The following is a 54,743-nucleotide window of genomic DNA, read 5'->3' on the forward strand; positions in this document are numbered from 1 at the left end:
GCCGAGCATGATGAATGATATCGGCATAGCGAGGAACCGCAGCATGCCAAGGTTGGTGTTCATATGTCCAACCCATGCGAACCACCAAGTCGGGCCTTGTCCACCGTCAGACATTGTGTGCCTCCTGTTCAGCAAGTCTCGTTCGGTCAAACAGGGGGGCGTCGGGTTTGTTCCGAACGAACACTTACGAGAAGGCGCTTGAGATGCTGACGAGGTTTTGGATCATCGGTGAACACGGACGACGGAACGATTTCCGCTTTCTTCGATTTCCTCCATCAAAGGAGACGATGCCATGAACAAAGACAAGAAGGCTCAGCGTGCTATCGAGGAAACCGGAAAGCCGCCGGTCGAAATGACAAAGAACCCATCAGCGGGACCGCATGCCAAGGAGCATTTGACGGATAAAACCAAGACCCCAGGAGCCGGTACGCTTACCGGCACTGATGAAAATGAGGTGTCTCCGGGCAGCGGCTAAATCAAATCTCCGATAAAAAATGGGCGCTTCTGATGACCATAGAAGCGCCCACAGTCGGGACATGACCTCAGGGGTAAGTCCTGGGAGCCGTCACAACAAGCACACAATGAAATAGTTCCGATTTATTTGAACGTATATTCGTCACGCCGACAGGAGCGCCTCGAAGTTACCGATTAATACTCCCTCGGTGCAGGGTTTGGAGAGAAACGGATCGTTGGCGAAATCGGGCGGGATCACCGAGCGGTCATAGCCCGTGAGGAAGATGAAGGGGATTCGCTTATCCTTCAACTCCGAAGCGGCTTTGTAGACAGTTCCGTCAGCGAGCGTGATGTCAAGAATGGCGGCGTCGAACGAGAAGTTCGATACAACTTCGACCGCCCGCCCCGCATGGCTTACCGGGCCAAAAACTTCCGCGCCAGCGCTTGAAAGCGTAGCGTGAAGATCCGAGGCGATGATATAATCGTCCTCGACGATGAGGATCTTACGCCCGTTCAGAACTTTTGAGCAAGGGGACGGCAACACAACGTTTGAGCGCGTTTGCGGCCGGTCCCGACGAGCACGGAGCATCTCGGTCATTGCCTTAGACGCGATGCGGTGAAAAACGCTGAAAAGCGGCATCATTCGATCTGCATTCTGCGACGATGCAAGTTCATCGCCCAGCCGTCGCAGTGTTTGCTCCACGAGGAAAGACCGCGTTTTGTGGTCAGGCGAATAACGCCTTGCCCAGGTTTCGAGCGTGTGACGCACCAGAGCATCATCGCGAAAAATGCAATTTTCCATGACCGGCATAGCAGTTCTCTCCCTTATGCAGGCAAGAGCGCGCTCGTCCCTTAGTCGCCACCGCCTATGATATCTCGGTTGGTAGCGATGACACAGCATACACTTGTGAGCAGCAGAGTCCACTGCAAGTTGTTGCCTCAAGCGCGTTAAGCATTGCTGGAGGCCCATGTTTGCCTCGGATTGCGCTTAGCGCTGTAGCAAAAAACAAACCGCCGTTCTTGACCCGCGTCGAGGTCGCCATTGCTACGGCATAATCCACATCATTAGTATTGTCCGGTGCCGACCACGCTTACTCGACAAAGTTTAAGGCTGCCCAGGTGTGATCCCGAAAAAGTAGAGGGCGGCAATCGCCAAAGCGGCCGCAGCCAATACTGCCACAAAACCCATCATGCCGCGCCGCGCTTTCTTGTCTGTATTTTTCATGCATGGCGAACCGTTTCAGCGCGCATTGGTTCCATTCACGTCGTGATCAAGGGTGCCCAACATAACGCTTGTTGGCTCGCTCTGAACGCTGACTTCGGGCTTACAGCCGTCTGCTCAATGAATGCCGCTCTACTTGGGATCCGAGGGTATGCCAGCGTACGCAAAATCTCCCGGTCGGGTTGAATGATATAGAATCGCCAACCGTCGGGGAAAGCTTAGGGCTTGGCGGCCCGACGCCACGCCTCTGCCCGATAATGAGAGCCATGCACGCATTAGAACACGCTTATATTCGCAATCGCCTCCTGTCGCACTTGCCGAAGGAAGAATTTGACAACATCCGTGAAATGCTACTTCCGGTTGTTCTTCCAAAGGGCTTTGTTCTGGTGCGAGCCAACCAGACAATCGACTATGTCTACTTTCTATGCAGCGGTATCGGTTCGGTCGTCACCGTTTCGGCGGAAGGTCAGCGAGCAGAGGCAGGGATGTTTGGACGTGAGGGATTTTCCCCAACATCTGCCGGTGTCGGGGGAACGATCAGCGTCCATGAGGTTCTTATTCAAGTGGCCGGAGAGGGTTTCAAGATACCGCTTAGGGCTTTGCTCGATGTGCTTGGCGTCAGTCCGTCTTTCTCAAACCTGTTGGCCAGGTTCATCCAGACCTTCGCATCACAAATTTCCTACACTGCCCTTTGCAACGCGAATTATCAGGTCGATGAGAGGCTGGCACGCTGGTTGCTAATGTACCATGACCGGATGAACAGTGACGAAATCGCGCTGACGCATGAATTCATTTCGCTCATGCTCTCGGTTCGTCGGCCAAGCATCACCAACGCAATCCATGTTCTCGAAGGCCACAAACTCATAAGGGCCGAACGGGGTCTTATCACCATACGCGACCGGAGCGGGCTGGAAGATTTTGCTGGTAGCGCCTATGGAGCACCGGAAGAGGAGTATCGCCGCTTGATCGGTCCGATCTGAACTACTTGGCGAGATGGTCCTTGACCACGTCATGGAAGGAAACGCTAAAGAGGGTGTTTCCAGCGTCGTCGCATATGTCCATATGCTCGTCTGCCACGATTGCGCCAACCTTAATTTGCGCTGCAATAAGTTCGCGTATGGAATTGACGGCATGTTCCCGGGCATCTTCTAGGTTGCCGAAGTCCTCGCCCTCGTCATCAAGCGCCGTATCGCCACTCCGGCGGATGTTAAAAAAATAACGGCTCATTTTATTGCTCACTTTCGTGCTCAGAACCTTCCCGACGTAAGCGGTTCAATGTCAGAAAAGGTTTCTCATCAGGCGCCGGTATTCCTGCTCGGGTCGTCCATACGCGTCATGGGCAAACTCCTCAAGTGCGGCTCGGTTCCTGATAGTCACTATGCCGCGTTCGGCCTTTATGAAGCCGTTGCCTTCCAGGACATGCAGAGATGTTGTGACGCTCGGGCGGCGAACGCCAAGCATGACCGCGAGAAAATCATGGGTTATGTGTATTTCGTGACCGGGAACGCGATCATGACACATCAGCAACCATCGCGCCAATCGCTCGCTGATATCATGGACGGCGTTGGAAACGGCGGTGTAGGCCACCTGGATGCTGAAGGCTTCGAGAGACCGAGTTATAATCTTGGCGAAGTTCCTGTTCGTCTCCATCCACTCGCGGAACACGCTGTATTCAAGCACATAGGCGTCGCCCGAAATTTGGACGTTGACATCGTAGGAACTGAGTTCAACGTCCGTTGCCGCCGTCGTCGGCACATAACCGTCCCAGCCGAATAGTCCCGCTTCCGTACGGTGACCCCCCGACGTTGTGACGATGACGGAGCCCACGCCGCTGGTGAGAAAGTAAACCTTCTCAATAGGTTCACCAAGCTCGAAAAGCACCTTGCCGCGCGGAAGCTCTACATACTTTAACTGAGGCGCAACGCGTTCATAGTCATCGAGGGGTAACGAGGCCAGAAGTCTGTTGGTCATGCCAAATTGGCCCGGGGCACCCACGCGTCATCCTCCAGCCGGGGCAAGAGCACGTACCAACCCTTAGCCGCCTGCGCCCTTCCCAGTCTGCAGACGGTGGTTTACCGTACGCGCGTTCGTCTTTACGAGCAACCGTACGCTGTCGTACCAACGGACAAAAAAGGCTGGCAGAGGCGGTGATTGAATATAGGTTAGCCGGAGTGTGGTGGTCTCTTCCTTCGACAATCCACGACAGCGAGACCCGCTAGGTCCCACTATTGGTGGTGAAGATGGAGGTACCGAATGGCCATCCCCCGAAGTGTGGAGTGCTTCGATATAGGTGATCAGCCGGGTTCGTTCTGCGATGAAACGGAAGAAAGCGTGCGTCGCATGGCCCGGCGCTTCACGCCTGTGGAAGCCGTAGCCGTCAAACTTGCGCAAGAGACAATCCGCCGTGCCCGAGCCTCCCCAAAACGACTCGGTAGCGAACCCTTGACGTGGTTCCAACTCTTCAAGCTGATGCATGAAATTGCGCTTGAAAATGTCGACAAGAATTAAGTTCCGCCTGCTTCCCTTCGACAACTCGTGATCAGGAACGATCGGGTTCGGTTACGTCATAATTGATGTCAAAATCCCGCGTCGGACGTTTTTTGCCCGGCGCCTTACTATGGGCGGTCGCGTCTTCGGAGCCGGTTATCACCGTGGGTTTTGCGCTCGCAACGCCCGTGGCTCTACGATCGGCCTGCGACTTCGCAAACTGTCCCTTCGCGTCCTTCTCGATCCTATCCTTGTCACTCTCGTTCGTCATGATCCTGTCCTTCGTTGATCTCTCTAACAAGCAAGAACTTTGTTGGTTCCGCGGCCATCGCACCCTCGAGAGCAGGAACAATTTAACAGAGAAGGATGTTTGGTCGTTTGAAACGGGAGCTGAGCAGGAGGCCAAGCACATGGATGATGATCGTACCCCGACCGGTTTGGCGCCTTCGGCAGATACGAAGGAAGAAAAGAAGCAGAAGGTTGTCATGGGACGGGGTACCGTGGCGTTCATTGGCGGTGTCGCAATCGTCGCATTCCTGCTCTATGCCTTCGTAGCGCTTTATGCAATTTTCACGGCAGAATGAACACGCCGTGATCTACGGCGTGTTCGAATGCGGGTGGATCAGAGGATTGGCTCACCCTGGTAACGGCAATCGCGGCACCTGATATGGGGTGGGTATTGCGACATCTTCATCTCCAGCTTGTTATCTTTGATCCGTGAGGTCATGCACTCGGATATTGTGCATGCGAAGCGTCCCGATCGTTCTTTGGGCAAACGTCTTCAGCGCGCCGGCGTTTCCGCTCTTTGCAAAGACGTCGAATAAGGCGACGGCCTCCTCGTGCGCGGTCATCTGGGTCGAAAGATATGCTTGATCGAAATCCGCATCTCTTGCGGTTCGCAGCGCATCGAGCTGTTTCTTTCGCCGCTCGTCGAGTTCCGTCGGAATGGAAATTCCATCCGTTTTCGCGGCCTCTTCTAAGTCTGCGGACGCTCTCCCATGATCGCGAAGCATATCCTGGGCGAATGCGATCGCGTTGGCATCCTTGCCTTGTTCGACCGCCAACTCTGCGGCCTGTAGTTCGAATGCGTTCGAAATTGCTGCCTCCCGTGCAAAATCCTGGGGAGATGGACTTTGCTGTGCTGCGAGCGGTAGGGGCGCGAAGGCGACGACCAATGCGGTGAAAATGCTTGTAAGGTTCTTCGACATGAAAGCTCCGGCAAAACGTTGATGGCCGGCGCAAACAACAGAAACGGACCTATGTTCCCCGTGAGTGCCGGTATGACAACCCGCGGCGAAGCCGATCGCAGGGACCGAACGCGTAATCTCATGCCGTCTTGTCTTCATCGATCAAACGGGCTCCGCGCTGCCTGGTAAGATAACGCCAGATCCATTGGACACTGACCAGAATGCGCTTCTCGAAATTGACGAGCAGGTAGACATGCACGACGGCCCACAGCAGCCAGGCCAAGCGTCCCTTCAACGTCCACGTGCCAAAGTCAAAAATGGCCGCATTTCTGCCGATAACGGCGGTATTGCCGCGGTTCTTAAACCTAAAAGGCTGGGCGAATGGCTTTACGGACCGGATCTGGCGGCCCAGGTAAATGCCTTGTTGCTTGGCTACCTGCGCCAGTCCGGGAAGCGGTTTGTCATCGGTGTCCAGCGTCAAGGCAGTGTCGCCAAGCGCGTAGATATTCGAGAAACCGATGACGCGAAGAGTATTGTCGACAGGGATGCGTCCCATTCGGTCGCTTTCCAATCCCAACCATGTCGCGGCCGGTGACGCCTTTACCCCGGCGCCCCAGACGACACATCCAGCGGGGGTGAAATCCTCACCGATCCTTACGCCATCCGCTGTAATTTCGGTGACACGCTCCCCAGTTCTTACAGTCACGCCGATCTTGCACAGGTGGTCGACGGCGTAGGAAGACAGGTCGGTAGGGAAGGCCGCCAGAATGCGCGGGCCCGCTTCCACGAGGATGACCCGATGCTGCTCTTTCTTTAGATCCCGAAAATCCCGTTCAATCATAAAGCGCCCGAGTTCGGAAATTGCCCCAGCCATTTCCACACCCGTCGGTCCGCCCCCGATTACGATGCTCGTCAGAAAGGCTTCTTTTTCGGCAATGCTTTTGCTCGTTTCAGCTTTTTCGAAGGAGAGAAGAAGCCGTTGGCGGATGGTCCGGGCTTCGTGGATTGTTTTCAATCCCGGCGCTAACGGTCGCCAGTGATCATTGCCAAAATAATTGTATTCGGAACCCGTCGCGATCACCAGGCGGCCATAGGGTAGCGCTGAGCCGTCATCGAGTTCCACAAGGCTTGTATCAGGCTGAACGCCTGTGACGGTTGCCATGATCATGTTGATGTTTTTGTAGCGCCCGAGTGTTTTTCGAATCGGTTCCGCAATATCAGCCGGCGAGAGAGCAGCGGTGGCAACCTGGTACAAGAGCGGCTGGAAGAGATTGTGATTACGCCTGTCTATAACGGTGACGTCGAAATCGGTGTTACCGAGCTCCATAGCGCAGGCCAGGCCACCGAAACCGCCACCCACGATCACTATTCTCGGTCGCGCAGTTCCGACGCGTAGAGCATCAAATCTGTCGCTATGATCTTTCTCGTCGGGCTCGGCCAACACTGCACGTCTCCCTAACATGTATCGAGGCCTACCAAGTCGCGCCGACGACGGACACTTGAAAAAGGATACGTCCGCTCAAGTCTTGCGCCTCGACGCTCAGCCCGAAAGTTTCCGAAGTCGCGGGGCTTTGCATAAGGCGGCGCGCGAGAATTTTCTTTGCCTCCGTCTGTACACCGCTCTCATTGGCGACAAACTTTCCAAACCGATCTGGAAAAAAAAGTTGTCCGTCGCAGAGATGAAAATAGACAAACGGCATTATTGTTCTCGTGGATCACGGAAGGACCGGCGACGTCGCGGCCCGAACCAAAGAAGCAGCGCAAGCGCTGCGACGGGGGCGGTGCCACCGAGCAGAAACAGAATATCTCTCACACCCATCGCCATCAGACTTTCGGACTGGTGAGAAAAATTGAGCGCGCGGTGTCTTCTCTCGTCATAAGTAGCTCCGTTCATGTTCGAGTTTTCCGAACCGGAAAAAGGAAGTAGAGTTCCCGGAGAGCACGAAAATTGCGCAGGGCTTTAGACGTCATTTTGTCTTCGTATGATCTGTTCGGACCTCATCGCAATTTCGATGCGGTAACGGGGCTCTTCTATTTGGCCAACATTTCGTGGCCTCGTGCGCCTCAAGTTGCCATTGGCGACTGTGGGCGATGTTATCATTAACCGTCGCAGGCCGCGCGCCGCCGAGAGCAGCTATTTTTTGACGAATTTAAGGGCTTCTGTCTCAGTCTTTGCGTCCTCGCTCGTCCAGCCGAACAAGAGACGTAATAATTTCAAAAGCCGGGTAACTTCTTTTACAAGTTTATCAACACTGGCGTGGACCGGGGCGGGAACCCCAGGAGCCAGTTGCAGTTGGATCTCTAGTCAATCGCGCGACCTAATCAAACTGTGGGTCGGCACATAAATTACCCCTTAAGACTCGGCGATGGACGGAGACGGTGAGGTTGCTGAGATGGAAGGAGACAAACATGACGATCCGCGATCGGCCATGGACGAAAAGCCTCCATGTTCGGCCATATGAGGGCTTGGAACGGAGTTTTTGCAGCATTTATGATGCGCTTGATTATCTTGAGAACGAATGGCCGTTCCGCGAGGGAAAATATCACTTGAGAGCGATCACAGCGTGTCGGGGCGTGCTTAACGGCCTTATAAAGGCAGAGGTTGCGCGGGAGGCCTTCATCGCAGCTTGCCTGGAAGCCTCAATGAACGTCGCGTTGGACACAGCGCGGGAAGCTGACAATTCAGAGACAGAGCTTACCCAAAATCGGCGCATAAATCTGCGGTATCCGTAGGCCGAACCTGCCAGAATCCTCGCGTCTGGCTGTCTCTTTATCGAAAGGCTGCCGACGGCGGTGGCAACGTTCGCTCTCTTGTTTCGCCTGCAAAAGAACGATAAGCGGCACATGGCGTGCGCGAAACAGTCGAAACGACGCCAAAAACAGTGTTGAGAGCCGTAGCGACGCTTAGAAGATGTAGCAGACAAAAAGTTCGAGATTGTGATTTGATCGTCGCGGCCAGAAGATGCAAGGCAGCTGTTGCCCTTATCCCGCGTGCTCGGTGACGTCAGCGTGTGAGCCACTTCAGGCGATGGGCTAGGTATGAAATTCGTTGGAGTCTGTTTTGGCCGAAAAGTCCTATCTCGAATATTTTGCGGGAAAGCGGATATTCATTATCGATGCCGGATATTTCTTAACGGACGAGGTCAGAGCCAAACTTGAAGCGTTTGGAGCCCAGATCGTGGTGTCATCTGCTCGGTCAAAAGACGCATTGCTGTTATTGAGAAATACAGTAATTGACGCTGCTATTCTGGACATCCATTTGCGGGACGAGGTTATATTTCCGATCGTTGAAAGCCTTGAGCTTCGCAACGTGCCATTTATCTTCGCCACGTCTCAAAGTCCTGTCGCCCTTGCACCCCGTTTCACAGGATTTCGTATGAGCGTGAAGCGGGAAGATCTTGAGGACATTGCACGGGCAGTATTCGCTCCTGAAGATCGGAGGAACTAGGCGAGCGGTAGTTTTTTAGTGCCTGAAAATCGGACGTTTAGAAAGGCTGCCCAAGTTCGTTCGCCAGCAATATCCGTGCACGGCTGACACGACTTTTGATCGTACCGATCGGGCATCCGCATCGCTCTGCTGCAACTTCGTAGCTGTCGCCTTGAATAGCGACGATGTCCAACGCTTCTCTGAAATGCGCGGGTAGGCGATCGTAGGCCTCGTTGAATTCAAGAACCTGTATCGACCACTCTTGGGGAGGGTTAATCGTCGGCTGATCCGCCACACAAGTTCCCGAACCCGGGGCTTCCCGTTTGGCAATGCCGAATTTTGTGCAGAATGTATTCCGCATGATGGTGAAGAGCCAAGACTTCAAATTTGTCCCGTGCTGAAACTTTTCGCAGTTGGCGAGCGCTCGCACCAGGGTTTCCTGTACCAGATCATCGGCATCATGCTGTGTCCGATGGAAGCGGCGCGCGAAGGCTCTCAAAGCTGGCATGAGGTTGACGATGTCGGAATGGAGGTTGAGTTTTTGAGCGTCTAAGGACATTTGGCCCTCCTTGGTTGCATGGACAATCCCGCGCAGCATGCTTTGTTCCAAAGAACACCACCCAAACCAAGCTTGGTCCGCTGCCGTACATTGGTGTTTCTTTGGATCGGCGCCCGCCGCGTTCGTGCGTTAGTTCCATTGAGGGCCCACCCTTCGGGAACCAACCGTTCCACCCCCTGGTTACCCGGCTGACCGGCAATGGGCGACAGTTATGGCGAAAAAGGTGGCTTTGGTAACGGGAGCGGGCTCGGGCATAGGTCGAGCCGCTGCCGTAGCACTTGCGACAGAAGGCTATTCCGTCGGAGCGCTCGGGCGGTCTGCAGACGAGCTTGAGGAGGTTGCCGGGCAGATAGAATCGTCGGGAAAAGAGGCGATCGCCCTTGTCGCCGACATTTCCGACGAGCAGCAGATGCGCGATGCGGTCGAGGAACTGATCGGGCGTTTCGGCCGCCTTGATGTCGTTGTGGCGAACGCCGGTATCAACGGCGTATGGGCGCCCATCGACGATCTGACCCTTGACGAATGGGAACAGACGATATCGATCAATTTGACCGGAACGTTCCTGACGATCCGTCACTCGGTTCCACACCTGAAGTCGTCCGGCGGCGGCTCGATCATCGTCGTTTCCTCCATCAACGGAACACGGACGTTCACAACCCCGGGTGCAACGGCCTATGCCGCGACAAAGGCCGGCCAGGTTGCCATGGTTCAGCAGCTCGCGCTCGAGCTGGCCCGGCATAACATCCGCATCAATGCTGTCTGCCCCGGTGAAATCGATACGAATATCGACGCCAATACGGCGCTGCGAAGCGAAGAGGAAACGGCTATCCCCGTCATCTGGCCCGAGGGGCAGGTACCCATCACCGGCGGCAAACCCGGGCGCAGCGAAGATGTCGCAAGCGTGATCGCATTTCTCGCCTCCGACGCCGCACGACACATAACGGGATCGCCTGTCTGGGTCGATGGCGGGCAGGGCCCGCTGCGATGACGAGGACATTTCGTGTCACGAGTTAATGCCCCACCCGCGGTCGGCGCTCGTTCCAGCAGCGCCTCATCGATTCATCCCGAAGCGCGCTGCAATCCCATATCCGGTTGCGTGGTCAAGCCCGAGAAGAGTTCTGCATACTGGGCGGCGCTGCGAGTCCACGAGAAATCCGCCTTCATTGCCTGCGTTTGCAATCTGCGCCAGAACAAAGGTTGCTGAAAGCCAGTCAGCGCACGATCGATTGCGTGATACAAATCTTCAACAGAACCGGGTTGGAACTGAAAACCCGTCGCAACGCGTGCAGCCATCGCAGCCTCGTTTGCGTCGATAATCGTTTCAGCCAATCCGCCCGTTCTGGCGACGATCGGGATGGCGCCGTATCGCAATGCATAAAGCTGCGTCAGACCGCAGGGCTCAAAGCGCGACGGTTGAACAATGATATCGCTTCCGGCGTGAAGAAGATGGGCATCCTGCTCACGGTAGCCGATATGAACAACGACTCGTCCAGGATAACGCCAGCTTTCCTCACTCAACGGGTGGATGAGCGAAGGGTCGCCTTGGCCGTAGACGATTAGCTTTGCGCCTCTGTCGACAATGCCAGGGATTACCGGCTTCAACATATCGACGCCTTTTTGCCACGTTAGTCGGCTGACAACGGACATAATCGGACCCGGATCTTCCATCAGGCCAAATCGCTCTTCGATCTTGGCGCGGTTGACAGCACGCCGCTCGATTGAATGGGCATCGAAATTTGCCGGAATATAAGTGTCCTTCGTCGGATCCCAGACATCCATATCAATGCCGTTGACGATACCCTTGAGACGGTCGCGCCTGGTCGAAAGCGCTCCCTGAAGCCCCATTCCCAGCTCGTCTGTAAGGATCTCACGTGCATAGGTCGGGCTGACGGTCGTTATCGCATCCGCAAACACGATACCCGCCTTCAGGAAGCTCACGCCGCCATAATACTCCAGCGCATCGGTCGAAAAGAAACCGGGGCGTACCTCCAAATACGGAAAGATGTCGGGAGAGAACTGGCCTTGAAATGCAAGGTTATGGATCGAAAGCACAACCGGGACTGAACTTCCATGTCCTTTCAAATAAGCTGCGGCAAGCCCTGCTTGCCAGTCATGCAGGTGTACGACGTCTGGTCTCCAGCCACTCAAGCCCTCCTCGGCAATATGAGCGACCGCCATCGAAAAAGCTGCGAATCGCTTCCAGTTATCGGGATGATCATAGCCATCCGGATCGAGATAAGGTCCGCCTTCACGATGGAAAAGCGACGGACATTCTACAAGGATGATCTCAAGACCGTCGTATCTCCCGGAATATATCTGGGCCGCCTCGCCAAGCAGGACGATGTCCGCTTCGTGTCTGGTTCCGGTCAGGCTGTCCAAGAGACCCGGATAGGCAGGCAATATATTTCGCGTTTCGACGCCGTACGATGCAAGCGCTTTCGGGAGCGCCCCTGTGACGTCGGCCAAACCGCCGGTTTTGATCAACGGATAAAGCTCCGAAGAAGCGGATAGAACCTGCATGCACACGCTCCCGTTCAACCTCGCCCCGCGTTGCGAAACAGTTCGCCGGGCAGCGCTCTTCAAACTATCGTTGGCTTGGGTTGTTCCACGCGTGGTGCGAGATGAATTAGGAGGCACTCCGGGAAGATGCTCTGGCTGGCCTTGCGGTGGGATACGACACATGCGGTGCTCGAAGAGGTCGACGGTTTTAACTCGAACGGCACCTCTTTAGCTCGGCGTATACGCGTGATCGCTCACGGTAATTCAAAGAAGAATGTCAAGCCTGCCGTCTGGAAAGCGTCTCATTAATCCGCAAGCGTAGTTCGATCGCGTCCGGAGCTTTTCGAGCGGTACATAGCGGCATCCGCTTTGGCAAGTATTTCATCCAGGGTGGCGCCGTCATCCGGAAGACGGGAAACACCCAAGCTGATCGTCACGCGGAGGGTTTGACCGCCAATTTGAATTGGTCCCGACAGATGCTCGCGCATCCCGTCGATCAACAACAGAAGCGCACTGCGATCTTCCGGCGGATGGCGCAAGAGAATGACAAATTCGTCGCCGCCGAACCGACCGACACTATCCTCTGGTCCAAGACAGTTCACCAAACGTGCCGCCGTCGCTTTCAACACCTCGTCTCCGCCCTGATGGCCATAGGTATCGTTGATCGATTTGAAATTGTCGAGGTCCAGGAAAACGACCGCGGAACGCGTCTCGTTTTGCGACGCCTCATCTATCGCGCGGGTCAGCTTTTCGAATATGGAGGCGCGATTGGGCAGTCCCGTTAAGGGATCATAGTGGGCCAGGAACAGAACCCTGTCCTCGGCCTCTTTTCTAAAGGTGACATCATGGGCCACTCCAACGAGGCCAATTACGGTTCCGTTTTCATCCCGGAGCGGAGCCTTTGTCATGGAAACCCATTTAAGGCGACCATCCGAGTAGACGTTCTGCTCGATCATGCTTCGCATTGCCTGGCCTTGTTGCATAATCGTGATTTCGGTGCGGCGAAATTCCTGCGCAATTTCCGCAGAGAAGAGGTCAAAATCCGTTTTTCCGATTAAAGCCTCGACGGTCACCGGCTCGCCAGTCGCGATAAATTTTTTGTCGGCGACGACGGCCTCATTCGCAATTAGAAAGCGCGATTTCAGGTCTTTGACAAAAAGCTGATCGGGAACCTGATTTATCAGTGCAATCATGCGGTCGCGGTCGGCTGTAACCCGTTCCAGCGCTGCGCGATCATCAGCCCGCTCAGCTTGAAGTCGCTCATGCGCCTCGCGCAGGGCCTTGATCTGATCGGTTAGATCAGGAAAAGCTGCGTGTTCCCCACGCGTGTCCACTGCCTCATGTGCCTTCAATTTGTCCCCTCCCAAGATCTTTTCAGTATAGACGTCAGATCACTTCAACGGAGTTAAAAAGGAATCCGGCGGCGCGGGTTCGCCGCCGGACCTCGGACCAAGCCACGCCACGTGTAGCCTTGTCCGAATGTCGATCTAGGCACTGCTCAGCGACTGGACGAGAGCGTGGTGGGGAGATAAATTTGGGACTGCTGCACCGAGGTCGAATTTGCCGCAAGGGCCCACACGCCGAAGATGGCAACGATTGCTATCATCAACGGTGCAATCGAGAGGCCACGACGGGGTCGTCCATCAATATCATATATCATTGTTTCCTCCGATGGACGGGCGGCTATGACTGACGCTGCCCGTCACGCCTCAAACCGAGATGACGTAGACGATCTTGAGAGCTGAAGGCTCGACAATGACGATGCGCCCGTCGGAGAGCAGGAAAAAGCGATAGGCTTCGTACTGCGGCACGATCTTGATGATGCGCGGCGGCAGGGGTTCAAGACGGATCGTCGTTGGAACGGCTGTGCCGACCGAAACTTCGAAATCGACGTCCCGTACGGGCTCGACGCTCACTTCCTGGATAACCTGTCGGATCTCGGTTCGTTGCTCGACCGTTATGTCGACGTTGGTGGTGTTCTGCTCGACCGTCGTATTGGTTTTGGTCAACGCTTCTCCATCGGTATCGTTATTACCGCCTGACTCCTCAGCCTTGTCTGCGTCGGTTTGGGTTTCAGCCTCGCTCGAGGCTGAACCATCCTCTTGAGACGAGCCCGCATTCTGTGTCTTCTGGCTTTCAGTCGATGACTGGGTGTCAGAGCGCTCGTTGGTGTCGTTCGATTGGGTAGCGCCGGTTTGCGTCTGGGTTTCCGCCGCCGCTGGGTCTGATGCTTGCGTACCGGAGGATGTATCGGTCTGGGTTCCGGTCGCCTTGGTATCTACTTCACCCGTTGCCGATGCGCCTTGCGTATCGACCGCTCCGGATGCTCCGGTACCCGTCGCCGCCCCGCCATCCGGTTGCGGTGTGACTGTTCCTTCCGCGTTCCCAGAGGCTGCAGCACCGTTCTTGAGGGGGACGAGAGGCGCATCTTGCGCATGAGCAGAGATGCTAATGGGGGCGACAGTGATCATCAAGCCTGTCAGCAGTGCGGAGAAATTCTTGGTTTTCATGACAAATCCTTTCCGACGCAAGTCACCGGCGGCCCGGTGGCTTGCGACGTTTTTGAAAGTGGGGAAGGCGCGAGCGCGCCGCGGCCAAACGGTCAGTCGACGACCTGAATGACTTTTCGCGAAGACGGCTCGACGATGATGCGTTCGTTGTTTACGACCGCGTATGCATACTTCGGATTATCGGGTACCGGCGTCACGACGACGGTGCTTGGCAGGGCCTCGCCGACGACGATCTTCTCTTCGACGACAACCGGTTCGGGCGCAGGGGCCTGACGTACATAGGTAACGACCGTGCTTGGCGGCGGGTCGATTGCGGTGCCGACAATAGCGCCGGCGACGCCGCCGACAGCAGCCCCAACCGGGCCTCCCACGATCGCGCCCGTGACTGCGCCGCCTGCAGCACCGTTAACCGTAGACGACTGAGCGAGGGCAGTGCCCGAGAAAAGCGTCGCGGAAGCAGCGACACCGATGATGAGCTTGGAAAGCATTTTTTTCCTCCTTGGTTGCCGCGACCTCGCGGGTCGCTGCCAAGGAACTTTGAAAGACCGTCTCCGTTCCACTCCCGGGACCTCAGTCAGATTCCCCCTCGGACTTTGGTCCGGGGCAAATAATGGAAATCCGGCCGCGGGTTGACGTTATGGGTGATTACCGCCGCGCGGGGCTGGACATGACAAAAGGGGGCGATAACTAAAACCGAGACACGAAATGGTGATCGCGATCTTCAAGCGGCTCAGGCAGTTCAGGTTTTCGCTTCGCGCGCGTCGCAACAACCCGCTGCGGATTTCGCGCGACGTAATTGGGTCTGATATTGAATGGGCTTTATAAACAGCTGGAAACCTCGTTCGCTTGCTGCACAGTTCGTTTTGGCGGGAGGCGTAGTGTCGCTTCTTGCACTAATATTGGTCGGGCTGTTCGTCTCTCGCCTCATCGAGGAGGCGGTGATCCATAATTCAGGCGCGGCCACCGCCCTCTATGTTGATAGTGTTGTTGCCCCGCTGCTGCCGGACATGCAGAAGGAAGAGGTTCTCGACGACGCCAGCGCCCGTGCCCTCGACGAGACGCTAGGGCAGGGCGCGCTCGGCAGTCGCCTATTCTCCTTTAAACTCTGGAGCCGCGACGGTACGATCCTCTACTCGAACCAGAAGGAATTGACCGGCAAGACATTTCCGGTGAACGAAAAGCTAAGGGAAGCTTTCTCGGGTGTATTGGTGGCTCGCTACGACATTGCCAGTGATCCAGAAAGTGCCCTGGAAGCGCGCCTTGGCGCGCCGCTCATGGAAATCTATAATCCGGTGCTTCAGCCTTGGTCAGGGCAGGCTGTCGCGGTGCTGGAGTTTTACGAGACGGCGGACGGGTTGGCGCATAGCCTTTCACAGGCGCGCCTGCAGAGTTGGCTGGCTGTTGCCGGCGTCATTCTCACGTTCTTTCTGGTCCTGTGGGCAATTGTTATGCGTGGAAGTCGAACGATAGAAAACCAGCGACAACTGCTCAATGCGCGCGTCGGCGAGCTTTCGGATATGCTTGCTGAAAACCGGGCTCTCCAGCAACGCCTCAAACGCGCATCGCAACAAGCGGCCGCTCTCAACGAAAGCCATCTTCGCAGCATCGGCGCAGATTTGCACGATGGTCCCGTTCAGAATATCGCTTATGCTTCTCTTCGGTTGGACAGTGATGTGCTTGTCGATGAGTCCACCTCTGCCGAAACACGCGAGAAGGAACTTTCCTGGATCCGTGCCAGCCTGGCAGACGCCCTTACCGAAATCCGCAATATCTGCAGCGGCCTCGTTCTTCCCCAAGTCGAAAGCGCTTCTGTCAGCGAGATCGTGGATCGCGTAGCTCGCGCCCATCGACAGAAGACTGATACCGAGATCGACGTCAAAATTGACGACGATGGAGGGGAACTCGCAGCCGCCGTAAAGATTTGTATCTATCGCTTTGTACAGGAGGCTCTCAACAACGCTTTTCGTCATGGGGGCGGGATTGGGCAGAGTGTGGTGGTCTCCGCCAGAAATGCTCACATAAAGGTCGAGGTGAGCGATCGCGGCGATGGCTTCGATACAGCTAATGTTCGCCCGACCAGCCTCGGCCTCGTTGGCTTAAGAGAGCGGATTGACAGCCTCGGTGGCTCCTTCGACATCCGATCGGGAGAGAACGGAACCACCGTGACGATGACGTTTGAACCCATGGATACGGAAGACGGAAAATGACTGTGATAAAAATTGGTGTCGTGGACGATCACCCGCTTTTTCGAGAAGGCGTAACCCGCAGCCTTTCAGAAACGAAGGATTTTGTTGTTGTGGGTCAGGGCGCAACGGCAGATGACGCTGTCGCGATCGCGTCGGGGTGTCGTCCTGATGTGCTTCTGCTTGACGTATCGATGCCGGGCGATGGCCTTTCGGCGATCGAAGCCGTCCTTGCCGCCAGTGCAAACACAAAGGTGCTGATGTTAACCGCATCGGAGACACTAGACAGTCTGGTCGGCGCGATGCAGCGCGGCGCAAGCGGTTATGTGTTGAAAGGTGTGGGGTCACGCGGTCTGGTCGACGCGATCCGTACTATTCACGCCGGTTCGAAATACGTCACGCCAGCAATGTCGGCAAAGTTCGTGGAGCAATCATTTACGGAAGGCGGCCAGCGCAAGGTTGCCTTGACGCCGCGGGAGCGGGACGTGATGGAGCTCGTTGCTCAAGGACTGTCAAACAAGCATATCGGCCTGAAACTGGATTTGCAGGAAAAGACGGTGAAACACCATATGACGCAGATCCTTACTAAACTCGGCGTGTCCAACAGAACGGAAGCGGCGTTGGCGTGGCGGGACGTCAACGGTGCGCATACCGCCCCAACCGACGAATATCGGCTGATGTCGCCCGCCGGTTGATGATCGTTCTGCCTCTGGCGTCCTTCATGACATAGCGGCCGCCCCAAAGTGTTTCCGTTATGCCGTTCGTGTGCCTTATTTCAATCGATTCTTGCGGAGCATTGGCTTTCGACGCCGGCTTGGAAGCTGGTTCCTTTTTAGATGGCGTCTTGCCGTTGCCGTTCTTGCTTTCGTTGCCTTTGCCTTTGGCATCATTGCCACGATCGCCTCGAATATTATCGCCTCTCCCATTGTCGCTTCTGCCGTTGTTGTTTCCGCCGTTGCCTCTATCGGTTCCATTTTTAGCATATGCCGTTTGCTCAGTCACATAGGGCACAAAAGAGGTGGTATCCACGGTGACGGGCGCGGCTGCGAACAAAATGATCAAGCCGCGATTGATGAGTTTTTTTTGAACAGTCATGAACAAAGACATACAACGTTCCCGCATGATACGGACCCGCAGGCCCGACCTCGCTGGTGCATCCAGTTTATGAAGATTAGAGCGTTTACCGCAATAACCAAGCCCAGCAAAGAACAGGGCGAAATCGCCTTATGCGTGCTCCGGGGGGCAGACGGGTAGGCGAGAGCAAACAATTACGGGCCTGCCCACTGCGTCCTGGAGCTCAATCACTGCCACTCGTTGCTTGCTTCCAGATGTTGCGCCTGTGCGGGAGGCACGCAGGGGCGGCGGGGTCCGCTATAGGGCTGATAAGTATTGTCGTCCGCGCGATACGAGCGGTATCGAGCAGAACACCAGGCGAGGCGTAGGTTTTCCGCTCCATATGCTACAAAACGCGGATCAGCCCCGGGCCTCTCGCCGGCTTTGGCCGCCCGCTGGTTTATATAGGGCGAATCGCAGGAGCGGGTCTGGCCGCTGTAGGAACGGTACGTATTGGTAGCCGCGTCGTAGGAACGGTAGCGATCGACGCACCAGTTAACGTGTGCCGTTGAAAACGAGGGCTGAATTTCTACGATTCCCGGCGCCGGACGCCGCGGCCTTCCTTGTGCGACCTTCCCGGGAGAGGGATTTGTAACATAGGTAGAGTACACGGGTGGAAGCCGCTCGTAGGACTGTCGGCTCAGATCGACCCGGACCGGTGTCGTCGTCCACAGATCAGGAGCGGAGGCGGTTCTGAAAACAAGGTTTTTTGGGGCCTCGGTTATCACCAGGGAGGCCACGGAGGCCGCTCCGGTGCAGACTCCGACAGACGACAAGATGCCGAACGTCAGCGAAAGTATCGCTTTCATGGTCCTGTACCTCGTATCCTTGTTTGCGGTGCCGACTACCACCGGTTGATTCGGTGCTTCCGACCTGCCGCTCGCGACCCGACGGCGCCATTGCCGCGGATCGCGAAGCGAGGGCGTTATGGAGATGTAGCGGGCGTGCTTGCCGGTTTGTCCGCCGAAGGTGCCTCTACGGCGGGGACATTGACATTAACGTCGGTGCCGCCACCGTTACCGCCGCTGATGTCGATCACGCCGGTGAACATCAGCAAGCCGCCGATGACGATGAGCGCGATGACGAGCGCCACAGCCCAACCACCGTTGCCGCTGCTGCCTGTGTTGATCACTGTGGGTCCACGATCGGTCATTTTGAGTTCCTCCTTACGATGACATTGATTTGGAACGTTGGGGCAATACTCAGGGCTGTCCGGCGGTGCGGGTTCACCGCCGGACCAGGAAGCGCCTTGCTTTACGCGCCGCTGCTTCGCTACGCCCTGTCCTGGGTTGGGTTGTGACCCAGGCAAACGTGATGGACTGAGCTTCGAAAATCATGCGGCGATAGCGAAATCGGTGTCTCTGTAAAGCATCGTTGCCTCTTTCGCTTGCCGCATCCTCGATCGCTGCTGCCCAAAAAACACATGAGCCAGGCTTACGTTCCTCCGCCGGGACCTCAGTCCGGGACAGATCAGACCTTGGTCCTATGGCAGGCTATCGACGCTCCGCGATCTACTGCGTGGTGTCACAGTCGTCTGATGAGCAATTGTCAAAAATGTACAAAACGTATTCTCGGGTTGCGACGCAGCTGGCCGTAAGCTATTGCTTTAACTTGAACTGCGTTGCCGCGGGGCCATAACTCATGAAGAAGCGACTGTTCGCTGTGGCGGCGGCTGCGCTGATTCCGACTTTAGGATTGTTGATTTACAACGAGGTCGCTTCTCGCTATCGCCGAACCGAACAAATCAATGCTCAAGCAGCGGCGTCTGCGCGCCTTGCAGCGTCAGAAATTGAGCGTATTCTGGAAGGCGCGCGCAGTCTTCTGATTGCCGTTTCGGCTATCCCATCCGTCAACGACCTCAGCGGTGAGGGCTGCGCCCAGACGCTGAACAGCGTTGCGAGCCGGATTGTTCAGACCGGCGCCATTCTGCTGATCGATAGGCAAGGCAAACTTGTCTGCGACAGTCAGGGACATCCCGCCGGGACCGATTTTTCCGACAGGCCCTATGTTCAGAATGCCTTGCAGGCAAACGACGTCGTTGTTGGCGATTACACGATCAGCAAACTGACCGGCGCAGCAGTGCTGCCGATTGCGATGCCGATCAGGCGGGACGACGAGGTGGTTGGCGTGCTCAGCACAGGCATTCGGTTATCTTGGCTTCAGCAGCGCATTGAAGACCGCGGCGTTGAAGAAGGCGGTGCCGTCACGATTGCGGACAAACAAGGCACGATCATCGCGCGTGTACCCTTTCCAGAGCGATTTGTGGGAACGCGTATCCCGGCACCTTTCGAATCACTCCTTGCCTCAAAGTCTGCGGGCACGATCGAAGTGATGAGCCAGGACGGTACCGAACGCATCCTCGGCTACGAACCGATTACAGATTCCAAGCCGCTTTATGTCAGCGCCGGTGTCTCGACCAAAGAGGCTTTCGCAGAAATCAATCGGGCGACCTGGGCAGGGGTACTGTCGTTGGTGTTGAGCACGCTGGTCGCAGTCTTTGCCGCGCACTGGGTTGGCAAACACTTCATCCTGCAGCCCATAGACCGCATCATGGATACACTGCAGCGGCGACGTAACGGTGAACCCACGGCTCGGACCGGCATGTCTGGCGCGTTCGAGTTGGATACACTCGGACGCACGCTTGACACACTACTCGACCAACTCGACCAGCAGCGTGAGGAATTGGAGAAAACCGACCAGAAGCGGGCGCTGCTCGCCCGTGAACTCAGCCACCGGGTCAAGAACACCCTGACGATCATATCAGCGCTCGCCCGACAGACGTTTAGGCAGGACCGAGACGCTGTTGAGACCTTTAGTGAGCGGATAAGGGCTCTGAGCGGCGCGTACGACCTCTTGCTGTCCGGCACGGACCACAGCACAGATGTCGTTACGCTTGTTAGCAACGCGCTCCAACCATACGGTGATCTTGCAGACAAGAGGTGCCACGCGTCGGGTCCCCCGGCACAAATCACGTCTGACATCGCGCTGGGTCTGTCGCTGATAATTCACGAGCTGGTGACCAATGCGATCAAATATGGCTCGCTCTCAAACGAGACGGGCCATGTCGACATCGGATGGACACTGACCAGGAGCGAGGTGATGTTCTCGTGGCACGAGCGCGGTGGCCCCGCGGTGGTTGCGCCAACAGGCCAAGGCTTCGGATCGAAGCTGATACAGAACGCCTTGCCCGGCGCGGCCGCCGCGAAGATAAGATTTGACTATTTTCCGCAGGGCTTGCGATTTGTCCTTGTCTTTGCCCTTCCGACCAACCCATCTGCCGACCTTGGACCATAACAAAACAGGCCGCCAGGATCGAAAACGTCCTACGCAGCTCGGGCGCTGCCAATCACCTTTCTCGGTTCTCGACGTAACGTGCTGCTCTATGTTTCCAGCGAACAGGTGAGCCTCGCGTTATAGGCGGCCTGACGCCAATTTCCTGCCTACGCAATGGCGCCTCCTTACACCAATCTTTGTTACAGGCTCGGTCCATCAAGTCCTCAACGATCCAAAGATCGAACACATAAGACGTGATCTGCCGCACAGGGCCGCTTCACCTGACCGTGCGGGTGCCTGCACTCGCCAGCCGGCCGTCCTTCAGCCAGCTATGTCGCTCGTTTAGTCTCATGCCCAATATGTCTAGGATTTCGGTGGGGATAACGGCAGACGTTAGAGACCGTCCAGCGCTTTCGTCACCGCGCCGACTGCCGAGTAAATTCGTGTTTCCGGACCGCCGGGATCTGAAGCAAAATGCCGTTTGCGCGTACGGACGACCCGACTGTTGCAGCAGGACAGAGTTTCAAGTCTGGGTAGCGTGAAGTAGATGGGTTGCCGTCACTTGGGGTCAACTCGGCGCCAACCTACGTCAAATGGGCGCCAAGCCGGGTATCAACCTGCCGTCGACATCTTTTGCCTCTTGCGATAATTTCAAAAGTTGGGTGATCAACGCGTCAAACCATATACAAAGGCGAGAAAACCGACCACGACCGCGGCAGTCAGGGGTTGTGATTGAACTTCATCCTGCAGCCTTGAAAATGCGACCTGTTTGGCGCCAGCGGCCGTGTCGCGGACGGCCTGCTGCAGACGATCAACCTCTGCTTTGAGTGCGCGCACGTCTTCCCGGTCTTGTCCACCTCGGTCTGTCGCTGCCAATGCCTCGTCTACCAATGGGGCAGGCTCCGAAAGGGGCGTAAAGTTTCCCGCTCCGTCGAAAGAATTTGTCATTTGGATCTCCGCTTCCGCTATTGGACTTTCTCTGTCCCTGATGGTGAGACAGTTTGAGATTCCCCGCCGGTCCCCGACTGGGGCGTTGGGTCGCGATCCGTTGGCGCTGGTTGCATTGCTTCACCTTCGGGCGGAGTATTATCGATGAGCTGCTGATTTGTTGCTGGGTCTTGGTCCCCAGCAGCAGCAGGGGCTTGGGTTTCCGTGACACTGTCGCTATCGACGGTTTCGCCGTAAAACTCGGCCAATCCCCACGCGAGAAGCGCAAGCGTAAGCCCGCCAATCAACACCATCAACACTGGCCGGCCGGAAAAGCCCTGACGGGCTTCTGTGGCCGTTTCCGTGACCGGGTGCCGGGGTGCGCGTGTTGCAAATTTTTCGTCCTTCGAGAGGGGCATTGGCATAATCCTGTGGTCAGCTTGCCGCTTGCGTCTGAGCCTTACCAGAAGACCGGACATTACTTGCTGTTGCCCGGCAAGGTTAGTGGATGATATTGGCTTCCTTGGCGGCGGTAATGAAGATTTCCCGCGCTTCCTCAGCATCCTTGCGCCCTGCAACTGCCGCCCGGCAAAGGCTGCGTGCCCTGACGTAGCCCGGACCGCGAAGGTCAGGCCACTCGTCTAGCAGTACCGCTAGCGCCTCGAACGGGCCGTTGACTTGCACCTCGCCGCTGATCGGCGCTTCAATTTTTACGGGTTCGTTCCATTTCATTGTCATCGATTTTCTCCTTCGCATCCGTCTAACCGGGAATCGCGGAATTGGTTCCTAGTACCCGGGAACTTCTTGGGCGCGCATAACTGCGGTTGGCCGCGGCGTAAGACATTTCATTTTTTCCCGTCGTTCGGACGAGCCTTGTCGCCTTTGTTCGTCTTGGTGGACGTGGTCTTCGCATCGGGCGACTGACCAAGATGTGTCCCGCCCAGGTGGCCGCCGCCGGATGTGTTTTTGCCTTCAGGATCCTTGCTGGTCATTTCATTCTCCTCATGATGAAAACAGCCGAACCGTGGCCTTAACCGAAAGTTCCCGCTCCCGAAGTCTTAACGTGACGAAGCCGTGAGGGCGTCGGGAACAATTGGGTGCAAATCTTGTTCGACGCGGAAATGGATGCGGAGGTTCTATGAGAAAAGTTGAAGGAAAAGCATTGATCGTCGCTATGGCCTTTATCGCGGCCGGTGCAGCATTTGCGCTTTATGTGTCGAGCTATCAGGACAGTGGGACAGCATCGGTTTCTGGGAAGGAAACGGTTGGGGATCAGCCCGCCGGTCCTGAGAACGAGCAGGCTTTGCCTGGCCAGAAGGAATGATCGCAGTACATTATTCGTGCGGCAAGCCCGGAAAACTTTGCCTTTGGTGACTTGGGACCTTTTTGAAAAACGGCTAGAGTTTACCTGTAGCGCAGTGCATCAATGCTTCTCATAAAGTCTTTTGACCTTTTCATCCTGACGCCGCTTATCTGCTGGCCTCAGTCGTTTCTGACGTAGTACGCCAAACGCCAAAACCGCGCCTAGAAGAAAGGCGCCACCGGCAGTGGCGAAGAGCCAGATGTAATTTTCCATAGTATCGCTCCTGTGCTAGTCGCATCCCTAACGGGGATCCCAGGCGCAGGTTCCTTATTTCCTGCTCTGAGGGCGGAAGGTTCACTCAAAACGCCGTATTTGAAGGAAAATGGTGCTGTATGGGGAACGAGCCGCCCGAGAGCGGCTCGTCAACTTCACATTTGTTCTGCCTGAGCCCCACTGTTAGGCATGGCAGCGCCTAGTACAGGCTTCTGGCCGAGTGGAGACATAGGCCCCGCAGCAAAATTTCCCTTGCCATCAATCGAAGGGCCGGCCGCCCACCGCCCGGCGACAGGGTCAGTGCCGTCTGCTTGGAATCCGAGGAAGGCGTAGCTGAACTCCTGTTTTTCCTGTTCCTGCGGGAAACTGTTAGGGATCGGGAACGCCCCTGTGGCACCGCCCAATTCTTCCAGGGCAGCCAGCCACTGATTTTGGTGCATCGTGTCGCGGGCGATAAGGAACGACAACATGTCCTTCATACCGGGATCACTGGTCATGTTGAAAAGGCGCACAGCAAGCACGCGCCCCGTAGACTCGGCTGCGACATTTGCCGTCATGTCTGCGGCTATATTACCGCTGGCATAGATGTGCGACATATTGAAAGGGACGCCATCTGAATCGACCGGCATCGCTGAGAGCCCGGCAGACAGGAGGTTCTTCATGTTCAATCCGCCCAGTACCGCGCCACCCACTGGGTCTGCCGCCACGTCTTCCTGGAGGCTCAGGGGCGCGCCCTCCAAGTTCATTGCGACTGCGGTTGCAAGCATTTCAATGTGGCCAAGTTCTTCAGCCGCAGTGTTTATCAGGAGATCGCGGAATTTCGGGTTGCCTCGGGCGCCGCAGGCCTGGAAGAAGTATTGCATCGCCACCCGGATTTCACCTTCGACGCCACCTATTGCCTGCTGCAAGGCGCGAGCAAACAATGGGTCCGGCGTTTCCACCCGAACCGGATATTGCAGTTTCCCATCGGTATAAAACATTGGCTTTCCTTTCTGTTGGAAGACCGCCAACAAGCGGGTTGCCAAAAAGTTTCCCCGAGATGGAAGTTTCGTTTCTGACCAGACAGCGGGAACTTCAGGTGCAAGAGTCTGTTCGTTGCAGATCACGACAGGAGCCAACGATGACTTTGCAACTATCACTGACCAGTACGGATCTTGCCCCCATCGTCGAAACCGCCTCCGGTGCCCGGCAGTTTGCTCTGGACCTGTGTTACAGTCGTTTCATGATCGTCAACGTGATATTTTACGGAAATCCTGCGAGTGAAGGGGGCTGGACGCTCATCGACACCGGTTTGCCGACATCGGCCAGGACGATTATCAAGGCAGCCAAACACCGCTTTGGAAAAGACGCGCGGCCAACAGCGATCATCATGACCCACGCCCACTTCGATCACGCGGGTTCGCTCGAGACGTTGGCTGAACATTGGGACGTACCTGTCTACGCCCATCCTCTGGAGGCGCCTTACTTGAGCGGAGAAGCCTCTTACCCGCCTGCCGATCCGATGGTCGGCGGCGGCGTAGTTGCGCTTCTTTCACCGGTGTTTCCACGCTCACCTGTCGATGTCCGTCCCTGGCTGAGAAATTTGCCCTTTGATCAATCAGTTCCGGGTATGCCAGGCTGGACATGGATTCACACGCCCGGCCACACGCCGGGACATGTTTCCCTGTGGCGCGAAGAAGATAGGACGCTCATTGCCGGCGACGCAATTGTTACGACCGGTCAAGAGTCGATTTACGAGGTGATCACGCAGCAACCCGAAATGCACGGCCCGCCTCGTTATCTCACAGCGGACTGGGAGGACGCGGAAAAATCCGTCCAACTTCTGGCTTCTTTGGAGCCTGAGCTTTTGATCAGCGGGCATGGGCAACCGGTGAAAGGTAGCGGCATGCGGGAACGTCTGCATCAGCTTGCAGCGGATTTTCAGGCAATAGCCGTCCCTCCCGGAGGACGCTATGCAATCGATCCAGCCAAGCCGGGCAAGCATGACAATGATGCTTATCGATAGGTTCGTGTTTCAGCTCGCGATCGCATTGCAAACGTCGTGGCTGTTCTTCTTGTGGAAATTTACGGGCCGATGTTACACCAATATTGGATTTGGCGACGCCCAAGTCGATTTTGCTGTAAGCCGTTTAAGGGGAACAGATGTTTCAAAGGGCTCGGGACCGCTGAAAAACGATAGGCACGAAAAGCATCGCCCTAAGACGCTGTTGCAACAACTCGCTTCGAGGCCAGACAAACTGTTTTCGGGAGCATTTCGACAGCAGGTGGCAGCGTTATGTTTCCGGCCCGTTCCGGAGACCAAAGAGATCGAGATTCTCGTCATCACGTCTCGCGACAGTGGCCGTTGGGTCATTCCGAAGGGATGGCCGATGAAAGGCAAATCTTTGTCACAGGCTGCAGCCATTGAGGCGCTTCAGGAAGCAGGTGTTCGTGGCAAAGTTCGAAAGAGACCTGTCGGCAACTACACCTACTTGAAGATGCTTGACGACGGCCAAGTCGTGCCGTGCATTGTAGACGTCTTCCAGATGGAAGTGTCAGAGATCGTGCAGAGGTTCAAGGAGAAAGGCGAACGTCAGGTCGCCTGGGTCACCCGTGCTGAGGCTGCAAGGCGCCTACGGGAAATCGAGCTAAAATCCTTGGTCATCGATTTTTCGCCTCGATAGCCGATGAACGAGGGCTTGCCGCTTCTTATCAGCCCAGCCCCATTCCGCCGGAGCTCCTGAGTTCGTCAATATTACCGAGGAGGCTCATTGCTCAACGAACAATTGCACCGCTTTTCGACGATTGCAGCCTTGTTTCTTGAGTTGAGCCCAGTTTCTGACAATGCAGAATGGCCATCGCCATGAGGTATGAGAGAAACGCGTCGTTCCGAGCATCTGCGAACGATTTTACGAGCATGACGTGATCAACAATGTGAGGTGTAGTGGTCATGGCGGTCTCACTAGGGGTTGCAAACTCATAGTGTCCGTTTATATGAGGTGTGCAACTCCATATTTTAACCTATAAGTTTTAGTAGTTTGTTCTAAAATTAATCTAGACCATTTTAGTTCGCCAAACTCTCTTATTCTCAAGCTCAAAAGTCATTCGAATGCCAAAGGCCATCTCCCGCACGCACATGCTGTTATGGCAAAGACGCATAGAACAAGAATTTCGCAAAGGGACTTCGCCGGGAGAGGCTGTGGCGATCTTGAGACAATTGGTCAGCGCACAGGAGAGCGTCGATCAGGACGAGGCCGTATCGGACAAGCCCACCTTTTCGCCGTCGATTTTCAGGAAAGCATAATAGAGTTCAGATGAACTTATACGAGGTGGCAAGGCCCGATCGTGACGTCGGAACCTTGCCGTTGCTCAGGGTTTCCGCCCATGAACCATTGTATTCTACGATCCGAATATTGCCGCTTTGTTATCGCTGGCCGCGAGTATTCAGTGGCGAGACATCACCAGCTTGAAGTCCTCGTGAGCCGCAAACCCGTTTGGATCCTCGGATTTCAAATGTTGGGATATGGATTGCAGAGACAGGGTCAGGCAATAGACCGTCTGGTCCATTCCAAGATCATGGGCCGCATTTCTGGCAAAAGCAATCATGCGGGCGAGGCTTGCAATGTCTTCGTCGCGCGCTTCCGGGCCGATCTCATGTGTTGCGTTTTCTGAAGTCCTAGCCATAGCCCAATCCGTTTCTAAAGCATTGATTTGGATGAGCCTAACCCACTTGTCGTGCTGTTGGGCGTGACATGAGCGTGACATATACAATTGCGGCATGTCAGATTGTCGATGCAATTTCGAAGCGCCTGCACATTTCCTGCCAGATCGTCGTTTCTTGGAAGACCCAAAGGCGCGATGGGGAGAGGCGCCGTTCGGGAATTTGGTGCAATAGCCGGAGCAATTCGATGGCATCCAGACGCTTTTGATCAACATAGGCCGACACAAGCAGATGTTCGAGCACGTTGCCGTCACAAGCCGACTTGGCGGAGGCGACGATGCGCTTCCAGGTTCGCTGCTTGAAGAACAGCTTTTCGGCAGCAACACCAAGCATTTCGGCATCTGCAGGATGGAGTTTGCCGATCTGCGTCAAGGCTTGCAAAGTTGCTCGGACATTAACCAACGGCAAGGTGATGGGCCGACTTCCGAGTTCCGCTGGGCCATGAAGCAGCGCAACATCTGCGTCATCGACAAGTTCGCCCGACGCGTACCCTCGAAAAATCGTTCCGACGCCAATCATCCCATACGTTTCGCACTCGGCAGCGCGAAGCGCGCCCATGCTGGACGCTCCGAGCACGGTCACACCGAGCGAGAGGGCGTACAGAATTTCCTTGTGCCAGATCGGTGCCGTATACTCGAAGCCGCCGTCAATCAGGCCAATGGCCGTCGCGCCATCGCGCACGGCCCGCAAGATGTCTCCCTGGACGGCGGACGGTTTGACGACAACATCTGCGCTCACGAGGTCGAGGACGTCCGGCAGTGTGGGTCCAACAAAGACAATCTTCATGAAAGCAAGGCCCTGGACAGGGCCCGCGGCCCAAAACGCCGCGCTCTGGCGTCGTCAGGATTCTCGAGAGCTGGGATAAAGATTTTGACGACGCTGAACGGCAGACCGGGAGAATGCAGAGGAACCGCGATCACGCGCGGCACCCTTGCCGCCTTCAGCCGATCGAGAGTTTGCTCAAGCAGTTCTCCGATACCAAGCGGGGGTGCGGGTTGGTATATGGCGCTCTCTATCGCCTTCGACTTGAACGCCAGTCCGGTTTCAGCCGGCAGCGGCTGTTCGAATGTCTGCCGGTACGCATCATCCCGCGCACCGCTGATGAAGGTCATGCGTGACTGGGCCGCTTCCGTCATCGCTCGCATCACGGCGCGTTGCGGGTCAGGATGTGTGCCGCAGCCGTATGTGACATCGACATACCGGAGAGATCGGTTTTTCTCTATGTCCTGAGGTGCAAGGAAACACGCAAATGTTGGAATGCCGATATCACTGGTTATGTCGAACAATCGGAAGGTCAGATCCGCTGATCCAAATTGCTCCACCAAGCCAATCACAGCAGCGCTTTGAAAACTCTTCGGGTCAACGCATGCCTTATATCGGCGCTCCGCAGCCGTGACCTGCCAAAGAACAAAAGCGTCGCGCTCAATCCGCTCCAGTATGCCATGCAGGATCGCTTCCTGGGTGGTATTGCCCGAGGCCAGTCCGTCAGATGACATCCAGTACCGATGATCGGTTCGCGTGCGGTCAAGGACGGCTGCATCGCCTGGCACGTAGGCGCGCTGCCGACTGATGAGTTCCTGCCCGGAAAGCCAGCTTATTTCCTCATAGTTGTTTGGGACCGACTGGCCGAGTGCGAGGAGTTCAGGTACGGCATCGACAATAGCACCTTCCGCCATCAAGGTTTTCATATCAGCCAAACGCCCCGGCATTGCGGGCGCCCCTGCGGTTGCTCGCTCGAGCGCCTCCATGACAGCCGAGATACGTGCATCCGCATCCGTAAGCCCTTTACCCTGAGCCACCACAATGGATCGTGAGTTGGGAGTATAAGCACACCATACCGGAACCCCGATGTGATCGAGGCCGGTATGGCGCGCAACACGCGTGATACCAAATTGCTTGAGATAGGGAGAGACGCGATTGAACGTCTCGTCAGGAGAGCACGCGCGGTCCACTGGCAGTGGTCAGCTTATGGATCGAGAAGGCCAGAAGATACTTTTGCTGCTGACGATACCGCGATTGCGAAATCGACGCCCTTGATAACGGTGGAGCCGCCAGTCCGAAGTTCATTGGCGGATCCAAGTGCGCCGTCGGCGGGTGCATCGATCTGAGATACCGTGCCAGCCTCAAGATCGGCAAGCCACAAGCCTGGCTCACCGGGAATGCCCAATACAACTACCTTTGCCATGTTCATTGTCCCCCTCTGTTAAAATCCAGCCTTCAACAGGCCCTCGCGGTACAACTCCCTGTGGGCCCGGTCTTTGAGAGGCACCACAGCAAGCCATTTCTCGACATCGAACTGAGGGTTCAGCTCCAACGCCTTTTTTCGGTGAGAACGCGCCTTTCGACCGTTGCCCATCATCGCCCAGCTTGCGGCCAGAAGTCTGTGCACGGAGGAATGATCCGACATGCGGTCGGTGAAGGCGATCGCGTCCTGAAACTGCGCGCTCAGGAAACTCGCTCCCGCAGCAGCCCAGTAGTAGTCGTCCGGACAGAGCGGGTTGAGCTCGATGGCACGTCTGATCTTGACCAGTCCTTCCTCGGGGCGCGAAGCATGGACAAGAGAATCCGCTTGACTGTAGATCGCATCCGCATAGTGGGGGCTCAATCCTACCGCATGCTCCAGCGCTTCCAGGCTTGCTTCGACATTTCCGAGATAAAGTTCCGTTACCCCCAGTTCGCGATACCCCGAGGCCAGGTCCGGATTGTGATCGATCGCCTGCATGGCGGCCTGACGCGCCCGATCGAGGAGATTGATGTCTCCTCGCGCCGTCATCACCCATTCCATCCAGTATGTTCGCGCCATGCCGCTGGCGGCCGGTGCAAACGTCGAGTGGTCTATAAGCGTTTTGCGAAACGCTGAGCGTGCCCTTCGGACTTCCGGGAGACCGAGCCTGTTCAGGTGTCGAGAGCCTGCAAGATAACCCCTGTAGGCCTCCGGATGAGCCTTATAATCGACGAAGCTTTTTTCGTGGATCTTCAACTGCTCAGAAATCGCACCCGTAATCAATCGCGTTATCGCATTGCGTTCGCTGACAACACTATCGCCACCGATGACAAAACGCTCAGCCCAGATGACGCTGTCCGTCGGGGCAAATACCATCTGCGCAAAAAGGCTGTCGTCGCAAAAGCTGGTATCCACCCAATAGGAGATCGAATGGTTTGCAAGCAGGCTTGCCTTGTCGGGGTCATTCCTGATGCGCTCGGCCGTGTAGGGAGCGACCACCGAGACGTGACGCAGGGCACATAGCTCAATGGTGATATCTTCAATCAAGGCGCTGGCGATATCGGTATGCGTTCCCCGGGGGGGCATCAGTACAAGGCGTGGCAAATTCGCGAACGGCGATTGGATCGCATCGGGCTTAATCGCAGAGGCTCTTTGCGGGACTTCGGTGGGGTAGGCTGGCGCTGTAAGTCTTTGGCTGTTCTTCGGAAGAAGATTTCCGTGGAGGATTTCCTGGAGTTGTTCATCTTCCGGGAACGTTTCCGTCAACGTCAGGGCGGCGTGCTTGGCAAGGCGGCGATGGGAGGCATCCATCTGGGTCGGCCATGCTTCAAGAACGCTGTCGCGCAGTTGGAGAGCAAAAAAATGGCGTTGCCGTTTCAACCAGGCTGCCAATGATGACGGAATGTCGAAACCTTCAAGAAAAACACGACCGATGAAGGTTTCCAGATTAACGAAACGCTCAAGCGGGTTGTCGCCGTCCCTGTCGAAATGATCGATATCGGAGGTCAAAGCCTTGGCGTTCAAATGCACATGTTCAGTGTCGAACGTAAGGGGATTTTCTTCTCCGGCCAACGCGACCTGGCGGATGCGCTCGATCGTCTTTCGCAAACTGGTTTGAGCTGCGTGGGTATCTATGTTGCCGCCTAGCAGCCTGGCTGCCTCAGTCCGACGAAGTTCGCTTTTGCGCTCTACGATAAGATAGGCGAGGAGAACTAGGCCCTTGTGCGGATAGGTCAGGAGGTACCCGTCCTCCGCCGATAAATGAAGCGTCCCAAAAACCGAAAGGTGCAACATTCCCGTGGTTCAGTCCGCTGGATCAGCCGCTTGCGATGATTTCGCCACCGTCTCAATCATCTTGACGATGCTGCGCCGTACACGCTCGTTCTTGATCGCGACAAAAGCTTTGTTTAGTTCCAGTCCGTCCTTCGTATTCACAAAGCCAAATACAGGATCTGCATCCGATAGGGGATCGAAGTCATTGCCCTTGAAACTGGGATCGCCTTCGAAAAAGAAGGGGATTTGCACACCCAAAACCTCGGCAATCCGCGACAGCCGGCTGGATCCGACGCGGTTCGTACCTTTCTCATATTTCTGGACTTGCTGAAACGTAATGCCCAGTTGGTCTGCGAGTTGCACTTGCGTCATCCCGCGAAGCTTGCGCTGCGTGCGAATTCTTACACCGACGTGCACATCAATTGGATTTGGCTCGCGCTTTTGCATTCCAGTTGCCCCCCTCTTATGCCTGTGAAGAATGATCGAAGTGGAGGCGATTTACAACCTGAGCTCGAATTATTTTTGTTTCAAAAGATCTCGATCACGATTAAGGTCCTCTTCTAATGGGCGATAATCAGATGGAACAGGCGCTGACCTCGGCTGAAGCGAAGAGGAGAGTTCATCCAGAGAACAAACTCGACCGCTGACTGTTAGTTCGGTTCTGTCGCAGGCGCGATCTCAGCTTGTGCCGGTTGCGGTGAAGGCTGTGTCATTTCGCTTGCGTTGGATGGAATAGGGGGAGTTTCCACCGCATTTTCCCCATCCTCGTTGACGGCCCCTTGGGTTTGCGCATCGCCACCCTGCATCTGATCCGTACCGAGCGGCTGAAGGCTGACCGTTCCGTCAGCGGCCGCGATCCGCCAAACAGTATTGCCCGCGTCATCCGCTACGAGAAGTGCGCCCGTCCCATCAATGCCGACCCCCACTGGTCGGCCTCTTGCCTTGTCTCCCTGGATGAAACCAGTAACGACATCCTGCGTCTTACCGGACGGACGGCCGTTTTCGAAAGGAATAAACGTCACCCTATAGCCGTTGAAGGCGTGACGGTTCCAACTGCCGTGTTCTCCAATGAAGGCTCCGTTTGAATAGGGGGCCGGCAGGGCCGAATTCAGGGAGAATGCCAGACCGAGCGCGGCAACATGGCTGGAGAGTGCATAGTCCGGCTTGATTGCCTTTTCCACCATATCGGGCCGAGGAGGATGGACGCGCGCGTCAACATGGTTACCATAGTAGCTCCACGGCCAGCCATAGAAGCCGCCGTCCTTGACCGATGTCGCATAATCGGGAACGAGGTTGGGGCCAAGTTCATCGCGTTCGTTGATGACCGCCCAAAGCGCCCCGCTCTCCGGATTGAAGGCAAGGCCGTTCGGATTGCGCAGGCCAGACGCGAAGACGCGGGCGGCCCCGGTTCGGCGATCCACCTGCCAGATCGCCGCGCGGCCCTTTTCAGCCTCCAGTCCGTTTTCGACGATATTGGAATTCGAGCCGACAGAAGCATAAAGAAAGCGGCCATCAGGGCTGAGCGCGAGGTCCTTCGTCCAGTGGTGGTTGATCGGCCCGCCCGGCAGGGGCGTCAGAACTTTTGGCGCCGCGGTGATAGCGGTTTGCCCAAGCGTGTAGGAATAAGCAAGGATCGCGTCGCTGGCCGCAACATAGAGTGTATCGTCGATCCAGGCGAGGCCAAAGGGCGAGTTGAGACCCTTCAGGAGGTCATGGCGCTCATCGACGACGCCATCTCGATTAGCGTCACGCAGCAGCGTAACGATATTGCTTTCCTTTTGGGGACCACCACCATGGGCCATTGCCATGATCCAGCCGCGAATAATATCCTTCGGCCTCGACTTCGGCTCGCCCTCCGGGGGGCGCGATTGAACAACGAGCACATCGCCATTGGGCAAGGTATGAACCGTGCGTGGGTTGGCGAGATCTTTTGCGTAAGCGGTTATCTTCAACCCCTTCGGTACGGCCGGCGTCTCGTTTTCCTTCCAGCCAACCACCTCGGCAATCTTCGTGTCCGGAAGCAGTTCTGTCGACGGCTCTGGGAGGACGGGATCGGGGCCTATTTGTTGATCCGTGTCGAAATCCTCCGGAGCCTGATTGCAGCCGGCGATTGCCAGTGTCGAGGTCGCGGCAAGCACGAAAACCGACGAGCGAATGTAGAGGGAGATCATGACATTCTCCAATTCAAGGCGCGCTCGGAACGGGCCGCAAAGACAAGCGTCAGAAGGATGACGAGAAAGGTGCCAGCCGAGAGCGCCAGGCCGTTTGGCACAACCGCCGTCCAGCCGTCGCCGGCGTGAACCAGGCTATTGAGAACAGCGAGCGCAAGAACGATCAAAAAGCCGGTGATTTCGGCGAACCCTGGTCGGGAGATACGAGTAGAGGGACGCAGAAGATCGATAATACCTGCTAAGACCGCGAGTGAACCGCCGACGAGTCCAGCGAAAAGGAGCCAGGCGGAAAAGTTCTGCCACATAAGGTTGGCTGTCTGCCAAAACAAGATGTCGGTGGCGAGCGTCAACGTAAAACAGACGAAGGGGATGGGCACGAACAATCTCTGGAGAGGATAGCCAATGGAATGCGTCTGCGAGCTTTGCATGGGATATCCTCTGCGCAATCGGAGCCAGTATAGCCTTACGGCTGAGCCAACAATTTGTTCCAAGCGGATGTGTTAATTCCGTGAGAGCGTGCTGTAATAGGCTGCGAGCGCCTTTATGTCCTCGATGCTCAGGCCTGTCGCCGCCTTCGTCATGATCTCCGCGAAGGGACCGCCGCCGCGCGTTCCGGCTTTAAACAGGCGAAGCTGGTTTTGGAGATAAGGTGCAGATTGTCCGGCAAGCTGGGGATAAGCGGGGTTGGCGCCTGTCCGATCATGACAGGCCGTGCATGCGGGTATACCGCGTTCCCTGTCACCCAACTGCGCGAGCGTTTTTCCGCGCTCGACTGATGTGCCATCGATTTGGTCCGTCAAAGGTTGGTTCGCATAAAGCATCGCCAGTTTCTGTCGATCCTCTTGCGCCACCTGCGAGAGTGCGGCCCGCATGACCCCGCTCGGGCGCCTTCCGGAAACAAATGCTTCGAGACTATCGCGAAGGTAGGCTTCTGATTGGCCGGAAAGGCGAGGGATCAAGCTGTCCCGGTCAAGCCTTTCGGAAGAATGGCAGCCCTCGCAGGTTTGCAAAACACGGGCGAAATCTCTTGACTGGGTAGCTGAAAAGCCGGCAAGGCGGCGGTAGGTGTCGCTGTCGATCTGTGGGTACGCGCGCAGGAAGGCTACCATCGCCCAGACCTCATCGTCCCGGTTCGGCGCGGGCCATGCAGGCATGCCGGTATAGCGCACCCCATGCCTAACGATCTCGAAAAGCTCCGCGTCGCTCCAGCTTCCGGAAACCTCGTTCATGTCGGGTGGTGGTGGCAGCATGTTTTGCGCGGCGACCGGGGGCGGCAAGGCGGGAGAGCCGTGACAGCCGGCGCAGCCAATTTCGTAATGACCGGCGGCCAGTGGTAGCATTGCGGGCGTGAATGCGGGAGGCTCCTTCCCAAGCGAGGCGGTGCGTACGGATGATCGCATGACCCAATGCAGGAACCAGTCCGTGACCCGCCAGTGGCCGGTGCTGGCTCGGACATCCAGAAGGCCGGCCCATGCAAAAAGCACGCCCGCGGCAGCCAGGGCCAGAAGAGCTGCGGAGATCCGTTTCCAATCCAACGTCATCGACAGCGCTCCGATGGTGCAGGCTTCAGAATGTCCGCCAGCAGAACGACGGCGCCAAGCAAGTAGGCAGCGGCCCCGACCATCAACATCACTATGCCGCCAAGCTGCTGGTCGGCTTCCCAACTGAGCGTGATGCCCAGACAGGTCACATCACCTGCACCGTAGAGCGGGCGGGGAGCGAGCGTCAGCAGGACGCCAAGCAATGTCATATGGATCGAGGTGAACAGCAGGCCGATGATGCCCGCGAGCCGGCCAGATCCTTCTGCCTGCGGGCGAAAGCACGCGGACCAGAGAAGCACGCCGGCAAGGAGGAAGCTTGCCTGCTCGGCGAGCATCGCATCGGTGCGCGTTTCCGCTAGCGTTCTCATGACCGGTACATGCCAGACCCAGACTATGAGCAATTCGATAATCGAAGCCAAGATCGGCCCGGATTTGCCGAGACGGCAGGAGGGGTCACGGCGGCGGCCGCTGATTGCCACCGCAAGTAAGGGTGCCCCGATGGCGACCGTCGTCATATGCACGAGCATATGGGCAACCAGCGAGCCGCTGGTCCAACTCAGGGCTAAGAGCACGAGGGCAAGCAGGAGCGCGGCAAAGCCGACAATGAGGGGCGCGGTTTTCATCGGGCACAGACCTCAATGAACAGAAGCGGGACAGAAACGAAGATGACCGCAACAAAACTGAGGCCCGAGAGCAAGAGCGTCGCAAAACCTTGAAACAACAATCGGTCTTGTCGGGTGGGCGCATCGTGGGGCGGATCGCCACTGCCGAAGCCCCATTGGCGCCATGAAAGCCAAGCTGCAACCAGGATCGCGGCAAGCGCCACCGCGGTCATGGCAAAAAGGCTCAGGCGCAGCGTTCCAAACGAAAAGGACACCTGCGATGCCTTGGCGCAGTAGACTGCCGCCGCAATATAACAGGCGAGGAAATGGAGCGCCCAGACAACTGGTCCAGTGAACAAGGTCCAGAGCGTTTCCACTTCCTTCGGAATGAGCCGCATCAACTCACCTCCGGAAACAAACCGAGTACCCCGAAGGACGTCAGGGCCGTGATGACGAGGAAGTGCCAGTAGAGTACGACATTGCGCAGATCGGCATCGTAGTTTGCCGTCAATCGCCCCGTAAAACTCCCGGCCAGACAGTACAGCTGCATGATGATCGCGACGAGGCCGTGGAGAACCGTCCAGAGGCAAATCACCCAGACGATCGCCGGATAGACATGAACGGTCGGCTGCATCCTGTGCAACGTTGGGCCAGCCAGCCCGGCAAGGCAGGCTGCGAGCGTGACAAAGACGGAACAAAACAGGCAGAGCCGTGCGAGCCGCAAACGATCTTTTGCATTGGCATGACGGGCCAGCAGCATGACAAGCCAGGCAATGGCAAAAAGCGCGACCGCCGCGAGCGGCCACACAACCCCCGGGCCGGGCAAGCCTGCGGTGAAATCGGGGTGGATCGTCCAGTAGAAGAAATAGCCGAACATCAGGCTGGCGAAGGCCGTTCCGTCTCCCGCCATGGTGATGAACATCGCCCACCAGCCGACAGAGGCCGGTCCGGATGCATAGACCGGTAGCGTTACGCCGAGGCCGATATCCCTTTCGTTTCGTTCTGGGATTTCACTGGTTCCCGTCCAAAGCCAGATCAGAATGGTGCCAAGCGTCACGATCCCGAAGAGCACCGTCAGCAGCCACCAGTGGAAGGTGAGCGCGATGAAGACGCCGCCCAACGAGAATGCCGAGACGATGGTGAGATAGGAGGTACCCCCGACGCGCAGGCATTGTAGCGGCTCGGCATCGAGCACCGATGTTACAAGCGTTTCCCGTCGTCCATCCTGAGCGTCAGGAAGATAAAAACGGCCCTTCTTAATATCCTCGATCAGCCCCGGCTGATCCCAGAGCGGGTAGCGGCTGCTGATGATCGGGATAGAGCGCACGCCCCAGTTTTCCTCCGGTTCGCTGATCCACTCTAGCGTACCCGCATTCCAAGGGTTCATTTCTGCTTCGGGTTTCCGGCTCTTGGGGCGAAGGATGTCGATGACAATCAACGCAACGCCGCTAGCGAAGATAAAAGCGCCGACGGTGGAGATCAGGTTCAGGAGATCCCAGCCGACCTCGGCAGGGTAGGTAAAAACCCGGCGTGGCATGCCGCGAAGGCCAGTCAGGTGCATGGGGAAGAAGCCAGTGTTGAATCCGATGAACATCAGCCAGAACGCTATGCGGCCAATTCTGTCGGACAGCTTTCGGCCATCGATCAGCGGGTAGTAGTAATAGATTCCGGCGACCACCGGGAACAGCATGCCGCCGATCAGAACATAGTGCAGATGGGCGACGACGAAATAGGTGTCGTGCGCCTGCCAGTCGAAGGGCGCGAGCGCCACCATGACGCCGGTCAACCCGCCAATGACGAAAATTGCAAGTCCGCCCGCCCCAAACAGCATGGGCAATGAAAAGATCACCCGCCCCGCCAGCATTGTGGCGATGAAGACGAAGATCTGCACGCCGGTTGGGATGGCCACGGCTTCGGACGCCGCGGAAAAGAAGGCCAACGAAATCTGCGGCAGGCCGGTGGTGAACATGTGGTGCACCCAGAGGCCGAAGCTGAGAAAACCGGTGCCGACGGCCGCAAGCACAATCCAGGAGTAACCGACGATGGGTCGCTGAGCGAAGGTCGGAACGATCATCGCCATTAGGGCGATGGCTGGCAGGAAGATGATATAAACCTCCGGATGACCGAAAATCCAGAAGAGGTGTTGCCAGAGAAGCGGATCGCCGCCGCGCTCCGCATCGAAGAACGGCCAGTCAAACATCCTTTCCATTTCGAAGAGTATGTCGCCGGCGATCAGCGGCGGAAAGGCAAACAAGATCATTCCTGCGACGATTAAGAGATACCAGGCAAATAAAGGCATCATGTTGATGCGCATGCCGGGTGCGCGGCACTTCATGATGCCGACGATAAGCTCGACAGCCGCAGCGATGGAGGCGACCTCGATGAAGGACAGGCCGAGCAGCCAGATATCCGCTCCGATGCCCGAATATTCCTTGTCGGTCGCAAGCGGCGGATACATGAACCAGCCCGAATTGGGAGCCGCGTTGAAAAAAATTGAGCCGCAGACGAAGACGCCACCGAGTGCGAAACTCCAGAAACCGAATGCAGATAGCCGAGGGAAGGGCAGTTCGCGGGCTCCCAGCATCGAGGGCAAAAGGAAGATGGCCACGGCCTCGAAGATCGGCACGGCAAACAGAAACATCATCACCGTGCCGTGGAGCGTGAAGGCCTGATTGAAGAGGTCGGCGGACAGAAAGTCATTGTCCGGAACGGCAAGCTGCAGACGGACGAGGAGAGCAAGAACGCCAGCGAACAGCATAAAGATGAAGGCGGCTGATCCGTACCATAGGCCGATCTGGGTGTTGTTTACCGAAGTCCAGTAGCGCCATCCCTTCGGGTTGGCCCAGACGCGGCGCAGTTCGTCTTCCTGCGTCTCTGCCATGTCTTTCGAGGTTGTGCCGTTTGTCATTTTAGCCCCCCGAGATAGCGGGCCATCTCATCGATCTCCTGCTGAGGCAGCATGTCGAAGGCCGGCATTTTTGCGCCAGGCTTGACGGAGATGGGAGACCGGATGAAGCGGGCGATATTCTCCACCGTGTTGTCAAGCGTTCCGGCGCCGATGGATTGGCGAGCCCCAACCAGGGTGAGGTCCGGCGCGGTTGCGCCGCCGCTTTCCTCACCGCGAAGCGAATGACAGCCGAGACATCCGTGGCGACGAATCAACGCCTGGCCAATGTCGGTGGTTCTTTCGTGGCCGGCGATTTGGCGATGCCGCCATGCCTCGAATTCTTTCCGCTCCATGACGACGACTGAAAAAGCCATGTAGGCATGGGAGGTGCCGCAGAATTCGGCGCAAGGCCCCCGGTAGGTTCCGGTGCGTTTGGGCGTGAGTGTCAGGAAATTGGTCCTGCCGGGGATCATATCCATCTTGCCCCCAAGCGCAGGAATCCAGAATGAATGTATGACATCCGTCGCATCAAGCGCAAAAGTCGCCGGCTGACCTACAGGCAAGCGAATTTCATTGGCGGTCTCGAAGGGCGGGTCGCCATTTGTCCCAAGATACCGAACGCGCCACCAGAACTGCTTCGCTGTCACCTCGATCACCCCTTCTTTTTGGATGGCGGGGTTCCAAGGCCGGATTGCCGGCATCAACCACATGGCATAGCCGAGCAGACCGAGCAGCACGATGACCGGAAAGGCGACGCCACCCCAACTGATAAGGGCGTTGGCACGCTCCGGCGTCCATGAGTTTGCTCGATGCCGCGCAGCGTAGATAAAGAGAGCCGTAACACTGACCCATATCAAGGCGCCACCGGCGACCATAACGACGAACAGGCGATAGACCGCTTCCGCCTCGTCTCCGGCGGGATCGAGTGCGGATTGCTGGCCCGTGCAGCCCACGAGAATAAGCGCGGTAAAGGGAAAAAGACTTCGCAGGATAGTTGGAGCCTCCTTCGCTGGACGTCTTACCCTGCGATATGGAGCGGGGTAGCGTACTGACAAGACCGTCTTGAGCACAGTTTGCGGATGAGGGCATGACCTGGTCGCTCAGTCCCAGCATCTGATGTGCTCATCCATCAGGGAAGTCCGTCGATCTCCCCCGGGAACAAACCTCCAGCCTCGCAGTTGCGTGAGATGAACCTTCATCAGCAACATCGTCTCGCCGGAGTGCTCCATGCCGAAAAAAACCGCCGTAAAATCTGCCGCGTCAAAAGCAGAAACCGTCACAATCCACGACCAAAAACTGCAGCGAGGGGCCGGCGGGGAGCTTCATCAAATTGCTGAGGGGGATACACCGATCCTGACGACATCCCAAGGGGGACCGGTTTCCGACGATCAGAACACCCTTCGCGTGGGTGCCCGCGGCCCGGCGCTGATAGACGACTTCCATTTCCGTGAGAAAATCTTCCACTTCGACCATGAGCGAATTCCTGAGCGGGTGGTGCATGCTCGGGGTTACGGCGCCCACGGGTTTTTCGAGACCTACGATTCACTGGCAGCCTACACACGGGCCGACCTTTTCCAGCGGCCGGGGGAAAAGACGCCGGTGTTCGTTCGGTTCTCGACGGTCGCGGGCAACAAGGGCTCCGCGGATCTCGCGCGCGATGTGCGCGGCTTTGCTGTTAAGTTCTACACGCAGGAAGGCAATTGGGACCTAGTCGGAAACAACATTCCGGTTTTCTTTATCCAGGACCCGATCAAGTTCCCCGATGTCGTCCACGCCGCCAAGCAGGAGCCGGACCGTGCCTTCCCGCAAGCACAGACCGCTCACGACAACTTCTGGGACTTCATCTCGCTGACGCCTGAGAGCATGCACATGATCATGTGGATCATGTCGGACCGCACCATCCCGCGTTCCTTCCGCTTCATGGAAGGGTTCGGCGTTCATACCTTCCGGTTCGTCAATGCCAAGGATCAATCGACCTTCGTCAAGTTTCACTGGAAGCCAAAACTGGGCCTGCAATCCGTCGCCTGGAACGAGGCGGTTAAAATCAATGGCGCAGACCCGGACTTCCACCGGCGCGATCTCTGGCAGTCGATCCAGTCCGGCAACTTTCCGGAATGGGAACTGTGCGTCCAACTGTTCGACCAGGACTTTGCCGATAGCTTCGACTTCGACATCCTGGACCCAACAAAGATCATTCCTGAGGAAGTGTTGCCGGTACAGCCGATCGGTCGTTTGGTCCTCGATCGGATGCCGGACAACTTCTTCGCTGAAACGGAGCAGGTTGCGTTCATGACCCAGAACGTGCCGCCCGGGATCGACTTCAGCAATGATCCTCTTCTGCAAGGTCGCAATTTCTCCTACCTCGACACGCAGCTCAAGCGTCTGGGTGGACCAAACTTCACGCACCTTCCGATCAATGCGCCGAAATGTCCGTTCCACAATTTCCAGCAGGACGGCCACATGGCGATGCGAAATCCCGTCGGCCGAACGAACTACCAGCCGAACTCGCGCAATGAAGGCCCTAGGGAGTCGCCGCTGAAGGGCTACCGGCATTTTCCGGCTGAAGAACAAGGTCCGAAGATCCGTCTCCGCCCGGAAAGCTTTGCCGATCATTACAGTCAGGCGCGTCAGTTCTACATCAGTCAGACGCCGCCCGAGCAGCGGCATATCGCAATGGCGCTCACCTTCGAACTCAGCAAAGTCGAAGCGGTGGTCATTCGTGAACGCATGGTCGCGCATCTGATGAACATCGATGAGACGCTGGCAACGACAGTTGCACAAAAGCTGGGCTTCCAGTCCATGCCGAAACCGGCCGATGCGGCCATGCCGACCCGTCAGGACCTGGAGCCTTCGCCAGCGCTGAGCATCGCCGAACGCGGTCCCCAGCGATTTGAAGGCCGCAAACTCGGGATCCTGATCACGGACGGCGTCGATGCTAAGCTTTTGAAAGGCTTGAGCGCGGCCATCACCAAAGCGAATGCTGTATTCGAACTGATCGCCCCGAAGGTTGGTGGCGTTACGGCATCCGACGGCTCGTTCATCGAAGCGCATCACATGATCGACGGTGGGCCGTCCGTCCTGTTTGATGCGGTGGCAATCCTGTCATCGACCGCTGCGATCGACGATTTGGTAAAGGAGGCGACAGCCCGAGATTTTGTCGCTGACGCTTTCCAGCACTGCAAGTACATCGGCTACGACCCATCGGCACTCCCCCTCATGGAAAAGGCTGGAATCGCAGATGCTTTGGACGAAGGCGTCCTTGCTTTGCCAGGCGAGGAAGGACTTTCGGCGTTCGTCACCGAGCTTGGCAAACTGCGCGTTTGGGGTCGCGAACCATCCGTGAAACTCGGCAAAGCCTCGCCACCAATCAAGGGGTGAGTGCCGCCCAGGTCACTGTTCCGTGCCGGCGTTCCTCAACATCGGCGGGGCCTCTATGCAAGGTCGGCGTCGTCGGCGCGGACCTTGCAAGCGGGCTCTTCGACGCCGCGCAGCGGCCGATGGCCGGGGTTTGTTCCGCAAAACTGTTACGTGACAGTGGATTCTGTTGAACTGGAAATCGAGCCGAACAGCGGGCACAGCATTTCGCAGACGGGGCCGAAAATGCTGTGCCCCTTCTTCATCGGACATTGCCGAGTTCGACGAGCCCTCAGTCAGTCGGTTTCCCGGGCTTTCAGATCTTTCGCCTGTGATTTGCGAAGGTCCGTCATGATGTCGATGACGGTCGAAGCCGGGGATTCCCGGCCTTGCCGCCCCTCGTAGCGTTCATATTGTCAGCCTGGGGGACATATCGTCAGCATGGGGGACCAGCGCTGCTGTCCTGCGATATAGCTTGTGCGCCTAGGCGCCTTTAGCAAACGACGACGGCGTCCTCACCATCTCAAGCAAGACAGCTTTTTGCGCTGGTCAATAATGAGCTTGGAATACAACGGTCCGTGTTTGCCTTTATAGCGGACCGGATAATGTGACATTCGCGGAACCTTTAGCGGCTGCCTTGGTTCAAAATCGAGATCACGGCGTGTCAATCGGACGTGACGGGGATGGTGAACGCAGCGGTTTTTCCGATTTCTCGCTGCGGGCAACGAAACGCCAGGCGAGCGTCTAACCTGTCCGTCGTGATCTCATCCCATGGAAGGAATCCACATGATTGATCCACCGACCAAGCAGCCAGGAGATCCCACACGCACGGTCGAGCTCAACCAAACCGTAGATTACGCCGTCCAATTGCTTCTCGAGGAAGCGCATCTTGTCGGATGGCAGCGCATCGAGTTCCTCACTGCAATCATGGAGGCCGCCAGCGCGCAACTTTCGGCGCTGGAACCGGAGGGTGGATGATTATCAGAGGGTCACCCAGGAACTTCACAAGGAGACGAAAATGAGCAAGCGGGAATTGATAGATACCGGGACTGACAAGCGGTATGTTCGTCGGGATGAGGATGGAAAATTCAAGGAATCCGTTGATGTCGGGCGCTCGCTGTCCGCCGACAAACGCCGAAGCGCTGCCCATGATGCAAAGCCGGGTGAAGGTGACAAGGGCGATCACAAGCGGTGACCCGTGAAGATTGCGACCTATAACGTCAATGGCGTAAACGGCCGGCTGGATGTGCTGCTCCGCTGGCTGGCCGAAGCTTCTCCAGATATCGTATGCCTTCAGGAGTTGAAGGCTCCCGACAACAAGTTTCCGATCCAGGCTATCGAGCAAGCAGGATATGGTGCGGTCTGGCATGGGCAGAAGTCTTGGAATGGCGTTGCAATTTTGTCGAAAGGCGGGGAGCCGTTGCTCACCCGAAAAGGCCTTCCAGGCGATTTTGAAGCATCCCAAAGCCGATATATCGAAGCTGCCGTTGCCGGAATGGTGATCGGCTGTCTCTATCTTCCAAATGGCAACCCATATCCGGGGCCCAAGTTCGAATACAAACTTGAGTGGTTCAACCGGCTGACAGATTATGCAGCAGAACTTTTGGAACTTGAGGTTCCTGTCGTCCTTGCTGGCGATTTCAACGTCATGCCGACAGAGCTCGACGTTTACAAGCCCGAACGCTGGACTGATGACGCTTTGTTTCGCATCGAGGTTCGCGAAGCATATTGGCGCTTGGTCAGCCAGGGTTGGACGGATGCCTTGCGAGAATTGCATCCGGGCGAGCGCATCTACACTTTCTGGGACTATTTTCGAAATGCATTTGGTCGGGATGCCGGTCTGCGGATCGATCACTTCCTGTTAAGCCCGGGTGTTGCGACCTGGCTGGTGAAGGCTGAGGTCGACCGGAAGGTCCGGGGCTGGGAGCATACCAGCGACCATGCGCCGGCATGGATTGAATTATCTGATAGGCCGATCAGAAGGAGGAAACACAATGGCTGAGGATTGGAGAGCCAAACTGCGTCTCGACCTTGAGGACCTTGTCGATGAAGCCGTCGTGAGCGGGGTGGAGCAGGCAGATGTTTTTGCGGCGATTGAGGAAGAACTCTCTCGTCTGCGTCGAGCACTTGATCACGATCCGGACCCTGCTGATGATACTACCATGCGTGTTGTCGATGACCCCGCCAATGACTGGCCCGGCGCAACCTGATCGTTCGCATTTTATTAAGTTTGTTCGCAAAGAGTCATGGCGACGGGACGATCTAAATCCGGATCGACGAGTTTAATTCGGACTTGCAGAAGGAAACGGCCATGTGCTCTCGTACCGTTCTCATTGTTGAAGACGAACCGCTTATCAGAATGATGCTTGCCGACGCGCTCTGCAACGAGGGCTATTCGGTCATTGAAGCCGCAACCGCACTGGAGGCAATTGCCGTTCTAGGGACCAAGGAAGTTCGCGCAGTGGTCACTGACATCGACATGCCGGGCGGGCTGAGCGGCCTTGATCTAACACGTTATGTGGCCTCGTACCGCAAGGGACTTCCTGTGATCGTCACGTCCGGCGGGCATCTTCTGAGGCAGGAGGAGCTTCCAGACAACGCTCGGTTCATAGCGAAGCCATACAAACTGCGCCAAATCCTCGACATGCTGCTTGAGATACTCGCGGCTGGCGCAAGCGCCGAGGCCAACGTCAGTCGTCTTCGTGTAGCCTAAAACCCAGCACGGCGCCCGAAAGCGAAGGGCGCCAGTGCCGTTGGACAACTCGTGCCCGAAACGGTTTTGAGCGAACGTCGACGGTCACCGTAAACTCAGGCCAGCAGGTCGGCGAGAGCCTTATGTTGGGAAACCGCGCGTTTCAGCGATGGGACGGTGTCGTTGCCTTCTCGAAACAGATTTATGATGACGGCGGCGGCCAGGCTGACATCTGGACTGCCTTTTGGCAGCCCGTGGGTCACGCGCCACTCCTCCAGCACAGTGTCGACAACTTCCAACTCCGCTGGGCCAAAAGTCGTTTCAAAAAATGCACGCATGACAGTCTATCGATACTCCCGTTTGACCGCCACCATTTGGGCTGGCTTTTGCAGCCTTCAAGGGCAGTGGACGACAAAAAGGGAGTCACCCCAGACATTTAGTGAAAAAATTTTAGTTCGCTGATTCACCTTATGATTTCTCAAATTTTTCAGGTTTTTTCGAAAAGCAGACGGTTTGGCGAGACTTGACTCTTGTCACGCTACGGAACAGAAAGTGAACATCTGCATTCAAGGGACATGAAGTCCACGAACAACACGCGCCTATGGAGGTCCGTGAACAATGACGCATGCCCGGCGCTCAAGGGTTATCGATGACCTGCGAGACAGGATCGCGCATCTGGAAGGCGGTGCTTCCCGCAAGCAGCTCGTCCTTCCGTTTGGCGTGCCCGAGATTGATCAACGTCTTCCGGGTGGCGGCATCGCGTGCGGCGCGCTGCATGAAGTCGCAGGCGGTGGCTCGGGCACCGTCGATGGTGCCGCGGCCTCGCTGTTTGCAGCGGGAATTGCGGCGCGCTCGAAGGGCAAAATCCTCTGGTGCCTGACGAGGCCCGACTTGTTTGCGCCAGCGCTGTCGCAGGCGGGGCTTCACCCGGACCGCGTTGTCTACTGTGAAGGCGACAAGGAAGAGGATGTACTCGCGTCTCTGGAAGAAGGGCTATCTTTCGGCGGGCTCGGCGCGGTTGTCGGAGAACTGGTACGGCTTCCAATGACAGCATCGCGTCGTCTTCATCTTGCCGCGGAGCGGACGGGAACCATCGGACTGGTCGTGCGCCGATGGCGGCGGCAGACGGAGGCTTCGGACTACGGCAATCCGACGGCATCGGCGACCCGATGGAGGCTGAGTGTGTTGCCGTCGGAACCATTGCCAGTCGCAGGGGTGGGAAGGGCTAGGTGGCTGGCGGAATTGATGCGTGTGAAGGCGGGTGAGTGCGCCGAGTTTGAAATTGGAGCTCCCGATGCCAAGGGTCGTATCTGTCTACTTCCCGTATCTCGCGACGGATCGAATACGAAAGCATGGAGGGGGAGCCGTGCCGGCTGACCAGCCTCTCGTCGTCGTATCGAAGAGCGGTTCCAAACGCTGGATTTCGGCCGCTGACACTGCTGCACGTAAGCTTGGCCTGAAGACCGGAATGCCCGCCAGCAAGGCTCAGGCGATGGTCGCCAACCTGAACATGGTCGATGCCGATCCTGTGGCCGACGCGGCCGCCGTGGAGCGCCTGGCGCTTTGGGCTTTGCGGCAATACAGCCCGGTCGTAGCCGTCGATGGATTAGACGGAATTGTCCTGGACACGGAGGGTGCGGACCACCTGCAGGGTGGCGAAGACCTCCTGCTTTCCGGAATGGTCAACAAGCTCAGAGGACTAAGGCTGACAGCCCGCGCGGCGGTCGCCGATACCTGGGGTGCGGCTCATGCCATCGCCCGGTTAACGTCTGCGGAAACAACAGTGGTGCCGAAGGGTGATGTCGCCAAGATTGTCGTCGGTTTGCCTATTCATTGCTTGCGACTTCCAGCGGACACGATCCAAGGCCTGAGAGTGATGGGTATAGAAACCGTCGGTGAGTTGTCCGCCATGCCGCGCGCACCGCTGACATTGCGTTTCGGGAACGAGGTGGGCAGACGGCTCGACCAGATGTTCGGCCGTGTCGCCGAGCCGATCGAGCCGTTGCGCACGCCTGAGCTGGTCGAGGTGTCCCGAAACTTTCAGGAACCGATCGGTGCTGCAGAGACCATCGCCAAATATGTTGGCAAGCTCGTCGTCCAGTTAAGCGCCAGGCTCGAGGAGCGCGGCCTTGGCGTTCGGCGTTCTGACCTCGTCATCCACCGCGTCGACAACACAAGGCAATCCGTCCGCGCCGGCCTGCAGAAACCCGTGCGCGATCCCCGCCGCCTGACCAGACTCCTCTGCGACCAGATCGAAAAGATCGACCCCGGCTTTGGGATCGAGAAAATGGCCCTGACAGCCGTCATGGCCGAGCCGCTGTCAGAGAAGCAGATAGCTTCGTCCCTGATTGAGGAAGCGGTCCTCGATGTCACGCCGCTCGTCGACATCCTCGGCAACCGCGGACAACGCCTCTATCGCATGACACCGGTTGCTTCCGATGTCCCGGAACGATCGCTGCGACGCATCGGGCCAACAGACGACGAAACCGGAGCAGATTGGGCTGTGAATTGGCCGAGACCGTCGCGTCTGCTGCCGTACCCGGAGCCGATTGAAACTCTCGCCGTCCTGCCTGACCAGCCCCCTGTCTTGCTCACCTGGCGGGGCAGAAGACGTCGAATCCTTCGCGCCGATGGGCCTGAACGCATTTTCGGGGAGTGGTGGATCAGGCCACGCGAGATGCAGGCTGTCCGGGACTATTTCGTTGTCGAAGACGAGCGCGGCGAACGTCTGTGGGTTTTCCGGGCGGGCGATGGCGTCGACACCGAAACAGGATCGCACCGGTGGTTCTTGCACGGGGTCTTCGGGTGATGCGCTACAGCGAGCTCCAGGTTACGACGCACTTCAGCTTCCTGCGTGGGGCAAGCTCGTCAGACGAACTGTTCGGGACCGCAGCCGCGCTCGGCATCGATGCCATCGGGGTTGTGGATCGTAATTCACTGGCCGGGATCGTGCGTGCCTGGGAAGCTGCCAAGACAACCGGCGTTCGATTGGTCGTCGGTTGTCGTCTCGATCTGTCAGACGGCACCTCGCTTCTCGTCTACCCGAGCGACCGCGCGGCCTATTCGCGACTCACACGGCTTCTGTCCCTTGGGAAATCGAGAGGTGGCAAGGGCAAATGCATCCTCGATCTCAGCGATGTTGAATCCTACGCCGATGGATTGATCGCGATCCTCGTTCCTGATGAGGCTGATGATCTCTATGCGAGCCAGCTCCGCAAAATAGCCTCGATCTTTGGCGACCGCGCCTATGTAAGCCTTTGCCTGCGACGCCGGCCGAACGACAGGTTGCGTCTTCACAAGCTGGCTAACATAGCCGCGCGATATCAGGTGAAGACGGTTGTCACCAACGATGTGCTGTTTCATGAGCCCGGTCGCCGGCAGTTGCAGGACGTCGTGACCTGCATTCGGAACAGGACCACGATCGATGATGTCGGCTACGACCGTGAGCGCCACGCCGATCGGTTCCTCAAGGCCCCAGAGGAAATGCATCGCTTGTTTCCGGATTATCCGGAAGCGCTTGCAAGGACACGCGAGATTGTCGATCGCTGCCGGTTCGACATGGGCGAGTTGCAATACCAGTACCCCGAAGAGGCTATCGTTCCCGGTCTCGATGCGCAGCAGTCCCTGACCAAATTCGCCTGGGAAGGGGCCGCGCTCCGTTACCCAGACGGAATTCCCGACGAAGTCCGCAAGGCCATCCTGCACGAGCTCGAACTGATCCGGATCATGAAATACGCGCCGTATTTCCTGACGGTGTTCAGCATCGTCCGTTTCGCGCGGTCAAAAGGAATTTTGTGCCAGGGGCGCGGATCGGCCGCGAACTCTGCCGTGTGCTACTGCCTCGGCATCACCAGCATCAATCCTGAAACGGGCGACCTGCTGTTCGAGCGGTTTGTGTCTATGGAAAGAAACGAGCCGCCGGATATTGATGTCGACTTTGAGCACAATCGGCGCGAAGAGGTCATTCAGTGGATTTACGAGACCTATGGCCGAAGCCGGGCTGCGCTCTGTTCAACGGTAACGCGCTATCGCGCAAAGGGAGCATTGCGAGACGTTGGAAAAGCGCTGGGGCTGCCCGAAGATGTCATCACCCAGTTGTCGTCTGGTATCTGGGGCTGGTCAGAAGGCGTTGGAGAAAAGCAGGTCAGGGAGAACAATCTCAACGCCACGGATTATCGTCTCAAACTTGCTCTGGAACTCGCCTCCCAACTGATGGGTTTTCCCCGTCATCTCGGGCAACACCCTGGCGGGTTTGTGCTGACCCAGGACAGGCTCGACGACCTCGTTCCGATCGAGCCGGCGGCGATGGATGACCGCCAGGTTGTCGAATGGGACAAGGACGATATCGAGGCTCTGAAATTCATGAAGGTCGACGTGCTGGCCCTCGGCATGTTGTCCTGCATGGCGCGGTCGTTCGAACTCCTTGCTGAGCACAAGGCACTGCCGATGGGCTTAGCCGACGTTCCGCAAGAGGACGCGCGCACCTACGCGATGATCCGAAAGGCCGACACACTTGGCACATTCCAGATCGAGAGTCGGGCTCAGATGGCGATGCTGCCGCGGCTGAAGCCCAGAACATTTTACGATTTGGTTGTGCAGGTCGCGATCGTCCGGCCCGGTCCAATCCAGGGCGACATGGTCCATCCGTATCTCCGCCGGCGTGAGGGCACGGAGAAAGTCGAATACCCGACACCCGAGCTTGAAGCGGTTCTCGGCAAGACACTCGGTGTGCCGCTGTTTCAGGAATCCGCGATGAAGGTTGCGATGGTTTGCGCAGGATTTACCGCAGGCGAAGCCGACCAGTTGCGACGCGCCATGGCCACCTTCAAATTCACCGGGGGCGTCTCAAAATTCAAGGACAAGCTCGTCAGCGGGATGGTGGCGAACGGGTATAATAGAGAGTTCGCCGAGCGGACCTTCACGCAGCTCGAAGGATTCGGCAGCTACGGCTTCCCTGAAAGTCACGCGGCATCGTTCGCGCTCATCGCCTACGCATCATCATGGGTCAAATGCTGGCACCCTGATGTCTTCTGCGCAGCACTGATCAACTCCCAGCCGATGGGTTTCTACAGCGTTGCGCAGATCGTCACTGATGCTCGTAGCCACGGCGTCGAAGTCAGGCCCGTCTGCGTCAATGCTTCCCGATGGGATTGCACGATGGAACGGATCGGAACCAGCGACCGTTTCGCGGTCAGACTTGGGATGCGCGTGGTCAAAGGGCTCGCTCAGAGCGACGTGGCGCGGATCGTCCTGGCCCGCACCGACCAGCCGTTCGAAAGCGCAGATGACATGTGGCGGCGTTCCGGTGTGCCGACGGCATCTCTTGTAAAGCTGGCCGAGGCAGACGCATTTCTGCCGTCCTTACGGTTGGAACGCAGACAGGCTCTTTGGGACATCAAGGCCCTGCGGGACGAACCGCTGGAACTCTGGGCCGCGGCAGCAGAACGGGAGGCAAAAACCCTTTCCGAAATGCGGGAGCCGGAGGTTCATTTGAAATCGATGGCGGAGGGCCGGGAGGTCGTTGAGGACTACGCTCATACGGGCTTGACCCTTAGAGCTCACCCGATGTCATTCCTGCGGCGCGACCTGACGGCGAAGCGCGTCGTCACCTGTGCAGAGGCCATGGGGGAGCGGGACGGCCGGTGGCTGTGGACAGCGGGCTTGGTTCTCGTGCGGCAACGACCGGGCTCGGCAAAAGGTGTGATGTTCCTCACGCTGGAAGACGAAACGGGCATTGTGAACGCAGTTGTTTGGCCCAATCTGTTTGAGAAACAGCGCCGCATCCTGATGTCTGCTACGATGATGGGGATTCATGGTAAAATCCAACGCGAAGGGGAAGTCGTACACCTTGTGGCACAGAGATTGTTCGACTTCTCGGCCGATCTCTCCCAAATCGCCGGACGCGATGGCGATTTCCCGCTGCCTTTCGGACGTGGGGATGAAGTCAAGCATGGCGGTGGTCCTGATCCCCGAGACAAACCAAAGCCTGCAGTGCAAGCACGCGATATCTATATCCCTGACTTGCACATCGATACGCTGCGCCTGAAGTCTCGAAATTTCCACTGAGGAGGCTTACGTGTCCCGTCTGTACGCAGTCACCCGAAAGCTCGAAGACATCGTTACGCATTTTAACATTGATGTTCATCGCGCGGACGAAATCCCAAGCGAGACGATCGAGGGCGGTCCAGGATTGATTGTTCTAGAAAAAGACGGACTGCGTTTGCTGAAATCCGTTACGTGGGGTTTTCCACGGCGGACCCGGGAGATGCTGAAAGACGGAGAACCTCCCGGTCGCATCGGCCTGGTGGCCGATCTGACCAACCCGCTTTGGGACCGCATTGTTGTCGAGCCGAAGTACCGTTGTCTGATCGTTCTGACGCATTTCGCGAACCCAGATGGTGTCAAGGGATCAAAGACCAGAACCTGGTTTTCGCACCACCGTCAGCCATTGATGGCCTGGGCTGGGTTCGTTCGCAACACAGCCGAATTCGGCCCCGTGTTTGCCGGCATGACGATGACGGCAAACGAGAAGATCAAACCGCTCAACGACCGCATGCCGGTTCTGCTGAAACCGGAGGAATACGAACGCTGGCTTCATGGATCGATTCAGGATGTCATCGCGTTTCAATTCAGAAAGCCGCCAGCCTCTGAAGAGTTTGAAGTCTTACAGACACGCGATCGATGGCAGAGCGGTACCCCGCCGCCGCAGGCTTTTCGCCGCCGCGACAAGGTGATTATTTAGTCGTATCCCAGAAGGAGAGGTCTTGCGAATGTGCAATCTTTACACCGTCCGTCTTTCGGCCGCGGAAGTGGCTGCGCATTTCGGTGTCACCAACCCTATGCAATCCAATGCACCGGAGGAGGTCTATCCCGGAACACCAGGGATGGTCGTGACCGAGGATGACGGGGTTCGACAACTCCGCTCAATGACATGGGGTTTCCCGTTACGCCTTAAAGGAATGAAACCCGAGGCGAAACCCAAGCCTGTTAACAACATCGCTGATCTTGCCAAACCCATGTGGGTCGGTCTGGCCAGGAAGCCGCAATGGCGCTGCCTTATCCCTTTGACTGGGTTTGCGGAAGCCGAGGGCGAAAAAGGTCGAATGACCCGCACCTGGTTCAGTCTTCGGGGAGAACCCGTTTTCGCTTGGGCTGGTCTATGGCGTGTTAGTGACGAATGGGGACCGGTCTATAGTGGGGTGATGACCGATGCGAACGCTGCTGTTGCCCCTGTACACGATCGGATGCCGGTGCTTCTTCATCGAGACGAATATGACCGGTGGCTTTACGGAAGCTTCGACGACGCCCTCGCGTTTCAGAAGCGGACCTTCCCGGCTGAAGAAATCTTGATGGAAAGGACAAGCGAGCTTTGGGCAAAACGAAGGGCTGCAAGCGAGGCGCCTCAAAAACTGTAGCGAAAGCTGCCTGTGATCTGCGCAACGAAATCTCCAGTGCAGGGCAAAAGCATGGATCGCCGCTTCTCAGAAACATCTGGCCGATGTTGACATTACCGGGATGCAAACCGAAACTATCGCTACGAGGACTTTCCGCAACACGCAGGCTAATCGCACTTGGCCGGGGGAAGAGTAAGCACGGCATTTCGATTTAAAGCTGTCTTGGTCGTTGACCAGTCTTCGCACCGGGACGGTGTAAACCGCTCCTTCAGCATTCATAGATATCCTTTCATCGCGCTCTGTGCGGACGATTTTGGCACGGGCACTTCATCAAGCCTGAGAGACCATCTAGCGTCGTGGGTTTTGGCGAGCCTTTGTGGACGCGGTTCGGCGGTGTTGACGAATGAGTGATGTTTGGAAGGTTCTCGCCGGCAATCTCGCAGCCGTCGCACTCGTTGTTTCGGTGTGGACCCATTTCTCATACCGTTTCTATAGGATCCCGGCCACATGGCGTTCGGCTGGTCTCGGTCTTACGCTTGGTCTGGCTGCTACTGCCTCAATGATGCTCGCCGTACCGTTTGATGTCGGCGTCATTTTCGACCTGCGCCTTGCCATCATTGAATCGGCAGCCGTCTTCGGCGGCCCCGGTCCCGCGTTGGTCGCCGCGATGATGGCAGCCGGCTTCCGAATCTATCTCGGTGGAGCCGGAGTTATACCGGGTTTGATTGCGATCGCAATTGTGCTGCTTATCGGGACTTCGCTGTGGTTCTTGGCGGGTCGAAAACCACTGAGCCAAGCGCCTTCTATATTAAGTGCTGCGCTTCTCTTAGGCGCTTTGTCCATTGCCGTTCTCGGGCTTTTGCCGCAAGCTGACTTTCAGCGTGCCATCGACCAGGTGGGAGTACCGATCCTTGTCTTGAACTTCGCAGCTACAGCAGCGATCGGGTTCTCTCTGGCCTACTTTCGCCGGTTTACGCTTGAACGCGATATTCTTCATGCCGCTTTGACACAGGCCCCAGACTATCACTACGTGAAGGATCTGGAACATCGGTTTGTGGTCGCGAACCTGAATGTAGCAAGGCACAACGGCCGGGCTAAGTCGTCGGAAATGGTTGGCTTGACGGATTTCGACCTGACGCCAAAAGAACGCGCCAAGCAACTCCATGACTCCGAAGCTGTTGTCCTGAGGACGGGCCAGGCGTTGCGCGACTTTGAGGAGCTTCTGGTTGAGGACGGACAAGCGCCTCGTTGGTATTCTACCTCGAAAGTGCCCCTGCGAAATCGGCAGGGGGAAATGGTCGGACTGGCGGGGGTGACAGTAGACGTCACCGAAAAGAAGCTCCTGGAGCAGGAGCTTAGATCAAGTCGGAACATGATGGCGCAAGCCATGGCTGAGATGTCTGACGGATTGGCGATGTTTGGTCCAGATGCGAGAATAGTGTTCTGCAACGATCAATATCGGAAAATCTTTCCGAGATCCGCCTATGCCCGGCGGGAAGGCGCACATATCACCGACATCATCAGAGCGGCAGTTCGCAACGGCGAGCGACAGGATCTGCCCATTGATCTGGATGAGGACAGCATTCGGGCCGCGGGTGCCACGCTGTTTGTCAATAAGGATGAAGTCATCTCAATGACTGATGGTCGTTGGTTGTCGCTGAGGACACGCGTGACCGAAGACAAACATGTCCTTGCACTGGTCTCCGACATCACTGCCATAAAGGAGTCGGAGCTCTCACTCAAGAGTTTCGCTGAACGCATGAAAGGCTTGGCGGAGACCGATGCGCTAACGGGATTGGCCAATCGACGTTCGTTCGACGACGGCCTGCAAAAACAGTTCGACCTGGCAAAGGCGTCCGGGCGACCCTTGTCAGTGCTCCTGATCGACGTTGATCGCTTCAAGGCCTACAATGATCGCTACGGCCATTTGGCTGGTGATGCTTGCCTTAGATCTATCGCGGGAGCGATTACGACTGCGGTGCGCCGAGGCAGCGATATTGCTGCTCGGTTCGGCGGAGAGGAATTTGCAGTCGTCCTGCCTGATACGGACGCCAGGTCAGCAATCGCAATTGCGGAGAAGATCAGGGAAGCGGTCCGTGGGCTGGACACAATGCATGAAGGCAGCGAGCACGGGATAATCACCGCCAGCATCGGAGCAACAGTGTTCACGAGCGATTCCAGGGTGAACGGTGTGAGCGAACTTGTCGGGAGGGCAGATCTTGCGCTGTACCAGGCAAAGAATGCCGGCCGCGACCGCGTCGGGTTTCAAAGGCTGGGCGACGAGCGTACTGCGAAGCCAGGCTAACTGTGCCGTCAGGACCTACTGTGGCTTAGGAGCGCTGTCGATCCAGTTAAATGCCGCCTGAACCATATCAAGATCGGCCGCGGAACTAATTGCGGCAGTTGCGACCACCACTTCGGCGACGGCGTCCGCAACGCTGGTGGATTTCTTCTTATTGGCCGATGAGACAACTTTCCGTAGCTCATCCGCGTTTCCGCCAAATGCGAAGAAGAGGTGCAGCGCTGCGGTCACGAGCATCTCACGCTTGTCATCGCTGCCACTGGCCCTCTGCAAACCGTCTGGTGTCGCCAATCGCTCGATGATGCGATTCTGCAGTTCACTCATCAAACACTCCGTTTGCTTTCCAACATGCCTATCTGGTTAGCTGCCAAGCGGCCAGGACAAACCGCATACTCATTGTTGTGGCAACCGTGGTCGATGATCGACGAGCCAACGCCTTCCCCAGTATCCGGTCACCGTTCAGCGGGGCGCAGGTGCCGCCCAGTCCACCGTTACCAAGGCCAATATCGCCATTCCGGCATGTGCCGGTTCCTTCGTTTTCGGGCAGAACCGGTTCGCCGCTTTAGCGATGGACATGTACCGATGCTCAACGTTATGGCGTCCCTCGAGCCATGAAAATCGCTTTGGTCTCGAAGGCGTGCGCGTCTGCTGAGGCTAGGGGATCGACGGTACGCGAACGGCGCCGAG

General features: G+C 56.9%; 61 protein-coding genes. 25 read left to right on the plus strand and 36 right to left on the minus strand.

Translation table 11 applies throughout. The features are described 5' to 3' along the window. Window positions 1-292: 292 nt before the first annotated feature. Window positions 293-475 carry a hypothetical protein gene (locus tag BLX89_RS20630; protein WP_075292857.1) on the plus strand — a complete coding sequence of 61 codons (183 nt, stop codon included), beginning with the start codon at window positions 293-295 and terminating at the stop codon, window positions 473-475. A 141-nt stretch (window positions 476-616) separates the two neighbouring features. Here the strand turns inward: BLX89_RS20630 and BLX89_RS23985 are convergent, their stop codons facing one another. Continuing rightward, window positions 617-1,264 carry a response regulator gene (locus tag BLX89_RS23985; protein WP_158025979.1) on the minus strand — a complete coding sequence of 216 codons (648 nt, stop codon included), beginning with the start codon at window positions 1,262-1,264 and terminating at the stop codon, window positions 617-619. Window positions 1,265-1,941: 677 nt separating this feature from the next. Here BLX89_RS23985 and BLX89_RS20640 point away from each other — a divergent pair. Continuing rightward, window positions 1,942-2,655, plus strand: coding sequence for a Crp/Fnr family transcriptional regulator (locus BLX89_RS20640; protein WP_075292858.1), 714 nt, complete (start codon window positions 1,942-1,944; stop codon window positions 2,653-2,655). A 1-nt stretch (window position 2,656) separates the two neighbouring features. Here BLX89_RS20640 and BLX89_RS20645 read toward each other — a convergent pair whose 3' ends face one another. Together BLX89_RS20645 and BLX89_RS20650 are read right to left on the minus strand one after the other, a co-directional pair. After that, window positions 2,657-2,902, minus strand: coding sequence for a DUF6894 family protein (locus BLX89_RS20645; RefSeq protein WP_075292860.1), 246 nt, complete (start codon window positions 2,900-2,902; stop codon window positions 2,657-2,659). 51 nt (window positions 2,903-2,953) lie between these two features. Further along, window positions 2,954-3,670, minus strand: coding sequence for a Crp/Fnr family transcriptional regulator (locus BLX89_RS20650; RefSeq protein WP_425348626.1), 717 nt, complete (start codon window positions 3,668-3,670; stop codon window positions 2,954-2,956). A 258-nt stretch (window positions 3,671-3,928) separates the two neighbouring features. On the opposite strand from BLX89_RS20650, the gene BLX89_RS20655 reads away from it, so the two are divergent. Further along, window positions 3,929-4,183: a hypothetical protein gene (locus tag BLX89_RS20655; protein ID WP_075292863.1), complete on the plus strand. Its 255-nt coding sequence runs from the start codon at window positions 3,929-3,931 to the stop codon at window positions 4,181-4,183. A gap of 31 nt (window positions 4,184-4,214) precedes the next feature. Here BLX89_RS20655 and BLX89_RS20660 read toward each other — a convergent pair whose 3' ends face one another. Continuing rightward, a complete protein-coding gene (locus BLX89_RS20660) occupies window positions 4,215-4,433 on the minus strand; it encodes a hypothetical protein (RefSeq protein WP_075292864.1) in 219 nt (72 codons plus the stop codon). Window positions 4,434-4,572: 139 nt separating this feature from the next. On the opposite strand from BLX89_RS20660, the gene BLX89_RS24690 reads away from it, so the two are divergent. Next, complete coding sequence (locus BLX89_RS24690; protein WP_158025980.1) at window positions 4,573-4,746, plus strand: hypothetical protein; 174 nt, start codon at window positions 4,573-4,575, stop codon at window positions 4,744-4,746. 120 nt (window positions 4,747-4,866) lie between these two features. Here BLX89_RS24690 and BLX89_RS20665 read toward each other — a convergent pair whose 3' ends face one another. From BLX89_RS20665 to BLX89_RS20675, 3 genes are all read right to left on the minus strand, one after another. Continuing rightward, a complete protein-coding gene (locus tag BLX89_RS20665) occupies window positions 4,867-5,337 on the minus strand; it encodes a DUF4142 domain-containing protein (RefSeq protein WP_210187158.1) in 471 nt (156 codons plus the stop codon). Window positions 5,338-5,488: 151 nt separating this feature from the next. Beyond that, window positions 5,489-6,793: an NAD(P)/FAD-dependent oxidoreductase gene (locus BLX89_RS20670; protein WP_425348627.1), complete on the minus strand. Its 1,305-nt coding sequence runs from the start codon at window positions 6,791-6,793 to the stop codon at window positions 5,489-5,491. Between the two features lie 28 nt (window positions 6,794-6,821). Then, window positions 6,822-7,049 (minus strand): DUF6894 family protein, encoded by a 228-nt coding sequence (locus tag BLX89_RS20675; protein WP_075292867.1) that lies wholly within the window; start codon window positions 7,047-7,049, stop codon window positions 6,822-6,824. A 709-nt stretch (window positions 7,050-7,758) separates the two neighbouring features. Between BLX89_RS20675 and BLX89_RS20685 the strand changes: the two genes are divergently transcribed. Together BLX89_RS20685 and BLX89_RS20690 are read left to right on the plus strand one after the other, a co-directional pair. Beyond that, entirely contained in the window at window positions 7,759-8,082 is a 324-nt protein-coding gene (locus BLX89_RS20685) for a DUF982 domain-containing protein (protein ID WP_075292870.1), read from the plus strand. Between the two features lie 328 nt (window positions 8,083-8,410). Further along, window positions 8,411-8,797 carry a response regulator gene (locus tag BLX89_RS20690; RefSeq protein WP_075292952.1) on the plus strand — a complete coding sequence of 129 codons (387 nt, stop codon included), beginning with the start codon at window positions 8,411-8,413 and terminating at the stop codon, window positions 8,795-8,797. 37 nt (window positions 8,798-8,834) lie between these two features. Here BLX89_RS20690 and BLX89_RS20695 read toward each other — a convergent pair whose 3' ends face one another. After that, on the minus strand, window positions 8,835-9,335 hold the full coding sequence (locus tag BLX89_RS20695) for a sigma-70 family RNA polymerase sigma factor (RefSeq protein ID WP_075292953.1): 501 nt from the start codon (window positions 9,333-9,335) through the stop codon (window positions 8,835-8,837). A 211-nt stretch (window positions 9,336-9,546) separates the two neighbouring features. Here BLX89_RS20695 and BLX89_RS20700 point away from each other — a divergent pair, with 211 nt between their 5' ends. Beyond that, window positions 9,547-10,323 (plus strand): SDR family oxidoreductase, encoded by a 777-nt coding sequence (locus tag BLX89_RS20700; protein WP_075292871.1) that lies wholly within the window; start codon window positions 9,547-9,549, stop codon window positions 10,321-10,323. Between the two features lie 71 nt (window positions 10,324-10,394). Here BLX89_RS20700 and glgA read toward each other — a convergent pair whose 3' ends face one another. The 4 genes from glgA to BLX89_RS20720 all read right to left on the minus strand — a co-directional run bounded on the left by glgA (window position 10,395) and on the right by BLX89_RS20720 (window position 14,832). Beyond that, window positions 10,395-11,855, minus strand: coding sequence for a glycogen synthase GlgA (glgA, locus tag BLX89_RS20705; RefSeq protein WP_075292872.1), 1,461 nt, complete (start codon window positions 11,853-11,855; stop codon window positions 10,395-10,397). Between the two features lie 284 nt (window positions 11,856-12,139). Continuing rightward, a complete protein-coding gene (locus tag BLX89_RS20710; RefSeq protein WP_075292873.1) occupies window positions 12,140-13,186 on the minus strand; it encodes a GGDEF domain-containing protein in 1,047 nt (348 codons plus the stop codon). A gap of 357 nt (window positions 13,187-13,543) precedes the next feature. Beyond that, window positions 13,544-14,344: a DUF1236 domain-containing protein gene (locus BLX89_RS20715; RefSeq protein WP_075292874.1), complete on the minus strand. Its 801-nt coding sequence runs from the start codon at window positions 14,342-14,344 to the stop codon at window positions 13,544-13,546. Between the two features lie 92 nt (window positions 14,345-14,436). Further along, window positions 14,437-14,832, minus strand: coding sequence for a DUF1236 domain-containing protein (locus BLX89_RS20720; protein WP_075292875.1), 396 nt, complete (start codon window positions 14,830-14,832; stop codon window positions 14,437-14,439). A gap of 324 nt (window positions 14,833-15,156) precedes the next feature. On the opposite strand from BLX89_RS20720, the gene BLX89_RS20725 reads away from it, so the two are divergent. Further along, window positions 15,157-16,551, plus strand: a complete 1,395-nt coding sequence (locus tag BLX89_RS20725) for a sensor histidine kinase (RefSeq protein WP_075292876.1) — start codon at window positions 15,157-15,159, stop codon at window positions 16,549-16,551. Continuing rightward, entirely contained in the window at window positions 16,548-17,222 is a 675-nt protein-coding gene (locus tag BLX89_RS20730; RefSeq protein ID WP_075292877.1) for a response regulator, read from the plus strand. The genes BLX89_RS20725 and BLX89_RS20730 overlap by 4 nt, the downstream gene beginning before the upstream one ends. On the opposite strand, the gene BLX89_RS20735 is transcribed toward BLX89_RS20730, so the two are convergent. The 3 genes from BLX89_RS20735 to BLX89_RS20745 form a co-directional block, all read right to left on the minus strand. Further along, a complete protein-coding gene (locus BLX89_RS20735) occupies window positions 17,164-17,634 on the minus strand; it encodes a hypothetical protein (RefSeq protein WP_083637779.1) in 471 nt (156 codons plus the stop codon). The genes BLX89_RS20730 and BLX89_RS20735 overlap by 59 nt on opposite strands. Window positions 17,635-17,828: 194 nt before the next feature. After that, window positions 17,829-18,449, minus strand: coding sequence for a BA14K family protein (locus tag BLX89_RS20740; protein WP_075292955.1), 621 nt, complete (start codon window positions 18,447-18,449; stop codon window positions 17,829-17,831). A gap of 116 nt (window positions 18,450-18,565) precedes the next feature. Further along, a complete protein-coding gene (locus BLX89_RS20745; protein WP_075292878.1) occupies window positions 18,566-18,793 on the minus strand; it encodes a hypothetical protein in 228 nt (75 codons plus the stop codon). Between the two features lie 488 nt (window positions 18,794-19,281). Between BLX89_RS20745 and BLX89_RS20750 the strand changes: the two genes are divergently transcribed. Beyond that, window positions 19,282-20,934 carry a sensor histidine kinase gene (locus BLX89_RS20750; protein ID WP_075292879.1) on the plus strand — a complete coding sequence of 551 codons (1,653 nt, stop codon included), beginning with the start codon at window positions 19,282-19,284 and terminating at the stop codon, window positions 20,932-20,934. 645 nt (window positions 20,935-21,579) lie between these two features. Here the strand turns inward: BLX89_RS20750 and BLX89_RS20755 are convergent. From BLX89_RS20755 to BLX89_RS24825, 4 genes are all read right to left on the minus strand, one after another. Then, window positions 21,580-21,861: a hypothetical protein gene (locus BLX89_RS20755; protein WP_075292880.1), complete on the minus strand. Its 282-nt coding sequence runs from the start codon at window positions 21,859-21,861 to the stop codon at window positions 21,580-21,582. Window positions 21,862-21,878: 17 nt separating this feature from the next. Next, window positions 21,879-22,259, minus strand: coding sequence for a hypothetical protein (locus tag BLX89_RS25505; protein WP_075292956.1), 381 nt, complete (start codon window positions 22,257-22,259; stop codon window positions 21,879-21,881). Between the two features lie 82 nt (window positions 22,260-22,341). Continuing rightward, complete coding sequence (locus tag BLX89_RS20765) at window positions 22,342-22,578, minus strand: DUF982 domain-containing protein (RefSeq protein WP_075292881.1); 237 nt, start codon at window positions 22,576-22,578, stop codon at window positions 22,342-22,344. Between the two features lie 107 nt (window positions 22,579-22,685). Next, window positions 22,686-22,832 carry a hypothetical protein gene (locus tag BLX89_RS24825; protein WP_198935177.1) on the minus strand — a complete coding sequence of 49 codons (147 nt, stop codon included), beginning with the start codon at window positions 22,830-22,832 and terminating at the stop codon, window positions 22,686-22,688. Between the two features lie 146 nt (window positions 22,833-22,978). Between BLX89_RS24825 and BLX89_RS24410 the strand changes: the two genes are divergently transcribed. Further along, window positions 22,979-23,164 (plus strand): hypothetical protein, encoded by a 186-nt coding sequence (locus BLX89_RS24410; RefSeq protein WP_143523708.1) that lies wholly within the window; start codon window positions 22,979-22,981, stop codon window positions 23,162-23,164. 99 nt (window positions 23,165-23,263) lie between these two features. On the opposite strand, the gene BLX89_RS24830 is transcribed toward BLX89_RS24410, so the two are convergent. Both BLX89_RS24830 and BLX89_RS20770 read right to left on the minus strand, forming a co-directional pair. Then, entirely contained in the window at window positions 23,264-23,416 is a 153-nt protein-coding gene (locus tag BLX89_RS24830; RefSeq protein WP_198935178.1) for a hypothetical protein, read from the minus strand. 155 nt (window positions 23,417-23,571) lie between these two features. Then, complete coding sequence (locus tag BLX89_RS20770) at window positions 23,572-24,396, minus strand: manganese catalase family protein (RefSeq protein ID WP_075292882.1); 825 nt, start codon at window positions 24,394-24,396, stop codon at window positions 23,572-23,574. A 140-nt stretch (window positions 24,397-24,536) separates the two neighbouring features. Here BLX89_RS20770 and BLX89_RS20775 point away from each other — a divergent pair, with 140 nt between their 5' ends. After that, a complete protein-coding gene (locus BLX89_RS20775; RefSeq protein WP_075292883.1) occupies window positions 24,537-25,421 on the plus strand; it encodes an MBL fold metallo-hydrolase in 885 nt (294 codons plus the stop codon). Window positions 25,422-25,581: 160 nt separating this feature from the next. Further along, on the plus strand, window positions 25,582-26,079 hold the full coding sequence (locus BLX89_RS20780; protein ID WP_075292957.1) for an NUDIX hydrolase: 498 nt from the start codon (window positions 25,582-25,584) through the stop codon (window positions 26,077-26,079). A 760-nt stretch (window positions 26,080-26,839) separates the two neighbouring features. Here the strand turns inward: BLX89_RS20780 and BLX89_RS20790 are convergent. From BLX89_RS20790 to coxB, 13 genes are all read right to left on the minus strand, one after another. After that, window positions 26,840-27,079: a hypothetical protein gene (locus BLX89_RS20790; protein WP_143523709.1), complete on the minus strand. Its 240-nt coding sequence runs from the start codon at window positions 27,077-27,079 to the stop codon at window positions 26,840-26,842. A gap of 97 nt (window positions 27,080-27,176) precedes the next feature. Next, window positions 27,177-27,902: a TfuA-like protein gene (locus BLX89_RS20795; protein WP_075292886.1), complete on the minus strand. Its 726-nt coding sequence runs from the start codon at window positions 27,900-27,902 to the stop codon at window positions 27,177-27,179. Continuing rightward, on the minus strand, window positions 27,899-29,068 hold the full coding sequence (locus BLX89_RS20800) for a YcaO-like family protein (RefSeq protein WP_075292887.1): 1,170 nt from the start codon (window positions 29,066-29,068) through the stop codon (window positions 27,899-27,901). Before BLX89_RS20800 ends, BLX89_RS20795 begins: the two co-directional genes overlap by 4 nt. A gap of 14 nt (window positions 29,069-29,082) precedes the next feature. Beyond that, window positions 29,083-29,301, minus strand: coding sequence for a hypothetical protein (locus BLX89_RS20805; protein ID WP_075292958.1), 219 nt, complete (start codon window positions 29,299-29,301; stop codon window positions 29,083-29,085). Window positions 29,302-29,319: 18 nt separating this feature from the next. Further along, a complete protein-coding gene (locus BLX89_RS20810; protein ID WP_083637782.1) occupies window positions 29,320-30,948 on the minus strand; it encodes a tetratricopeptide repeat protein in 1,629 nt (542 codons plus the stop codon). A 195-nt stretch (window positions 30,949-31,143) separates the two neighbouring features. Then, on the minus strand, window positions 31,144-31,560 hold the full coding sequence (locus tag BLX89_RS20815; protein ID WP_075292889.1) for a helix-turn-helix domain-containing protein: 417 nt from the start codon (window positions 31,558-31,560) through the stop codon (window positions 31,144-31,146). Window positions 31,561-31,763: 203 nt separating this feature from the next. After that, window positions 31,764-33,284: a PQQ-dependent sugar dehydrogenase gene (locus BLX89_RS20820; RefSeq protein WP_075292890.1), complete on the minus strand. Its 1,521-nt coding sequence runs from the start codon at window positions 33,282-33,284 to the stop codon at window positions 31,764-31,766. Next, on the minus strand, window positions 33,281-33,712 hold the full coding sequence (locus tag BLX89_RS20825) for a DUF2231 domain-containing protein (RefSeq protein ID WP_075292891.1): 432 nt from the start codon (window positions 33,710-33,712) through the stop codon (window positions 33,281-33,283). Before BLX89_RS20825 ends, BLX89_RS20820 begins: the two co-directional genes overlap by 4 nt. A 72-nt stretch (window positions 33,713-33,784) precedes the next feature. Continuing rightward, window positions 33,785-34,825, minus strand: coding sequence for a c-type cytochrome (locus tag BLX89_RS20830; RefSeq protein ID WP_075292892.1), 1,041 nt, complete (start codon window positions 34,823-34,825; stop codon window positions 33,785-33,787). After that, window positions 34,822-35,448 (minus strand): cytochrome c oxidase assembly protein, encoded by a 627-nt coding sequence (locus BLX89_RS20835; RefSeq protein WP_075292893.1) that lies wholly within the window; start codon window positions 35,446-35,448, stop codon window positions 34,822-34,824. Before BLX89_RS20835 ends, BLX89_RS20830 begins: the two co-directional genes overlap by 4 nt. Beyond that, entirely contained in the window at window positions 35,445-35,825 is a 381-nt protein-coding gene (locus BLX89_RS20840; protein WP_075292894.1) for a hypothetical protein, read from the minus strand. The genes BLX89_RS20835 and BLX89_RS20840 overlap by 4 nt, the downstream gene beginning before the upstream one ends. Next, the gene (ctaD, locus tag BLX89_RS20845) at window positions 35,825-38,335 is read right to left on the minus strand and encodes a cytochrome c oxidase subunit I (RefSeq protein ID WP_075292895.1); all 2,511 of its coding nucleotides are present in this window, start codon (window positions 38,333-38,335) and stop codon (window positions 35,825-35,827) included. The genes BLX89_RS20840 and ctaD overlap by 1 nt, the downstream gene beginning before the upstream one ends. Then, window positions 38,332-39,267, minus strand: a complete 936-nt coding sequence (coxB, locus tag BLX89_RS20850; protein ID WP_245292886.1) for a cytochrome c oxidase subunit II — start codon at window positions 39,265-39,267, stop codon at window positions 38,332-38,334. Before coxB ends, ctaD begins: the two co-directional genes overlap by 4 nt. 274 nt (window positions 39,268-39,541) lie before the next feature. On the opposite strand from coxB, the gene katE reads away from it, so the two are divergent. The 6 genes from katE (at window position 39,542) to BLX89_RS20880 (ending at window position 44,381) form a co-directional block, all read left to right on the plus strand. Then, window positions 39,542-41,692 carry a catalase gene (gene katE, locus BLX89_RS20855; protein WP_075292896.1) on the plus strand — a complete coding sequence of 717 codons (2,151 nt, stop codon included), beginning with the start codon at window positions 39,542-39,544 and terminating at the stop codon, window positions 41,690-41,692. Between the two features lie 762 nt (window positions 41,693-42,454). Then, the gene (locus BLX89_RS20860) at window positions 42,455-42,646 is read left to right on the plus strand and encodes a hypothetical protein (protein WP_075292897.1); all 192 of its coding nucleotides are present in this window, start codon (window positions 42,455-42,457) and stop codon (window positions 42,644-42,646) included. 40 nt (window positions 42,647-42,686) lie between these two features. Further along, window positions 42,687-42,863 carry a hypothetical protein gene (locus BLX89_RS20865; protein ID WP_143523711.1) on the plus strand — a complete coding sequence of 59 codons (177 nt, stop codon included), beginning with the start codon at window positions 42,687-42,689 and terminating at the stop codon, window positions 42,861-42,863. 3 nt (window positions 42,864-42,866) lie between these two features. Beyond that, on the plus strand, window positions 42,867-43,670 hold the full coding sequence (gene xth, locus BLX89_RS20870) for an exodeoxyribonuclease III (RefSeq protein ID WP_075292899.1): 804 nt from the start codon (window positions 42,867-42,869) through the stop codon (window positions 43,668-43,670). Continuing rightward, window positions 43,663-43,878, plus strand: coding sequence for a hypothetical protein (locus BLX89_RS20875; protein WP_075292900.1), 216 nt, complete (start codon window positions 43,663-43,665; stop codon window positions 43,876-43,878). The genes xth and BLX89_RS20875 overlap by 8 nt, the downstream gene beginning before the upstream one ends. A gap of 101 nt (window positions 43,879-43,979) precedes the next feature. Next, a complete protein-coding gene (locus BLX89_RS20880; protein WP_075292901.1) occupies window positions 43,980-44,381 on the plus strand; it encodes a response regulator in 402 nt (133 codons plus the stop codon). 95 nt (window positions 44,382-44,476) lie between these two features. Here the strand turns inward: BLX89_RS20880 and BLX89_RS20885 are convergent, their stop codons facing one another. After that, window positions 44,477-44,698 carry a hypothetical protein gene (locus tag BLX89_RS20885; RefSeq protein ID WP_075292902.1) on the minus strand — a complete coding sequence of 74 codons (222 nt, stop codon included), beginning with the start codon at window positions 44,696-44,698 and terminating at the stop codon, window positions 44,477-44,479. A 280-nt stretch (window positions 44,699-44,978) separates the two neighbouring features. Here BLX89_RS20885 and BLX89_RS20890 point away from each other — a divergent pair, with 280 nt between their 5' ends. From BLX89_RS20890 to BLX89_RS20915, 6 genes are all read left to right on the plus strand, one after another. Then, window positions 44,979-45,737, plus strand: coding sequence for an ImuA family protein (locus BLX89_RS20890; protein WP_075292903.1), 759 nt, complete (start codon window positions 44,979-44,981; stop codon window positions 45,735-45,737). Further along, window positions 45,655-47,169 carry a Y-family DNA polymerase gene (locus tag BLX89_RS20895; protein WP_198935179.1) on the plus strand — a complete coding sequence of 505 codons (1,515 nt, stop codon included), beginning with the start codon at window positions 45,655-45,657 and terminating at the stop codon, window positions 47,167-47,169. Before BLX89_RS20890 ends, BLX89_RS20895 begins: the two co-directional genes overlap by 83 nt. Next, window positions 47,169-50,426: an error-prone DNA polymerase gene (locus tag BLX89_RS20900; RefSeq protein WP_075292905.1), complete on the plus strand. Its 3,258-nt coding sequence runs from the start codon at window positions 47,169-47,171 to the stop codon at window positions 50,424-50,426. The genes BLX89_RS20895 and BLX89_RS20900 overlap by 1 nt, the downstream gene beginning before the upstream one ends. A 10-nt stretch (window positions 50,427-50,436) precedes the next feature. Further along, complete coding sequence (locus BLX89_RS20905; RefSeq protein ID WP_075292906.1) at window positions 50,437-51,102, plus strand: SOS response-associated peptidase family protein; 666 nt, start codon at window positions 50,437-50,439, stop codon at window positions 51,100-51,102. 28 nt (window positions 51,103-51,130) lie between these two features. Further along, on the plus strand, window positions 51,131-51,775 hold the full coding sequence (locus tag BLX89_RS20910) for an SOS response-associated peptidase (RefSeq protein WP_075292907.1): 645 nt from the start codon (window positions 51,131-51,133) through the stop codon (window positions 51,773-51,775). A 382-nt stretch (window positions 51,776-52,157) separates the two neighbouring features. Beyond that, window positions 52,158-54,059, plus strand: coding sequence for a diguanylate cyclase (locus BLX89_RS20915; protein ID WP_075292908.1), 1,902 nt, complete (start codon window positions 52,158-52,160; stop codon window positions 54,057-54,059). A 15-nt stretch (window positions 54,060-54,074) separates the two neighbouring features. On the opposite strand, the gene BLX89_RS20920 is transcribed toward BLX89_RS20915, so the two are convergent. Continuing rightward, window positions 54,075-54,380 (minus strand): hypothetical protein, encoded by a 306-nt coding sequence (locus tag BLX89_RS20920; protein WP_075292909.1) that lies wholly within the window; start codon window positions 54,378-54,380, stop codon window positions 54,075-54,077. Between the last annotated feature and the right edge of the window lie 363 nt (window positions 54,381-54,743).

It is taken from the genome of Pararhizobium arenae, assembly GCF_001931685.1.
Taxonomy (GTDB): domain Bacteria; phylum Pseudomonadota; class Alphaproteobacteria; order Rhizobiales; family Rhizobiaceae; genus Pararhizobium; species Pararhizobium arenae.

Bases quoted from the DNA above. Each gene is read 5' to 3' on its own strand.
- BLX89_RS20875 (WP_075292900.1), top strand. From the start codon at position 43,663: ATGGCTGAGGATTGGAGAGCCAAACTGCGTCTCGACCTTGAGGACCTT.
- BLX89_RS20630 (WP_075292857.1), top strand. From the start codon at position 293: ATGAACAAAGACAAGAAGGCTCAGCGTGCTATCGAGGAAACCGGAAAG.
- BLX89_RS20695 (WP_075292953.1), bottom strand. From the start codon at position 9,335: ATGTCCTTAGACGCTCAAAAACTCAACCTCCATTCCGACATCGTCAAC.
- BLX89_RS20770 (WP_075292882.1), bottom strand. From the start codon at position 24,396: ATGTTTTATACCGATGGGAAACTGCAATATCCGGTTCGGGTGGAAACG.
- BLX89_RS20715 (WP_075292874.1), bottom strand. From the start codon at position 14,344: ATGAAAACCAAGAATTTCTCCGCACTGCTGACAGGCTTGATGATCACT.
- BLX89_RS20830 (WP_075292892.1), bottom strand. From the start codon at position 34,825: ATGACGTTGGATTGGAAACGGATCTCCGCAGCTCTTCTGGCCCTGGCT.
- BLX89_RS20725 (WP_075292876.1), top strand. From the start codon at position 15,157: ATGGGCTTTATAAACAGCTGGAAACCTCGTTCGCTTGCTGCACAGTTC.
- BLX89_RS20675 (WP_075292867.1), bottom strand. From the start codon at position 7,049: ATGCCGTTTGTCTATTTTCATCTCTGCGACGGACAACTTTTTTTTCCA.
- BLX89_RS20755 (WP_075292880.1), bottom strand. From the start codon at position 21,861: ATGACAAATTCTTTCGACGGAGCGGGAAACTTTACGCCCCTTTCGGAG.
- katE (WP_075292896.1), top strand. From the start codon at position 39,542: ATGCCGAAAAAAACCGCCGTAAAATCTGCCGCGTCAAAAGCAGAAACC.
- BLX89_RS24690 (WP_158025980.1), top strand. From the start codon at position 4,573: ATGGATGATGATCGTACCCCGACCGGTTTGGCGCCTTCGGCAGATACG.
- BLX89_RS20895 (WP_198935179.1), top strand. From the start codon at position 45,655: ATGCCAAGGGTCGTATCTGTCTACTTCCCGTATCTCGCGACGGATCGA.
- ctaD (WP_075292895.1), bottom strand. From the start codon at position 38,335: ATGACAAACGGCACAACCTCGAAAGACATGGCAGAGACGCAGGAAGAC.
- BLX89_RS20700 (WP_075292871.1), top strand. From the start codon at position 9,547: ATGGCGAAAAAGGTGGCTTTGGTAACGGGAGCGGGCTCGGGCATAGGT.
- BLX89_RS20740 (WP_075292955.1), bottom strand. From the start codon at position 18,449: ATGAAAGCGATACTTTCGCTGACGTTCGGCATCTTGTCGTCTGTCGGA.
- BLX89_RS20720 (WP_075292875.1), bottom strand. From the start codon at position 14,832: ATGCTTTCCAAGCTCATCATCGGTGTCGCTGCTTCCGCGACGCTTTTC.
- BLX89_RS20735 (WP_083637779.1), bottom strand. From the start codon at position 17,634: ATGTCTTTGTTCATGACTGTTCAAAAAAAACTCATCAATCGCGGCTTG.
- BLX89_RS20890 (WP_075292903.1), top strand. From the start codon at position 44,979: ATGACGCATGCCCGGCGCTCAAGGGTTATCGATGACCTGCGAGACAGG.
- BLX89_RS20840 (WP_075292894.1), bottom strand. From the start codon at position 35,825: ATGCGGCTCATTCCGAAGGAAGTGGAAACGCTCTGGACCTTGTTCACT.
- BLX89_RS20730 (WP_075292877.1), top strand. From the start codon at position 16,548: ATGACTGTGATAAAAATTGGTGTCGTGGACGATCACCCGCTTTTTCGA.
- BLX89_RS20885 (WP_075292902.1), bottom strand. From the start codon at position 44,698: ATGCGTGCATTTTTTGAAACGACTTTTGGCCCAGCGGAGTTGGAAGTT.
- BLX89_RS20835 (WP_075292893.1), bottom strand. From the start codon at position 35,448: ATGAAAACCGCGCCCCTCATTGTCGGCTTTGCCGCGCTCCTGCTTGCC.
- BLX89_RS24825 (WP_198935177.1), bottom strand. From the start codon at position 22,832: ATGACCAGCAAGGATCCTGAAGGCAAAAACACATCCGGCGGCGGCCAC.
- BLX89_RS20860 (WP_075292897.1), top strand. From the start codon at position 42,455: ATGATTGATCCACCGACCAAGCAGCCAGGAGATCCCACACGCACGGTC.
- BLX89_RS24830 (WP_198935178.1), bottom strand. From the start codon at position 23,416: ATGGAAAATTACATCTGGCTCTTCGCCACTGCCGGTGGCGCCTTTCTT.
- BLX89_RS20750 (WP_075292879.1), top strand. From the start codon at position 19,282: ATGAAGAAGCGACTGTTCGCTGTGGCGGCGGCTGCGCTGATTCCGACT.
- BLX89_RS20820 (WP_075292890.1), bottom strand. From the start codon at position 33,284: ATGATCTCCCTCTACATTCGCTCGTCGGTTTTCGTGCTTGCCGCGACC.
- BLX89_RS20655 (WP_075292863.1), top strand. From the start codon at position 3,929: ATGGCCATCCCCCGAAGTGTGGAGTGCTTCGATATAGGTGATCAGCCG.
- glgA (WP_075292872.1), bottom strand. From the start codon at position 11,855: ATGCAGGTTCTATCCGCTTCTTCGGAGCTTTATCCGTTGATCAAAACC.
- BLX89_RS20795 (WP_075292886.1), bottom strand. From the start codon at position 27,902: ATGAAGATTGTCTTTGTTGGACCCACACTGCCGGACGTCCTCGACCTC.
- BLX89_RS20765 (WP_075292881.1), bottom strand. From the start codon at position 22,578: ATGACAATGAAATGGAACGAACCCGTAAAAATTGAAGCGCCGATCAGC.
- BLX89_RS20660 (WP_075292864.1), bottom strand. From the start codon at position 4,433: ATGACGAACGAGAGTGACAAGGATAGGATCGAGAAGGACGCGAAGGGA.
- BLX89_RS20775 (WP_075292883.1), top strand. From the start codon at position 24,537: ATGACTTTGCAACTATCACTGACCAGTACGGATCTTGCCCCCATCGTC.
- BLX89_RS20815 (WP_075292889.1), bottom strand. From the start codon at position 31,560: ATGCAAAAGCGCGAGCCAAATCCAATTGATGTGCACGTCGGTGTAAGA.
- BLX89_RS20915 (WP_075292908.1), top strand. From the start codon at position 52,158: ATGAGTGATGTTTGGAAGGTTCTCGCCGGCAATCTCGCAGCCGTCGCA.
- BLX89_RS20805 (WP_075292958.1), bottom strand. From the start codon at position 29,301: ATGGCAAAGGTAGTTGTATTGGGCATTCCCGGTGAGCCAGGCTTGTGG.
- BLX89_RS20920 (WP_075292909.1), bottom strand. From the start codon at position 54,380: ATGAGTGAACTGCAGAATCGCATCATCGAGCGATTGGCGACACCAGAC.
- BLX89_RS23985 (WP_158025979.1), bottom strand. From the start codon at position 1,264: ATGCCGGTCATGGAAAATTGCATTTTTCGCGATGATGCTCTGGTGCGT.
- BLX89_RS20645 (WP_075292860.1), bottom strand. From the start codon at position 2,902: ATGAGCCGTTATTTTTTTAACATCCGCCGGAGTGGCGATACGGCGCTT.
- BLX89_RS20910 (WP_075292907.1), top strand. From the start codon at position 51,131: ATGTGCAATCTTTACACCGTCCGTCTTTCGGCCGCGGAAGTGGCTGCG.
- BLX89_RS20640 (WP_075292858.1), top strand. From the start codon at position 1,942: ATGCACGCATTAGAACACGCTTATATTCGCAATCGCCTCCTGTCGCAC.
- BLX89_RS20685 (WP_075292870.1), top strand. From the start codon at position 7,759: ATGACGATCCGCGATCGGCCATGGACGAAAAGCCTCCATGTTCGGCCA.
- BLX89_RS20825 (WP_075292891.1), bottom strand. From the start codon at position 33,712: ATGCAAAGCTCGCAGACGCATTCCATTGGCTATCCTCTCCAGAGATTG.
- BLX89_RS20745 (WP_075292878.1), bottom strand. From the start codon at position 18,793: ATGACCGATCGTGGACCCACAGTGATCAACACAGGCAGCAGCGGCAAC.
- BLX89_RS20865 (WP_143523711.1), top strand. From the start codon at position 42,687: ATGAGCAAGCGGGAATTGATAGATACCGGGACTGACAAGCGGTATGTT.
- BLX89_RS25505 (WP_075292956.1), bottom strand. From the start codon at position 22,259: ATGCCCCTCTCGAAGGACGAAAAATTTGCAACACGCGCACCCCGGCAC.
- BLX89_RS20790 (WP_143523709.1), bottom strand. From the start codon at position 27,079: ATGGCTAGGACTTCAGAAAACGCAACACATGAGATCGGCCCGGAAGCG.
- BLX89_RS20900 (WP_075292905.1), top strand. From the start codon at position 47,169: ATGCGCTACAGCGAGCTCCAGGTTACGACGCACTTCAGCTTCCTGCGT.
- BLX89_RS20880 (WP_075292901.1), top strand. From the start codon at position 43,980: ATGTGCTCTCGTACCGTTCTCATTGTTGAAGACGAACCGCTTATCAGA.
- BLX89_RS24410 (WP_143523708.1), top strand. From the start codon at position 22,979: ATGAGAAAAGTTGAAGGAAAAGCATTGATCGTCGCTATGGCCTTTATC.